The sequence below is a fragment of the Vibrio wakamikoensis genome, assembly GCF_050337275.1.
In the GTDB taxonomy this organism is placed as follows: domain Bacteria; phylum Pseudomonadota; class Gammaproteobacteria; order Enterobacterales; family Vibrionaceae; genus Vibrio; species Vibrio chaetopteri.
The window spans coordinates 57,672-115,342 of record NZ_JAKJST010000016.1; the positions used below are offsets into that span (position 1 = coordinate 57,672).

Here is a 57,671-nt window from a genome sequence, read left to right on the forward strand (position 1 = left end):
CTCTGAGAACTTGTCTGCAGGGCAGCCAAGATCAAGCGAGCACTCTGCTTCCAGTGTTGGCATTAGGATGCGCTTTTCTGGCGTTAAGATCTTCGCAGATTCACCCATGAAGCGAACGCCAGCAATGATCAGCGTTGATGCGTCGTGACGGTTACCGAATTTCGCCATTTCTAGCGAGTCACCCACAAATCCACCCGTCTCTTCTGCAAGAGCTTGGATCTCTGGATCGGTGTAATAGTGTGCAATCAGAACCGCGTCTTTTTGTTTTAGTAGCGATTTGATACTTGCGATGTACTGCTGCTTCTCGTTATCAGATAACGGAACAGGCTTAGGGGGAAACGGATATACCGTATCAATTGAGTCTAAGATGTGGCTCATAGCGGTTGCTCTATGCTACTTCCAAATAGTCCGAGCATTGTACACGGATATTATTGATAGAACAAAGGCACTAGGGCAGGAATCGACCAAAGTTGAATAGAAAGTGGCCTGAACAGGCTATCGAGGAGATAGTTTGCGCTTTTTGGGATTGTTGCTTGCCGAGAGTGGATTCTTGCCTGCGTAGGCGCACGGCCAGTGGAATAACGGCTTTTGGGTTGGGATTCGTGGTTAGGGTGGCTTTCAGTTCTGTTGAAATCACCTTTTAGCGACCTCTCATCCAAATAAGTCGTCACCCCTGCGCAGGCAGGGGTCTACTGAAAGCGTGTTGAGAGCTAAGCATATCGCCTAGCCTCACGAAATCGCTTTATTGTAAATTAGACTTAGCAACCTTGGCAGAAGAACTGCCTGGGTATTCGCTAATCACTTGTTCATAGTACTTCTTTGCTTCATCAGTTTTGTTGCCACGTTTGGCAATGTCACCCAACTTCACTAGAGCGTCCGCTCGTTTGTTGGATTTTGCAAAACCAATTACAGCCTTGAAGCTCTTTTCTGCTTCTGCGTCTTGGCGCTTAGCAAAATAGAGCTGGCCTAGCCAGTAGTGGCTGTTTGGCATGAAAGTCGATTCTGGGAAATCAGCCTGGAACTGTTTGAAGGCTGTGATTGCGCCTGTGTAGTCGCGCTTTTTCAAAATCAAGTCGACTGCATTTTGGTATGCCGTTTGTTCGTCGACATTGGTGGTGAACTTGCCTTCTGGGTTCGCCTTGTCTGTCGCGACAGGAACTGCGACGGCGGCTGCGCCTTGTTGTGAGCGAAGCTTGTCGATTTCAATAAACAGTTCACGTTGACGCTGAACCATCTGGTTCATGTCATAAGTATTGCGTTCTAGCTGGCCGCGAAGGGTAGCAATTTCTTGCGTCATTTCATCGAGCTGCTGCTGCATTTGCAGTTGCACTCGGTTGCGGTTTTGCAATAGGCGCTCTAGGCGCTGAACATCGGTTTCGTTAGCAGCAGATGCCGCTGTAATAGAGGCAGCAGTTGCCGAAGAAGATGTTGCGCTCAAGTCGGTAACCGGTGCTTTCGCAGCAAGCGCTGAGCTTGCCATTCCGGCTAGTAACGTAAGCGTAACAGCGCGCTTAATGTTACTTGTCATAAAGGTAGGATCCTTAATAGCCGAGCCCTAAAACGACAATGTTGCAGCGCGAACGCTGCAACATGTTCAATCTTGGGCAGATTGGATTAGTAAACTAGCACTGCGCGACGGTTTTTCGCGTACGCGTCTTCAGATTGACCTAGTACTAGTGGTTTCTCTTCACCGTAGCTAACGATAGAGATTTGGTCTGCTTGTACGCCAAGAGCTTGGATGTACTTAGCAACAGCTTGTGCACGACGCTCGCCTAGTGCGATGTTGTACTCAGGTGTACCGCGCTCATCTGCGTGACCTTCGATAGTCACTTGTAGTGATGCATCTTTGCTTAGGTATGCTGCGTGTGCTGCAAGCATATCTTCGTAGTCACCAGCGATAGTAGAGTTATCGAATGCAAAGTAAATCGTTTGGTTTTCACGAAGTGCTTTTTCTTTTAGCTCTTGTTCAGTTAGCTGTGCATTCTCATCAATTGGTGTCGCAACAGTTGTTGTTTCTTGTTGCGTTTGGTTGTTCGTCTCTGCACCTGTTGATGACGCAGCGTCGTCGCTTGAGCTACACGCCGTCATTGCAAGAACTGGCAGTGCGATTAGCAACCCCTTAAAAACTTTGTTTAATTGCATTGTTATTTCCTTAACCTAAAAAATTTAATTGCTATAAAAACGGTGACCATGCAGGAGCTCTTACGCGCCCGTTTGTAGCCGGTAATCTAGCTTTAAATCGCCCATCAATAGATACCATCGAAAGGACGTTAGTTTTGTTATAGATGGAACTGTATATCACCATGCCACCATTTGGTGCGATGCTTGGTGATTCATCAAGCAGTGTTTTGGTGAGGATCTGTACCGAGCCTGTTTCTAGATCTTGTTTTGCAAGATTGAATCCAGAGTTGGAACGATTCACCATCACGAGGTAACGACCATCAGGGGTGATCTGCCCACCGAGGTTTTGGCTACCCTGCCACGTGATACGTTTGGTTTTACCATCAGACAAATTTACTTCATAAATCTGAGGGTTACCACCCCTATCCGACGTAAAAATAAGGGAATTACCGTCTGGTTTCCAGAACGGTTCTGTATTATTTGATCGGCCGCGGGTAATTTGGCGCAGTTTTCTGGTTTCCAGATTTAGCGTATATACATGCAGTTGCCCAGTCTTCGACAAGGTGATTGCGAGAGACTTCCCATCCGGGGAGAATCTTGGCGCACCATTGTGACGAGGGAATGACGTTACCTTCTCACGCTTACCTGTGTAGATATTCATGATGAAGATTTCTGCTTGGCCATTTTGGAAGCTAACGTAAGCCAATTGCTTACCATCTGGTGACCAAGCTGGAGACATCAACGGCTGCTTTGAGCGAAGTACCATCTTCTCGTTGTAGCCGTCGTAATCCGCGATACGCATTTGGTATGGGTACGCGTCTTTGTCGTTAACCACTACGTAAGCGATGCGAGTTAAAAACGCACCGCGCGCGCCTGTAAGCTCTTCGTAGACAAGATCCGAAATGCGGTGTGCATATTCACGAAGACGTGGACCAGGAACGGTCGCTTTCTTCTTGAATAGAATATGGTCGTTAGATAGCACTAATTGGCCATCGTCGCTCAGTGCTTTTGACTGTCCACCGGTGAGCTGACCACGAACTACATCAACGAGCTGATAGCTCACTTCGTAATTGCCTTCAGCATTTTTAACGATAGTGCCGGTAAGAAGTGAATCAACGCCAAGGCCAGTCCACGCTTCAAAATTAATTGCCGATGCATCATAAGGCGTTTGCGGCATTTTGCTGGTTGCAACAGGGCTAAATTTACCACTGCGCTGCAAGTCAGAAGCAATCACCGCCGAGACATCATGCGGTAATTTGCCCTCACCTTCCCATTTGAAAGGCACAATGGCAATCGGTCTTGCTGAGTCAATACCATCGGTGATAACAAGTTCTAATGCGGCGTTGGCAGTTTGAGTAGCAAAACTCATGACCATTGCCATTCCTAGTAATATTCGCTTAATCACAGGTTTTTCCTTATAACTGTGGCTTATATGTCAAGTTAATGTTCTTTAGCTGAGCATTAACTTCAGGAAATTCGGAGAGAGGAAACGAACGAACCTGTGAAATGGCACTTTTGGTGGCATTACACAAGCGAGCATCGCCCTCTAATACTTTTACTGTCCCTGCAATCGCACCGCTACCAGCGGGAATCAATTGCAGGTTTACACGGCATTCTTTACCGCGAAAGCTGGAGTCGGTGAGAATGTGCTGCTGGATAAGCTGCTTGTAGATCTCACCCATTTTGGCAAGTTCGATATCGACCTGACTGGAACGAGCCGCGGAGTTACTCGCGGCTTCACTTTCTAGTCCTGAAAAAATATCGTTCAGCGCCGCCTCTTGCTCTTTTCGATCGCGCTCTATTTGCTCAAGTCGCTCTTTCTCGATACGCGCTTTTTCGGCTGCTTCAGCCGCGGCTTTTTCCTGGGCTATACGTTCTTGCTCGGCACGCTCTGCGGCTTCACGTTCACGCTGAGCTTTTTCTTGCGCTTCTTTTACAGCTCGCTCTTGTTCTAGACGCTCCTGCGCGGCTAAAGCAATCGCGGCTTCTTCAGCTATGCGTTTTTTCTCAGCTATGCGAATCGCCTCTTCTTTGGCTTTACGCTCAGCTTCGGCTTTTTCGGCACGCTCTTTTTCTACCTTACGACGCTTTTCTGATTCGCGAGCGGCTTGAGCATCTTTCGCTTGCTGCTCTTTCAGCTTACGTATGCGCTCTTCCTCAGCTTTGCGGTTACGTTCTAGCTGTTCACTTTCACGACGCAATTTATCAAGACGGTCTTGCTCTTTTTTAGCCGCGGTTTCACGCTGCTTGCGGATTTCTGCCGCTTGCTGACGAACGCGCGCTGGATCGATCACCACGGCTTGCACCATTCCGGTTGGCTCCGCTTTATCCATGTTAAAGTCGGTACCCCACAGTAATGCGGCGACAAGCAATGCGTGAGCAAGCAAAGAGATCGCAATTGGCTTTCCGTAGCTGTTTTTAGTGTGCTTATTGCTTTTCATACGGCTGCGACAACTATTCCCTTAGATCCGTGAGTAGGCCAACTTTTGGAATACCGGCTTGGCTAAGCTCGTCCAACAGTAACACCACCTCTGCGTATGGTGTGGACGCATCACCACCCACTGCGACTGGAGAGTTAGGATTAATCGAAAGCTCAGCTTTAACTCGTACAATAATGTCTTGCAGACTCAAACCTCGTTTCACGTCCTCATTGTTAACGCTTAGCCCTAAGTTCCCGTCACGGTCTACTTCAACAATGATAAAACTCGCATCGGTATCACCTGCAAGTTCAGACGCGGGTTGTGCCGTTGAGGTCTTTGGCAGCTCAACATCCACCCCTTGAGTAACAAAAGGCGACGTCACCATGAAAATAATAAGTAACACCAGCATAACGTCGATATAAGGTACGACGTTAATCTCACAGGTCAGCTTGCGTTTTTTTGGTTGGTAGCCAGCCATTATTGCTCCCTAGCGGCCATCGCTTGACGGTGCAAAATGCTGTGGAACTCTTCTGAGAAGGTAGCGTAATTATGTTCTAGCTTACTCACTTTGTTGCTCAAACGGTTAAACGCCATAACGGCTGGAATTGCCGCGAATAGACCCATCGCCGTTGCAATCAACGCTTCCGCGATACCTGGCGCTACCATAGCAAGTGTGGCTTGTTTTACTTCGCCAAGCGCGATAAACGCGTGCATGATACCCCAAACCGTACCAAACAGACCGATGTAAGGGCTGATAGAGCCAACGGTCGCTAGGAATGGCAAGTTAGTTTCTAGCTCTTCCACTTCACGGGAAACAGCAACGCGCATTGAGCGACCAGTCCCTTCCATAATGAAAGCTGGAGAGTCGGCGTTTGATTTACGAAGGCGCAAAAACTCGGAAAAACCAGAGTAGAAAATCTCTTCTGTACCTGAAAGCTCATCTTTGCGCTTTTTCACATCTTGGTAGATGTGAGAAAGATCAGCGCCTGACCAAAAACGGTCTTCAAACGCCTCAGATTCTTTGGTGGCTTCTTTTAGCACTTTGCTGCGCTTGATGATCATCGCCCAAGATACGACTGACATGCCCATCAGAATCAGCATTACCAATTGAACAAGTAGGCTTGCCTCGAGTATGAGGTCTACAAATGAAATATCAGCCGTCACTGTGTTTTAACTCCACTAAGATAGACGAAGGAATAGCCTTCGGCTTCATTTTAACATTATCTATACACGCCACTTTAACCAGTGCTTTCGCTATTGTCACACCTTGTTGGTCGACAATTTCTTGAGCAAAGGTTAGCGACGCTTTCTTAAATTCTTCAATATAGGTTTTTACGGTGAGCTGGTCATCCAAGCGTGCACCACGGATAAAGTCGATATCCATATGACGAACCACAAAGCCAGTATGCTCTTCTAGCAACACACGCTGATTGACACCTTTGCTTCTAAGTAGCTCGGAGCGGGCACGTTCAAAGAAATTGAGGTAGTTCGAGTGGTAAACGACACCTCCCGCGTCCGTGTCTTCGTAATAAACGGTCACAGGAAATTCGAAATACGATGATAACTGAGACAAACTGATCACTTCCTAAATAAAACTACGCATTAATATAACGCAACTCATTGTGATTGTTATAAGTGCTGACAAGAATTTTTGATTAAAGTGCCAAAATTTACACTTAATTGATGAAGATATTAGCGATTACTCGCTTTTCATTGTTTCAAAAAGTAAAAAACCCGAGCAATGGCTCGGGTTTATTCTAAAAAACGTACATTAACGTTAAGTAACTCAACACAGTTAGTGACAAGTACGGGCTAAACACCAGTTGCCACAACCAAAACCTTGGTTTGAAGCCGATACCGTAGACCATACTTGAACAGAGAGACAATACAAACGCCAGTCCTAACCATGGTGCAAAGCCACCGATGGCTGCGTCGTAGCCCTCTGGACTCCACATGAACAGACCTGCGTTGGCAAAACCAAGCACCAGTGATAAGGCGCGAAGTAGCACCTTATCCATAGGCTTGTGAATCTGCTCCAACTGTTGGTTAAGCTTACTCACTGTCTTCGTCCATCATCTCACTGTGTTCAAGCCAAAGTGCATTGATGATACCGAACGCACAAGCCAATAGAACACCTAAAATCCAAGCGAAATACCACATGTTAAATGCTCCTTAGTAAAGTGAATTCTTGTTTTCTTCGATGAACTTGTCATCAAGACGACCAAACATTTTGTAGTAAGTCCAAGCTGTGTAGCTAAGAATTACTGGAACCATAACAAACGCTACCGCTGTCATTAGGTTCAAAGTCAATTCACTTGACGTCGCATCCCACATAGTCAAGCTGTGGTTTGGATTCATACTGCTTGGCATTACGAATGGGAACATTGCAAAACCAGCAGTAAAGATGATGCCACCGTTCGCCAGAGAAGAAGCAATAAAAGAAATTGCACACTTCTCAAGACGAGACGCTAGAACCGCTAGTAGAGGCATAACCACACCTAGTGCTGGAGCAATCCATAGTAGTGGGTACTTCTCGAAGTTCGTCATCCACGCACCGGCTTCGCGAACCACTTCTTTAACTAGTGGGTTTGAAGCCGCGTTGCCGTCGATGCTGCTTACTACTAGGTAACCATCGATACCTTGGATCCAGAAACCTGCACCTACAAACGCCACTACTGTGAGTAGACCCATGATTTGCGCTGTGTTGCGAGCGCGAGTATGGATATCACCTGTGGTCTTCATTTGTAGCCATGTTGAACCTTGAAGCAGGATCATGAACAGGCTTACCAGACCACACAATAGTGCGAATGGGTTAAGTAGGCCGAAGAATGAACCGTGGTAAGTCGGCATCATAAAGTCGCTTAACTGGAATGGTACACCTTGTAGTAGGTTACCAAACGCCACACCAAAGATAAGTGGTGGGACGAAACCACTGATTGAGATACCGATATCCCAAGCGTTACGCCACTGTTTGTCTTCTAGCTTAGAGCGGTAATCTAGACCGATTGGACGTAGCCAAAGCGCTGCTAGAGTTAGGATCATTGCTAGGTAGAAACCCGAGAACGACGTTGCGTACACTAGCGGCCAAGCAGCAAATAACGCACCACCAGCGGTGATTAGCCAAACCTGGTTACCGTCCCAGTGTGGGGCGATAGAGTTAATCATTACACGGCGCTGAGTGTCCGTTTTACCTAGGATAGGTACAAGTGCACCTACCCCCATATCAAAACCATCGGTGATAGCGAAACCAGCAAACAGTACGCCAATCAGTATCCACCAGATGAATCGTAAGACTTCGTAATCAAACATTCTTTTTCTCCTTGCTTACGCTTCTACTTGACGACTAACTTTGTTCTCTACCGTTTCGACGTTTTGTTCGAAGTGGTAGCGACCTGTCTTCAAGCTACTTGGGCCTTTGCGTGCAAATTTCACCATTAGGTAAACTTCTGCAATTAGGAACACCGTGTATAGAGCGATGATTGCGAATAGTGATGTCCAGATCTGACTTGCTGTCAGTGCTGATGCGGCCACGTGTACAGGCAGGATTTCACCTACGGCCCATGGCTGACGACCAAATTCAGCAACAAACCAACCGGCTTCTACTGCAATCCATGGTAGTGGAATGCTAAATAGTGCCGCTTTAAGGATCCATTTTTTCTGTTCAATTTTCTGACGACATGTCTGAATAAATGCCGCACCGAAGACGAATAGCATGATGAAGCCACACGCAACCATGATACGGAACGACCAGAATAGTGGCCAAACTGTTGGGATAGAGTCATCCGCAGCCGCTTGGATTTGATCTTCTGTCGCATCAACAACTTTGTCGGTGTAACGTTTAAGCAGTAGACCGTAACCAAGGTCTTGCTTCACATCATCAAACGCTTCTATGTTTGCGTCTGTACGTTCACCTGCACGCAGTTTTTCTAGAAGTTCGTAAGCGTACATACCGTTACGGATACGATCCACGTGCTCTTCACGTAGGTCACGAAGACCTTGAACTGGTGTATCGATAGAACGTGTTGCGATGATACCCATTACGTATGGGATCTTAAGCGCAAAGTCGGTTTCCATCTTGTCTTGGTTTGGAAGACCAAACACAGTGAACGCTGCTGGAGCTGGCTCTGTATGCCACTCTGCTTCGATAGCCGCAAGTTTCACTTTCTGTACGTCACCAAGCTCGTAACCAGATTCGTCACCAAGAACGATAACAGAAAGGATAGAAGCCATACCGAACGACGCTGCAATCGCGAATGAACGACGAGCAAACGCCACATCACGGCCTTTCAGTAGGTAGTAAGCACTGATACCCAGCACGAACATCGCACCTGTGGTATAGCCTGACGCTACTGTGTGAACAAACTTAACTTGAGCAACTGGGTTGAGCACCACTTCTGCGAAACTAACCATTTCCATACGCATGGTTTCGAAGTTGAACTCTGCGCCCACAGGGTGCTGCATCCAACCGTTCGCAACTAGGATCCAAAGTGCTGAGAAGTTAGAACCAAGTGCAACCAACCAGGTAACGGCTAAGTGTTGACGTTTTGAAAGCCTATCCCATCCGAAGAAGAAGAGTCCGACAAAGGTGGATTCGAGGAAGAAGGCAACGAGGGCTTCGATCGCCAGCGGCGCACCGAAAATATCACCCACGTAATGGGAATAGTAGGACCAGTTCGTACCAAACTGGAATTCCATGGTAAGGCCGGTAGCCACACCTAGGGCGAAGTTAATACCAAATAGCTTACCCCAGAACTTGGTCATGTCCTTGTAGATTTGCTTGTTGGTCATTACGTAGAGGGACTCCATGATGGCAAGTAAGAATGCCATACCTAGAGTCAATGGAACGAACAAGAAGTGATACATTGCCGTAATTGCGAATTGCAATCTCGACAGATCAACAACGTCTATCATGATAACTCCTTTTGTGTCGGCTGAACGACACTTTCTACATTATGCGCCGAGGATACTTGTTTAATGGAAATTAAACTTGTTGAGCAAATCAGCATCCTTGTTGCAAAAATGTACCTCAATGGTTAGTTAATTGTTAAGCTTGCGCTAATATAGCTTGAGCTAATATTACTGGGAAATTGAATCGGTTTCAAAAGGTTTATTCAGGAAAATGCTTTGATGTAAGTCAATAAATAGAAGAAGTGAATTGTACGATCTTTAATCACACTGATTCAGATCAAATTTATTTGGAAAGAGAGTTTGATGTGGTGAGCAAAAAAAGAAAATTAGCAGCCGCTAATACCCCTTTAGTGGCAAGGGATTATAAACAATGTGCGTAACCGTGTGAACAAAAATCACGAAATTGATAGATTTTAGTGATAGGACATGTAAATAAAAGAAAGCCGCATATTCGCAATATTACTTTACAAATATGCAGCTCAATAATTGGTCTGACAAATTTCATTTCTGTGATGTAGAACATGAGTTGCGTATCACAGTCTTACATCGCGGCTTTAAACTTTATCGATTCCAAAGTGTAAGTAGGCTCTATCTGAGGCAATACGCCCACGCGGGGTTCGTTGCAGATAGCCTTGCTGAATCAAGTAAGGTTCAATGACATCTTCGATAGTGTCTTTCTCTTCACCTATCGCTGCTGCTAGGTTATCTAACCCGACAGGGCCACCAGAGAACTTCTCCATGATGGAGAGCAGCAGTTTTCTATCCATGTAATCGAAACCTTGGTTATCGACATCAAGCATGTTCAGAGCTTTGTCTGCAATGTCAGCACAGATATGCCCGTTACCTTTCACCTCTGCATAGTCACGCACACGGCGTAGCAGTCGGTTAGCAATACGAGGTGTACCACGAGCTCGACGGGCAATTTCTAACGCCCCTTCTGGGTCCATCGACAAGCCCAAGCAACGAGCACTGCGCTGCACGATATTTTGAAGGTCGGCAATCTTGTAGTACTCAAGACGCTGAACGATACCAAATCGGTCACGAAGCGGTGACGTCAATGAGCCCGCGCGCGTCGTTGCACCAATGAGCGTAAACGGCGGCAAGTCAATCTTGATTGAGCGAGCCGCAGGCCCTTCACCAATCATGATATCCAGCTGGTAATCTTCCATCGCCGGATACAGCACCTCTTCCACCATTGGGCTTAAACGGTGGATCTCATCGATGAACAGTACATCGTTTTCTTCAAGATTGGTCAACAGCGCAGCAAGGTCGCCGGCTTTTTCAAGCACTGGGCCAGAAGTGGTACGGATGTTTACTTCCATCTCGTTGGCAACGATATTCGCCAACGTGGTCTTACCCAAACCAGGAGGTCCGAATATCAATAAATGATCGAGCGCTTCGTTACGTAGCTGTGCGGCCTTGATGAAAATTTCCATCTGGTCACTAACGTGATCCTGACCTTCATAGTCAGCCAACTTCTTAGGACGAATAGCTCTATCGATGACGTCTTCATCACGGAAAACTGGGTTTTCTGGGGCGATTAAGCGATCGGCTTCAATCATCTAACTGTCTCTCTAAAAATACCGCTTGGTCATTAAACCATAGTACGCAGTGCTTCACGGATCAGCGCTTCACTGGTCATGTCTGGCTTCGCTACTTGAGAAACCACTTTCGATGCTTGCGTTGGTTTGTAACCCAGTGCAAGCAGCGCGCTTACCGCTTCTTCTTCGGCACTTTCGCTAGACATCGCACCAGCACTGTCCATCGGCGCAGCGTCCGTCGCTGGCGTAAACAGGTCACCAGCGCCCCAACCTTTAAGGCGATCCTTCATTTCAACGACGAGACGTTCAGCGGTTTTCTTACCCACACCAGGCAGTTTAACAAGGGTGGAAATATCTTCGCGCTCAACGCACGAGACAAATTGGCTGGCAGACATACCAGATAGGATACCCAACCCCAACTTAGGACCGACACCGTTGGCTTTGATCACTTCGCGGAACAGAGCGCGCTCTCGCACGGTATTGAATCCGTAAAGAAGCTGTGCGTCTTCACGAACGACAAAATGGGTGTAAATAATGGCTTCTTGACCAATTTCTGGCAGCTCGTAAAAACAGCTCATTGGCATTTGAACTTCGTACCCTACGCCACCAACTTCAATCAGTAGTTCAGGAGGTTGTTTTTCGATTAGCGTGCCACGCAGTCGTCCTATCACAGTCTATGTCTCATTGTTCGTTGCAATAGGGCTTAGGATATAGAATAACTGGATGGGTATCCAGTTATTCTCTTCACATTTTAGCTCATAGCCGAGCGCAGTCGCTCGGAGAGCTCAGTGCCTTCTGCTATCTGTTGATTGAGCTCGTCACTGATGGTTTGAATATCCTCAGCAATTGCTTTGCTCCCTGTTACCGAGCGTGCCACATCGCTACTCGCTTGATCTAGCTCCCCTATTGCTTGGTTTTGCTGGGTAACTAAGTGACTGAGGTCGGTGATTTCAGTTGAAATGACTTGGACTTGCTCAATCATCTGGCTGAGCTCTTTCACCGTGGTCTGGATTGTCTGTTGCCCTGAGTCAATCTGCTGCTGACTGTTGCTGATTAAGGTGCGAATTTCCTCAACTGAGTTACTGGTTTTCGAAGAGAGCTCCCTCACCTGCTCAGCAACGACCGCAAAGCCGCGGCCATGGTCACCCGCTCGCGCAGCTTCAATGGCTGCATTGAGTGCCAGCAAATTGGTTTGTTCAGCCACTGAGGTGATTAGCTCAATGACAGACACGACTTTTTGGTTACTACTATCGATATTGGCAATCGCCTCAGTGGACGCACTAAGCATTTCCGAGCTGCTTTCCGCTTGCTGCTTGATTGCGTCGGTTTGACCAATAACTTGCTCCATGAAGTTCACAGACTCTTGAGTAAACGAAGACAACTGTTCTAGTTGCTGGCTCATTTCTTCTGCAGCGCTCGCCTGTGAAGCACTGTTCATGCCAAGCGACTGTACGTTTGAGTTTAGCTGCGACGATTGCGTATTTACCTGATGTATCACTTCATCAAGCTCTTTCACACTGGCGTTTACGGTCACTAACATGCCATCCATGCGCTTTTCACCTTGCGAGGCTTTTTCGGCTTGCAGTTTGCTCTCTTTCATCGCTTTTTCTGCACGATGAATTGCACTCTCTTTTTGCTTCGCGGTAAAGCTCTGGGCAAAACAAATCACGCAAAGTGGCAGCAGCATGCCAGACCAAATTTCTACATTTTGCTTAGAGGCCGATAGTGAAATCGTTGGGAATGAAAAGCCACTAGTGTGAAGGTAAGTCATAACGCCCGCGACCAGCAGAATACCGACACTCCAAGTCAGCGCCATCGCTCTAGAAGCCGAGAGGTAGAAAGCGACAATGAGCAAAGGTGCCCAAAATGCCTGAGTAGAATCTACGATGCCGCCGCTTTGATAAATGATGTTCACTGCATGAACAACCATCCCAAGGAAGCCGATATTGAGCGCTAGCGTGATTTGCTTGGTAAATCGCAACACCACCAAGCCAATAACTTCGATTGCAATAAGCAGTACCGACGTTAAAAACAGTAATGCATGTCCGTTAGATTGCCACTTAATAGCGCTGTACAGACCAACGATCAGCGCGACAACAGTAAATACAGCGGTGATTTCAGCTTTGCGAAGAGTATTACGGGAGAGACTTTGAGCGTTATTTATTAAGTTGTGCCACATGCCTTTGTTTTCCTTATTATTGGTCCTTTGACTCACTCATCAGACCAATCTTAGAAAGTTAACAAATGATTAACAAGGCGCACTAGGTAAAAAGCTCTAAAACTGTGGGCTGGTTATCGTTAAAACTATCGGTATCCAAGACGGTAACGCCTTAAAGAGACGATCCTCAAGATTAACGATAGCGCCCTTTCTTTGCACCACTCGCTTTACCAGCAAGCGCGACGAGCGTTTTGTTGGTGTTGGCATGACAGATAGCAACGCCGAGCGCATCGGCTGCGTCTGCTTGTGGCTTAGAAGGCAACTTCAACATCGCCATCACCATGTGCTGAACCTGAGCTTTGTCTGCGGCGCCGGTACCCACGACGGCCTGCTTAATAAGCCTTGCCGCATACTCGTAAACGGGTAAATCGTGGTTGACCGCAGCGACAATCGCACTGCCTCTTGCTTGACCTAACTTCAGCGCTGAGTCGGCATTTTTGGCCATGAAGACCTGCTCAATGGCGAACACATCCGGTTGAAACTGAGTAATGATTTCACTGACACCAGCGTAAATCTGTTTTAGTCGACCGGGTAATTCTTTTTCTGAGGTCCGGATACAGCCGCTCCCCAAATACTGCAAATGTCGACCCTGCTGACGAATCACGCCGTAGCCTGTGATTCGTGAGCCTGGGTCAATTCCTAAAATAATAGACATTGTTTCTCGCTATTTACTCTAACGTCGCTGCAACTTCATCAGAGATATCACCGTTGTGGTATACCTCTTGGACGTCATCGAGATCTTCCAATGCATCAATAAGTCGCAACAATTTTGGTGCTGTAGACTCATCTAGATCTGCTTTCGTTGATGGCACTAGGGTTACTTCCGCGTTTGACGCGTCAAACCCAGCTTCGTCCAGTGCGTCTTTAACCGAGCCAAATTCGGTAGGATCGGTGTATACATCGATCGCGCCATCTTCACCGGTTTCGATATCATCGGCACCGCCTTCGAGAGCGACTTCCATAACCTCGTCTTCATCTAGACCCGGCGCGTATGAGATAACCCCTTTCTTATCGAACAGATAGTTAACACTGCCATCAGTACCTAGGTTACCACCCGCTTTTGAGAACGCGTGACGAACACCAGAAACGGTACGATTGCGGTTGTCCGTCATACACTCCACCATCACAGCTGTGCCACCAGGCCCGTAACCTTCGTAGATGACGGTCTCCATGTTGTCATCACCTTCACCACCAGCACCACGAGATACCGCGCGGTTTACTGTGTCGCGAGTCATGTTGTTTGACAGTGCTTTATCGATTGCGGCGCGAAGTCTTGGATTGTTGTCAATCTCGCCTCCACCCTCTTTTGCGGCAACGACGATTTCGCGAATTAGCTTAGTGAAGATTTTGCCACGCTTAGCGTCCTGCGCGGCTTTACGATGACGAATGTTCGCCCATTTACTGTGACCTGCCATGGTTAATCCTTTGAGTTCTATGAATTTGGACTTTTATAGGGTGGTATAACTATACAGAATTTAGAAACAAAAACTCCCGCGAATGCGGGAGTTTTTGTTGTGTGTTGGGCTTTGCGATGTTACGTAGTAACGAGCCTGTTGTTCTCCCCCTTTATAAGGGGGAGTTAGAGGGGGTGCTTTTGGCTTTTTCGCTTTATTTTGATCAATTAAGCAGGACAAGAGCACCCCTCCCAGCCTCCCCTTAGTAAAGGGAGGAGCTAACAGGCTCGCTGCGCATCGCCGCAACACACGAGAAAGATTAAGCGTCTTTCTTCTCTTTCGCAGCCGTTACTGCAATCGCTAGCTCTTCAAGTGCTGCTGGGTTTGCTGCGCTTGGTGCGTCTGTTAGTAGACATGCTGCTGCGGTTGTTTTCGGGAATGCGATAACGTCACGGATGTTCTCTGTACCACAAAGTAGCATCACTAGACGGTCAAGGCCAAATGCTAGACCTGCGTGCGGTGGTGTACCGAACTTCAGTGCGTCTAGTAGGAATCCGAACTTCTCACGTTGCTCTTCTGCATCGATACCAAGAATCTCGAATACCGCTGCTTGCATTTCTGCGTTGTGGATACGAACGCTGCCGCCGCCGACTTCATAGCCGTTTAGAACCATGTCGTATGCGTTAGAGTTTGCAGCTGCTGGATTCGCTTTTAGCTCTTCCGCCGTCATGCCAAGAGGAGACGTGAATGGGTGGTGCATTGCGTGCAGGTTACCCTCGCCATCTTCTTCGAACATTGGGAAGTCAACAACCCATAGTGGAGCCCACATAGACTCGTCCGTAAGCTCAAGATCTTTACCAATCTTAAGACGTAGCGCGCCCATTGCTTCTGCAACTGTGTTTGCTTTGTCTGCACCGAATAGGATGATGTCGCCAGATTCTGCGTCCGTACGCTCAAGAATACCGTTGATCACATCGATGTTTAGGAACTTAGCGACTGGAGATTGGATACCTTCCATGCCAGCAGCACGGTCGTTAACCTTCATCCATGCTAGACCTTTCGCGCCGTAGATACCTACGTACTCAGCATAGCTGTCGATTTGCTTACGAGTCAGTTTAGCGCCGCCTGGTACACGGATAACCGCTACGCGACCTTTCTCGTCGTTTGCAGGACCAGAGAACACTTTGAACTCAACGTCTTTCAACAGATCAGCAACGTCCACTAGCTCTAGTGGGTTACGTAGATCTGGCTTGTCGCTACCGAAACGACGAATCGCTTCAGAGAATGGCATCACTGGGAACTGACCTAGGTCTACGTTCAGCAGCTCTTGCCACATGTCGCGAACCATTTTTTCAGTCACTTCACGTACTTGGTCAGCCGACATGAATGATGTTTCGATATCGATCTGAGTGAATTCTGGTTGACGGTCAGCACGCAAGTCTTCATCACGGAAACACTTTACGATTTGGTAGTAGCGATCAAAGCCAGACATCATCAGCAGCTGTTTGAATAGCTGTGGAGACTGTGGAAGTGCGTAGAACGAACCTTTGTGCACGCGGCTTGGTACTAGGTAGTCACGAGCACCTTCTGGCGTCGCTTTCGTTAGTACTGGCGTTTCGATGTCTAGGAAGCCGTTGTCATCTAGGAAACGACGAACAAAGCTTGATGCTTTAGCGCGCAGTTTAATACGATCGCTCATCTCTGGGCGACGTAGATCGATATAACGGTACTTCAGACGTTGCTCTTCAGTGTTCGTTTGGTTGAAGTCTAGAGGTAGCACGTCGCTACGGTTGATGATTTCAAGACCTTTTGCAAGGATCTCAACTTCACCTGTTGCCATGTCTTTGTTTACTTGGCTCTCTGGACGTACACGAACTTCACCAGTTAGCTTGATGCAGAATTCGTTACGAAGTTGGTTCGCTACTTCATAAGCATCCGCCATATCTGGATCAACAACAACCTGAACGATACCTTCACGATCTCGCATATCGATAAAGATAAGACCGCCTAAATCACGACGACGGTTTACCCAGCCGCACAGTTCTACAGTTTGTCCTGCAAGGGACTTGTTCAGGTGACCACAGTAATGGCTACGCATAATGAATTTCCCAATTTCCGATTGTTTATATGAAAACGTTTATATGAAATCTATATTGTGGGTGATGGCGTGAAAAGTCGCCAATACTAAATCCACCCACAAAATCAAAGGTTCATTTATACTCGGAAAATCGTCTAAAATCGACCTAATTTGATAGAATTGTTGTGTTTAATTGCCTGTTGCTAAGCTAGAACACTTGAAACGGACAAAATATCAACAAATCCTATTCCTTAGTGGCTTTTGTTGACTTGCATTGAAAGGATGAGAAATGAGTGAACCGACATTGCGACTTGGATTAACCATGTGGTCTCACAATGACTGGCAGCACTCTTTCTACGGAAAAGGTACTAAACCTGGGGAACGCTTAGAGCGCTACGCGTCTGTATTTGATACGGTCGAAGGCAACACAACGTTTTACGCCACACCAAGCGCGAAGACTGTCACCAGTTGGAATGATTCTACCTCTGATGATTTCCGCTTTACCTTTAAACTTCCGAAATCGATTACTCATGGACGAATGCTCAACCAATGCCAAGATGAGCTTACTGCGTTCTTGCAGGTCATGGCACCTTTGCACCACAAAGTGGGTATGTGGACCATTCAACTGCCAAGTAAGTTTTCACCTGCCGATCTCCCTGCCCTGCAAGCGTTATGCAACAAGTTTCCATCTGAAATGAAGCTTGGAGTTGAAGTGAGACATTTAGGCTTTTTCAATAAATCCGAACAAGAGCGAGTCTTCAACCAATGGCTCATGGAGCATCACATCGACCGCATTATTATGGACTCTCGCCCCGTTTTTTCCGCAGCGCCTACCACCGCAGCGGTTATTGATGCTCACGACAAAAAGCCCAAAGTGCCAGTGCATGCTATTGCCACCGCGGATCATCCAATGATCCGCTTTATTGGCCACCCTGATATGGAAGCTAACTTGGCGTTTTTTAAACCCTGGGAGAAGAAACTGGAACAATGGATTGAACAAGGTAAGCAGCCCTATTTGATGATCCACACGCCTGACAATGTGGAAGCACCGGAACTGGCAATCAAGCTATATAAGGAGCTCAAAGCGTCACTAGCCGGCAACATTACTTTAAGCGATAAACCGACCTTTCCTTGTCTTCGAGATGACCATCAAATCTCCATGTTTTAGTCGCTCAAAAACCCTACGACACTGCCTGTAAAAGCAATAATGACATTTCAGGTTAAATGACGTAAAATGCGCGCCTTTTTTATTGCGTCCGTCCGAATCGGCAATGGGGAATCTTAACATGCAGAATAAAGATACTATTTTCTCTGCTCCTATCGACAGAATTGGTGATTTCACCTTTGATGAACGAGTAGCAGAAGTCTTTCCAGATATGATCCAGCGTAGCGTACCTGGCTACAGCAACATTATTTCTGCAATTGGTATGTTGGCAGAGCGATTTGCTAAGCCACACTCCACTATTTACGATTTGGGTTGTTCACTTGGCGCGGCAACGCTATCCATGCGCCGTAACATCAGCCAAGAAGGCTGCCAGATCATTGCCGTTGATAACTCATCAGCGATGGTTGAGCGCTGTAAGTTGCACGTCAACGCCTACCGCTCAGACACGCCAGTTGCTGTTGTCGAGGCAGACATTCGCGATATTGAAATCAAAGATGCCTCTGTTGTGGTACTTAACTTTACCCTACAGTTTCTATCGCCAGACGATCGCCGGACGCTGCTTGAAAAAATCTACGCTGGTCTGCGCCCGGGCGGCATTTTAATTCTGTCTGAGAAGTATGTGTTTGAAGATGAGAACTCAAACGAGCTCCTTATCGACCTGCATCATGACTTCAAACGCGCTAACGGCTACAGCGAACTGGAAATCAGTCAAAAGCGCAGTGCGATTGAAAATGTGATGCGTCCTGATTCAATCACAATGCACAAAGAGCGCTTTAAAGAGATCGGTTTCACCAGCTACGAAGTCTGGTTCCAATGCTTTAACTTCGGATCTATGTTCGCCATTAAGTAGTCTGCAATCTATAAATAACCTGCATACTATTTTTACCCTAGCTATTGTCACCCATTATTGTTGAGAGTTTCATGTTTAACTTTGCTAACTTTTATCAGCTCATCGCTCAAGATACCAAACTTCAGCCTTGGCTTAACATCCTGCCACAGCAACTCACCGACTGGCAGAATGCCGAGCACGGTGATTTTGACCGCTGGTTGCGTGCGCTCGCGAAGATTCCAACCGGTCAACCTGATAATGTTGAACTGAAATCGGAAGTGTCACTCGCGAACAATGAACCGCTTGCGATGGGTGAAATGAAGAAGCTAGAGAACCTGCTGCGCACCTTCCACCCGTGGCGTAAAGGCCCATATCGCGTTCACGATATTCATATCGACACCGAGTGGCGCTCTGACTGGAAGTGGGATCGCGTATTGCCGCACATTTCCCCACTTAAAAACCGTTCAGTATTGGATGTGGGCTGCGGCAATGGTTACCACATGTGGCGCATGCTAGGTGAAGGCGCGCGTCTTTGTGTGGGTATCGACCCTTCACATCTATTCCTAGTGCAGTTTGAAGCAATTCGTAAGCTGATGGGCGACGACCAGCGCACGCACCTTTTACCATTAGGTATCGAGCAGCTTCCGGAACTTCGAGCATTTGATACGGTATTTAGCATGGGTGTTTTGTACCACCGCCGCTCTCCTCTTGATCATCTGATCCAATTGAAGAACCAGTTGGTCGCGGGCGGTGAGCTCGTATTAGAGACCTTAGTTATCGACGGTGATGAAAATGCCGTGCTTGTCCCCGTCGATCGCTACGCGCAAATGCGTAATGTGTACTTCTTCCCATCTGCGCGCGCGCTAAAAGTATGGTTAGAAAAAGTTGGCTTTGTGAATGTTCGTATTGTAGATGAAAACGTTACCTCTACAGAGGAGCAGCGTACCACAGGTTGGATGACACATAATTCACTCCCTGAATACTTAGATCCTAACGACCCAAGCAAAACTGTCGAAGGGTATCCAGCACCTAGACGCGCTGTGTTAGTCGCTGAAAACCCAAACAAATAGTCTCAATCTTTGAGAAATTGTTGCCAAATACAGCAACTTTGACCGAGCTTTTATAAGTCTGACGCAGCTCTGACAATAGGGAGTATCGCACTCCCTATTGGTTACGATAAAATCCCTAGCCTTCCAGTTCCATTTTATTGTTTTTTAGGGTTTAAGATGTATAAACGCTTGGCATCTCTTGTCGCCATCGGCCTACTTTCGGGTTGTTCTACAGTCAATCACCAAGAACTTCATCAAAACACCATCAGCGCAATTCAAGAATCTGAAGCGCGCCTCGACAACAAACTGACTAACCTTACACTGCAGTTAAGCAACAACGCTGACTACATTGATAGCTTAGAAACCGAAGTCATCGCACTCACTAAAGAAGTCGAAGCTTTGAAGCAGGCACAACTTGGCGAAGAACAAGCTGAAAAGCAAAATAAGCCACTGCCAATTATCGCTCCTAAATCCTCCTCTTCTACTCCTGTTGTTTTAGGCTCCGTCGAACAAGTCCACCTCGATATACTCGACCGCAGTTTTGATGCGCGTGTGGATACCGGCGCGGTGACTTCTTCACTCAGTGCATCGGATATTCAAGCATTCGAAAGAGATGGTAAGCAGTGGGTAAAATTCAAACTTCTTGATGATAAGTCCCGCAAAGAAAATGATCGCTGGATAGAAGCGCCAGTAATTCGATATGTGAAAATTCGTCAGTCAACCAGTGAAAAAATGGAACGTAGAGCGGTGGTTGAACTTTGGATCCGTGTTGGAAAAATCCATGAAAAAGCTCAATTTACACTGGCAGATCGCTCACAAATGACCCACCCTATATTACTAGGAAGAGAATTTATCAAAGATATTGCTTTAGTTGATGTAAGTCAGCAATATATACTTTCATCTAACAAGTAGTTTTCTTTAAAATAACACCTCCTTCAGGGAAGCAATTACAATAATAAGGTTGTTTATGACTTCACGTATTCCATTTTTCCTATCTGTAGGATTACTCATTGCAGCGGGTATCGCGCTGAGTGTCATCAGACACGATACCTACGGCGTACCATGGACTCCAGGCGAAACTCGCCAAGTATGGGACATTGAGGCTCGTGTCGAGTTTAATGCAATTGGTAAACCGGCCAAGGTTTCACTCGCAGCACCATACACTCAAGAAGGATTCACACTTATTGGCGAATCAGCCTCTTCTCCAGGTTACGGTGTCTCATATGTCGATTCTGATGCAGGTCGCCGTGCAGAGTGGTCAATCCGCGAGGCACAAGGTCCGCAAACCATCTACTACAAAACCCAATTTCTTGTGGACGACCAAGCGCTGGCAAGCTCTACTCCTCCAGCGGAAGACGTGATTAAGCCAACCTTTGATGGCCCAGAAGAAGCCGCAGCTGTTGCCCTGATGGATCGCGCTCAATCTCGCTCCTCTGACAACATCACCTTCACACGCGAGCTTATCAAAGCACTGAACGATGGTGATAGCCAAAACTCTGCACTTATTCTTAACAACATGACCAAACTTCAAGCCGCTGCAAAACTGCTGGCGTTTGCTGAAGTACCAAGCAAGGTTGTGGGCGTTATCGAACTGGAAGATGGTCGTCGACGTCAATCTATTCAACAAATGTTGAGTGTGTGGGACGGTGCTAAGTGGCAAATCTTCTCTCCAGAATCCACAGAAGGTAAAAAACAAGCCAATCTGCTTGTTTGGGACGAATCTAACGTATCGCTACTTGATGTTGTTGGCGGTAAAGACAGTAAAGTTCACTTCACTATGATCGCTCAAGAGGTATCTCCTCAAGAAGCAACGAACAGTAAAGTGGATTCTGACGGTCTGTTGAACTTCTCAATTCATAGCCTGCCTCTTGAAGAGCAAGCCATGTTTAAAACCATCATGCTGATTCCAATCGGCGCGCTGATTGTCGTGTTCCTACGTATTCTGATTGGTCTAAAGACCTCTGGTACCTTCATGCCGGTACTGATTGCGGTGGCGTTCGTACAAACTCAGCTAGTAACCGGTATTGTTGGTTTCCTATTGATTGTCGGTACGGGTCTGGTAATTCGTAGCTATCTATCCAAGCTCAATCTGTTGCTCGTCGCTCGGATATCCGCGGTAATCATTACCGTAATCTTGATTATCTCTGTCTTTACGGTTGTCGCATTTAAGATTGGTCTGACAGAAGGTCTATCCATTACCTTCTTCCCAATGATTATCCTTTCTTGGACAATCGAACGTATGTCTATCCTTTGGGAAGAAGAGGGAGCGAAGGAAGTTGTGTTGCAAGGTGGTGGTTCGCTACTCACCGCGGTACTTGTCTACCTAGCGATGACCAACCCTTACATTCAGCACCTAACGTTTAACTTTATCGGTCTGCAGCTGGTTATCCTTGGCGGTATCTTGCTACTAGGTACTTACACAGGTTACCGACTCACTGAACTGCGTCGCTTTAAACCACTGACGGAGGACTAATCTATGCTTGGAAAGCTAACCAGTCCTTTTAAGCTTCGTGATCGCGGCATCATGGGTATGAACCAACGTAACCATGGTTATATCGGTAAATACAACGACCGCTCAAAGTATCCACTTGTGGATGACAAGCTAAAAACCAAAATCATTGCAGAGAAAGCTGGCGCGACAACGCCAGCTCTAATCGGCGTCGTTAACAACCAAGCGGAAGCAAAACACATCCATGCTATGGTTAAAGATTGGCCCGGCTTTGTGATTAAGCCAGCGCAAGGCAGTGGTGGTAAAGGCATTTTGGTGATAGTGAGCCACAAGGATGGCGTTTACACTAAGCCCTCTGGTGCGACAATTAACAAAGAAGATGTTGAGCGTCACATCAGTAACACTCTTGCAGGTCTGTTCTCACTTGGTGGTAAGAACGATGTTGCCGTGGTTGAAAACCTGATTAAGTTTGACGACTGCTTTGATGGCTTTAGTTATGAAGGTGTGCCAGACGTTCGTATTATTGTATTCCAGGGCTACCCTGTTATGGCGATGATGCGTTTGTCTACTTCAGCCTCTGACGGCAAAGCGAACCTTCACCAAGGCGCTGTCGGTGTAGGTATCGACATTGCGACCGGCAAAGCAGTGCGTGCGGTACAGTTTGACCGCCCTGTCACCCTTCACCCTGATACAGGCAAAGAGCTTGCAACACTCGCCGTTCCTCATTGGAAACGACTGCTCACGCTTGCCTCTAGCGCGTATGAAATGACAGGCCTAGGTTACATGGGAACGGACATGGTTCTCGATAAAGAAGAAGGTCCAATGGTACTTGAGCTTAACGCGCGTCCAGGACTTGCGATTCAAATTGCTAACGGCTGTGGTATTTTACCAAGGCTACAGCACATCGAGTCATTGGGTACGCCAAATCCCTTTGAATATCCTAGTCCAGAAGAACGTGTCGAGTACGCAGCGAAAATGTTCGGTCACGCCGAAGACGCTTAAATGAACTCGTCAATCTGCTCGTCAATCTGAAAGCATCTACAAAGCGCTCCTCACCCTGAGCGCTTTGTTTTTTCTATAAAGTGCTCTCAAAAACCTTGTCCTAAAACATTAGCCACTTCTAAACCCTGGCGATCAAGCTCACACTTTCCATTCGCCCCCTCAAAACTATTCCAAACGATTCAAATAGAAATATAAATCAATTAATTCAGTTGGTTAGCCAAATTAAGTCAAAAATACCAAAACCATTCACATTCACCACTTCAATTCCAGCTTTTATAAAACCTCTCATCGCAACGACATTACCACGACAATTCAGACACTTAACTAACAATTAGACTGTTTTAGTACTGCGTATCTCCTTAACATCCGTGTCGTGACGTTTTTTCGATATAAATTGATATTTGTATCATTTCACTCAGTGGTTTAGGTCTTTGCGTCTAGGATGCTCGCGCCTAAATGATGCAATAGAACCATCACTGTTTCGCAAACTTCGGGGGCTATAGCCAAAAGCGGTGCTCATCAATCGCCCACTTTTACTGCCCCGGGTTTGCACGTCGGAGATCTTTATGACCAAAACCGCAATAAGCACCGCCCTCTCGCTTTCACTTCTTTTTCTTTCTGGATGTGGTGCTGAACAAAATACCGATTTACTGCCGTCTTCTGTTGAAGTCAGCACCGTCGCTGTCACTCAAAGCGATGTGTTTCCAACGACTGAATATGTTGGCCGAACTCGTGCTCCTGAAGATGTACAAATTCGCCCATTGGTTTCTGGTCGATTGATCACCAAAGCGGTCGCGGAAGGTGCGGACGTGAAAAAAGGTGAGCTTTTATACGAACTCGACCCACAGCCATTTCAAGTACGTTTAAATGCCGCCAAAGCCGAGCTTGCTAAAACAAAAGCGAAAATGCTCCAGGCGCAGCGCACACTGCAGCGCGCCGTCAAGCTTTATAAAGAAGGCTCTCTTTCTCCTCTTGAGTTCGAAGAAGTCGAGCTAGAAGAAACCACTTCCATTGCTGCATTTGAGATCGCTAAATCTGAGTTCGATAACGCGCAGCTTGAACTGAACTGGACCAAGATCTACAGCCCTATCGATGGCCGTGTCAGCAATTCTGTTTACAGCATCGGTGACATTGTGACACCAGAAGGCCAACCACTGACGACAGTGGTTAAGCTCGATACCACTTGGGTGAATATCGCAGTAAACGAAACCTCGGGTCTTGCTGAGTTTCAAGAAGCCATGCTACTTGATGAAAAACACGCTAGCGACTTTGAAGTGCACTTGAAACTCGCGAACGGTGCAACCTATCCATACCTTGGCCAAGTCGGCTTCGTCGATAACCGTGTGGACGTTGAAACCGGCACCATCACGGTTCGCCTTAATTTCCCGAACCCGGACTTACTGCTACTGCCAGGCCAATACGTCACTGTTGAAGTCGTCGATGACTCACTCACGCCACTGTCTGTACCAAGCGAATCGGTTCAGTTCGACCAAGGAGGTCACTTTGTCTATGTTGTCGATAGCAAAAACCTTATCGAAAAGCGCTATATCAAGTGGTACCAGCAACTAGACGCAGTTTTCCTTGTAGAATCTGGTGTCGAAGCGGGAGAGCAGGTTGTAAGCGAAGGTTTGCAAAAAATAAAACCTGGCTCAAGCGTATCTACCAACATTACTGATAGCTCGACTGTAGCTAGCGCAACAACTGAGGGCTAACGCATGGTTGAGTATTTCATTCGTCGCCCTAAGTTTGCCATTGTACTGAGCATCATCATGACCATTATTGGTCTAATTGCGCTGCTCAAGGCACCGGTCGAACAGTACCCTAACGTTGCCCCACCGGAGATCGAAGTCTCCACCGAATTTACCGGAGCAAACGCCGAAGTACTGCGTGACACGGTTGCAACTGAAATTGAGAAAGAAGTCAACGGTGTAGAGGGCATGATATACATGCGCTCTAAATCTGCCAGTGATGGAAACTACATTCTCACAGTTGCGTTCGAAGTGGGCTTTGATGCTGACAAAGCGCAAATTCTAGTTCAGAACCGCGTTAACCGCGCTATGGCAAAACTTCCGGAGGAAGTGAAACGCTCTGGTGTTAAAGTTGAAAAGACCGCGTCTAACATCATGATGGCTGTGATGGTGCACTCACCTGACCAATCCAAAGATGGCCTGTTCCTCAACAACTACGCCAACATGAACATCAAAGACGAGCTGGCACGTGTTAATGGCGTGTCTAAGGTTCGCAATATTGGTGACATGGAATACGCAATGCGTATTTGGCTCGATCCACTGAAGATGGCAAGTCTTGGCATTGTGCCAGAAGACGTCGCTAGTGCGATTGGTGAGCAAAACGTGATTCGCCCTGCAGGTAGCGTTGGCGCAGCGCCTTACGCCACTGAAACTTCACCGTTCCAAATGGTGGTGCGCACAGAAGGCCGCCTTCGCCATGAACAGCAATTTGAAGACATTGTCGTCAAAGCCGATACCTCAGGTAAGCTGGTTCGCATCTCCGACCTTGGACGCGTAGAGCTTGGCTCACAACAGTACATTGTAAAAGCGATGTACGACCAATCGGATGCTGCCTTACTCGCCATCTATCAAGCGCCTGGCGCCAACGCACTAGAGATATCGGAAGGCATTTACGCCAAGATGGAAGAGCTCAAATCGCGCTTCCCCCAAGGTATTGATTACCAAATTCCATATAACCAAACCGAGTTTGTTAAAGTATCCATCGCCGAAGTTATGGAAACGCTTGTGATTGCCATTATCTTGGTGACCGCAGTGACTTACATTTTTCTACAAGATTGGCGTACGACTATCATCCCTGTGATTGCCATTCCTGTTTCGGTTATTGCGACATTTGCGGTTATGCAAGCGATGGGCATGTCAATGAACATGCTAACACTGCTGGGCTTGGTACTTTCTATTGGTGCAGTGGTGGATGCTGCGATAATCGTCGTGGAAAACGTTGAGCGCTTGATGGCAGTAGAAGATCTTTCTGCCATGGATGCCACTATCAAAGCGATGCAAGAAGTCACAGGGCCTATCCTGGCCTCTGCCTTAGTGCTGTTCGCGGTATTTGGTCCCGTGACTATGATGCCAGGACTGACTGGTCAGCTTTATCAGCAGTTTGGTATTACGCTTTCGGTCTCGATTGCGATTTCTACTGTCAACGCTCTTACGTTGACGCCTGCACTTGCCGCAATTTTGATGCGTCCGGGCGGTCCCAAACCGGGCAAATGGTTGCAAGCCTTCAACAAATATTTAGATAAGGCAACGGCAGGGCTTGGTAACACCGTCACGCTGATGATTAAGCGACTCACACTTAGCATGATTGGCTTTGGCGTAATGATCATTGCCATTGTGCTTATGGGCTATAAGATGCCAAGCGGCTTCTTACCCGATGAGGACTCCGGCAACTTCTTTGTCAATATTGAGCTGCCTCAAGCAGCTTCACTGGCGCGTACCGAGCAGATCACCCGTGATGCCATTGAGATGGTTCTTCAAGAACAAGGCGTAGCAAGCGTGGTATCTGCGCCGGGCTTTAGCTTGCTTGGCAACGCAGCGGCGTCGAACTCTGCAATGATGATCGTTAATCTCGACCACTGGTCTGAGCGTACCGATGCCAACTTGCACATGAAAGCCATCATGGGACGAGTACAGGACAAGCTCAACCAAATCAAAAATGCCGATATCATTAGCTTCTTCGCGCCGCCAATTCCCGCGCTTGGTATGAACTCTGGCTTCGAAATGCGCCTTGAAGATACCTTGGGACGCTCTCCTGCAGAGCTTGCCGCTGTAGGCGATGAATTAATGGCGAAAGCGATAGCACATCCAGCTATTGATTTTACTTACACCATGTTCCGCGCTAACACGCCACAAGTTGAGGTAAAGCTGAAACGAGATAAAATCAAATCGACCAATGTGGATTTGCAATCAGTCTACATGACGCTTCAAACCTACCTTGGTGGTTTGTATGTGAACGATTTCACTGAGTTTGGTCGTAACTATAAGGTGTTCTTGCAGTCGGAAGCACAAAGCCGCTCAGACAGCAGTGACATCTCGAGCTACTACGTGCGCTCAAACGATGGAAAAATGGTGCCGCTCAACTCGCTTATCGAGATCAGCAATGTGCTAGGTGCTGAAGCGGTAGAGCGTTTCAACCTCTACAGTTCATTGATGATTAATGGTGTCGCAGCACCAGGATACAGCTCAGGTCAGGCAGTGGCGGCAATGGCAAGTATTGCGGATAGCTCCTTACCTAGTGGTTACAAGTACGATTGGTCCGGCTTAACCTATCAAGAGCAAAAAGCAGGCAACGCAGCACCGATTATGTTTGGTATGGCGATGCTGTTTACCTTCCTGTTCTTGGTGGCGCAATATGAGTCATGGGTGACGCCACTGGCGATTATTCTTTGCGTGCCGACCGCCGTTTTTGGCGCTCTGTTCCACACTTGGATTATGGGCGGTGACATCAATATCTACACCCAAGTAGGCTTGGTACTCATGGTTGGTATGGCAAGTCGAAATGCGATATTGATTGTCGAATTTGCCAAAGAGCTACGTGAAACTCAGGGTGTGTCGATTGTCGATGCTGCCGTCTCTGCGACTAAACTGCGTTTTCGTGCGGTGTTGATGACGGCCTTCTCATTCATTCTAGGCGTTGTGCCTTTGGTGATTGCGACCGGTGCCGGTGACGGTGCTCGCCGCGCGGTGGGCTACAGTACTTTTGGCGGCATGCTGGCTGCAACAGTACTGGGCTGCTTGGTTGTGCCTGTTGTGTGGGTCATGCTTCAGCGCATGCGAGAGCGATTTGGCAAAGTGAACATCGCAGCCGAGAAAGTCGCCTAACCAAAAGAGCTGATTGAAGATTCCCCTACTTTCAATCACGAAAAAGGCGCACTCTTGAGAAGTGCGCCTTTTGTGTTTTGATTGTCCCGCTCTGAGTTGTTTTACACTTTGAACTGATTCATCAGTGATTGCTGCGTATCCGACAGCGTATTGATCTCTTGCCCCACCTTTTCGGCTTCACCGGCGTTTTCAAGGATCTTCGCGCTCAAATCACGAATGTTACTCACGTTCTGGTTCACTTCACTCGATACGGATTGTTGCTCTTCTGCTGCGCGAACAATTTGTGAGTTCATGTCGTTGATAGCAGAGATCGACTCAAAAATGCGGCTCAGTGCGGATACCGCTTGCTGAACATGATTTGATGTTGAGTCCGCAAGGTTAGAGCTCTCTTGCATAGCCGCAACCACATCTGCCGTGCCTTTTTGAACGCGTTCGATGACTTGCTGAATTTCACCTACCGAGTCTTGTGTACGACTCGCAAGGCTACGAACCTCATCAGCAACAACAGCAAAACCACGACCCTGCTCACCAGCACGCGCAGCTTCGATAGCAGCATTAAGTGCAAGTAGGTTGGTTTGTTCAGAAATGCCTTCAATCACCGCCAAAATCTCGGTGATATTGGCGTTATTTTTGGCAAGCTCTTCCACTACTGGCACAGTCACTTTCATCTGCTCAACCAAGCGAACCATTTCACTCGCTGATAGCTCCGCCACTTCTTGACCTTGACTTGCCGATTCATTGGCTGTTGATGCCGCTTCTACCGCCACTTCCGCATTTTGAACCACCAACGCGGCTGTTTGCGTCATCTCTTCTGATGCGGTTGCGACTAGGTCTACTTCGCGAAACTGCGCTTCACTGCTCTCTCTTGTTGCGATTGCGGTTTGGTTCGCTGATTCAGCAGTGCCACTGATTTTCTCCGTGGTCACGGCCACTTGCTGGATTGTGATTTGCAGTTTGGCTAGAAACGCATTGAATTGTTTCGCTAGTTGGCCAATTTCGTCTTGTGATTTCACATCCAAACGTTGGGTAAGATCGCCTTCACCGCTGGCAATATCCTCTAGGCGGACAACCACTTCACGAATTGGCTTCACCAGACGCGATGACATTACGCTAATAATGATTAAGCCAACGAGAACGAAACCTGTCCCGACGATGACCTCAAATACAATACCATCACTTAACTGCTGAGAAATAATGCTATCTAGAGTAATCGCATCGTGAAGGACGCTATCACGTGGCATATCAAAGAATACACCCCAAGTTTGGTTGGCAATACTTACTGGGCTAAACACAGTTAACCATTGATTGTCAGCACTCCATAGTGTCTCAGCTTGCTCACCAAACATTAGGTCAGTAATTTGGTCTGCGCTTAGTACCTGACTTTGGTAACGAGAGCCTGCCGCGATATCTGTATTGTCACTGGCAATGACGCTTTCATCTAAGCTGATAATGTTGACGTGACCGCTGCCATTAAACAGACTGGAATCCGAATCAAGCACCGTTTTCGCCAGCTGAGTTAGCTGTAAATCAATACCTAAAAAGCCAATCACTTGGTTATCAACGTCAATAGGCAGTGACAAAGAAGAAGTCAGATGCTGGGCTTCACCAACTTGGGTAAGCCTAGGTGTGCTCACACACGCAGCGCCACTTGCTAATGGGCAGTAAAAACGCTCGGCATTTTCCATCGCGTTTTGAATCTGTTTAGTTAGCACCGTACGGACTGCGTTTTCACCCGTTGCAGCAATTTGCCAATACGTCGCAAACTGACCGATTTCGTTGGAACCTACGTAATCGGCTCCCTCATAGTTGCTGTCCTCGCCGTCGAGTTGATTTGGCTTAAATACCAAGTACGCGCCTTGTATGGAGGGAAACTGAATCACGGCCTGACGTACCATCTCATCCAGTGCCACTCGCAAGTCTTCACTTGGCAAGAAGTTCTCTTCGGCGTTGAACTTTTGAAACTTGGCGTTCGCAATCAGCATTTCGGCTCGGTAGACCGCTTCATCGAAGTAGGCTTTTACTTCGCGAGCGTTGATCTCAGCTTGCGCTTCTAACAGTGCCTGAGATTTCTCAGAAACTGACTGTGAGCTCATAGCTTGAATCGACTGCTGGCTATTAACGGCGTTATAAAGTGAAAAGCCAATTAAGGCGATAGAGGTGAACAGCAAGCATAAGCCTGCTAGTACCGTGATTTTCCACTGCACGGAGAGAGTTCGCATAGTACATCCTTTTTGCAAACGGGGAGCATGTATTGTTTTTGTATCGACCGAGGGTCTTATTTATTGAGCGTTTTATTACAGCATTTTTACATCTTTAGCTCAACCTAGATATTGCTGTCTTTAAAGTAATTCGATGGATGTGTTTGAGCCAGAATGCTAGTATTTTGCTTTCGATTCAAAAATCACAGGATTAGTGAGAAATGAAAGTCATCAGCTTTAATATCAATGGTCTGCGCGCAAGACTGCATCAACTGCAAGCCCTAATTGACAAGCATCAGCCAGATGTCATCGGTCTTCAAGAAATCAAAGTTCACGATGAAGCCTTCCCAGTCGAAGCCGTTGAAGAGATGGGCTACAAAGTTTACTTTCACGGTCAAAAAGCACACTACGGTGTGGCTATGCTTTGCAAGAAAGAGCCTATTTCGGTGCAAAAAGGTTTTCCAACCGATAACGAAGACCATCAGAAGCGTATGATCATGGCGACGTTTGAGGATGAGAATGGAGAGAAAGTCACGGTACTTAACGGTTACTTCCCTCAAGGTGACAACATCGCACACGAGACGAAATACCCGTACAAGCGTGAGTTCTACCAAGATTTGATGACTTACCTTAACGGGTACCACAACAATGACGAGCAAGTCATCGTGATGGGTGACATTAACATCAGCCCAATCGATCTTGATATTGGTATCGGTGAGCCTAACCGTAAGCGTTGGCTGAAAACAGGCAAGTGTTCATTCCAACCGGAAGAGCGTAAGTGGCTAAAAACGCTACTTGATTGGGGCTTCGTGGACACCTTCCGTCAACTTCACCCAGATGCTGACGACAAGTTCTCATGGTTTGATTACCGCTCTCGCGGATTTGATGACAATCGCGGTCTTCGCATTGATGTAGTTTTAGCAACACCAAGCCTCGCAGCAAAGTGTGTGGAAGCGGACATCGATTACGAGCTACGCGGCATTGAAAAGCCGTCTGATCACGCGCCGATTTGGTCTACCTTCTCGTAATTTGCCGTTTAGCCGAATAAAGAAAGTATAAAGGGGGCGATATCCAATGATATCGCCCCCTTTCTTTTGTCTTAACGCTGACTCTTTTTGGCTTAAGTGCTACTGAGAGCCAAGCGGCCTCATATACGCCAAGAAACGTTTTTCAGCCTTCTTAAAGCACCACAGAATAATAAACGTCAGTGCCATATAGAACATACCCGCCGCCAAGAACGACTCAAATGGCGCGTAGTAACGAGAGTTCACCAAACGAGCAGCCCCCGTTAGATCCATAATGGTCACGATACCAGCCACGGCGGATCCGTGAAGCATAAAGATCACTTCGTTACTGTAAGCAGGAAGTGCACGTCTTAATGCCGATGGCAAAATGATACGGCAATATGTTTTCCAAGTGCTCATGCCATATGCCTTTGCCGCTTCAACTTCACCACGTGGCAAGCCGTTGATGGCACCACGGATAATTTCCGCGGTATAAGCAGAAGTATTAAGCACAAATGCCACCAGCGCGCAGAACCAGGCATGCTCCCAAAGGGTATCTTTCACTGGGAAAAATTGATCCATACCGTAATAAATCAGGTAAAGCTGAACCAGCAGCGGTGTGCCACGGAAGAAGTAGATAAAGCCCCATGAAGGCAAACTTAACAAGTAATTGTCGCTGTTACGTGCTATCGCAAGTGGGATGGCAACACACAAGCCAATGACAAGTGCTGATAGCACCAGCCAAACTGTGGTCCAAAGGCCATCAAAATAGATAGGCAAGCTGTCGATAATCAGAGAAAAGTCCATAGCCTACCTCACGTGAATACTAAATTTGCGCTCAACCAATTTGAGAAATCCGGTAGAGACACTTGTGAAGATTAAGAAGATGATGGCAACGGCCATGTAGAACGTAAACGGCATCTTCGTGGTACCGGCCGCGAGCGAACTCACACGCACCATGTCTTCAAGACCAATGATCGAGACTAGCGCCGTGGTTTTAAGTAGTACCAGCCAGTTGTTACCAAAACCTGGTAAGGCATGGCGAATCATCTGCGGTAGTAGAATGCGTCGAAAAGCCAGTGTGGAGCTCATGCCATAGGCTTTTGCTGCTTCCAGTTCACCTTTGTCCACAGCCATGATCGCACCGCGGAAGGTTTCTGCCATGTAGGCGCCAAAAATGAAGCCAATAGTCAGAACGCCGGCGATGAAAGGCGACACATCAATATAATCTGGAAGATACGATGTCCACTCATGGTTAGGGTCGCTTGAAGCAAACCACTCATTCAACCACTCGTTTGTCGCATACAAACTGTTGTTGAGAAGAATTTGTCCGCCGAAGAAAATCAGCATCATAAGTACGAGGTCTGGAATGCCTCGGATGATAGTCGTGTAAAGGGTCGCAATCGCACGCGCCCATTTGTAAGGTGCCATCTTAGCAAGCGCACCTAACATACCCAGCACCATAGCGAGAATCAGTGACAATAATGCCACTTCTATGGTGAGTACGGCCCCTTTTAGTATTGAGGCTTCATATCCTTGTAAATCGAGCATAGTTCCTTCCAACAGCACAGCAAAATTGTTGGTCAGTCTTACCAAAAGGCCTGTGACTCGCCCTTTAGTAAAAAGGGCTTGAGACTAGCTCAAGCCCTCGTCTTTTGTTAAACAGTCTGATTATTGACCGTAAACATCGTAGTTGAAGTACTTAGATGCAATCTCGTCGTACTTACCGCTAGCGCGTAGAGAAGTGATTGCAGCGTCAAGTTGCTTCGTTAGGTCTTTGTCTTGCTTACGTACCGCAATACCCATACCTTCACCGAACCACTTAGCGTCAGTTAGAGATGGACCTACGAACTCATAAGCTTCACCGCCATCTTTGTTGATCACGCCTTCTTCTAGAGCAGAGGCGTCACCCAATACCGCGACGATACGACCGTTAGCAAGGTCTAGGTAAGCTTCGTCAAATGAACCGTAACGTACGATTTCTACTTGATCGCCATAGTTGTCTGTTAGGTACTTGTCGTGCGTTGTTGCACGTTGTACACCAATTTTCGCGCCGCTAAGGTTGTCGAAGTTAAGACCTGCGCCTTTTTTAGCAATGAATTTGTTCGGGATTTGAGCGTATTTACCAGTGAAGTCAATTTTCTTCTTACGCTCTTCAGTAATAGACATCGCAGCAATGATTGCGTCGTATTTACGAGCAAGTAGTGAAGGAATGATGCCATCCCAATCTTGAGGAACGATAACACACTTCGCTTTTAGCTCTTCACAAAGCGCGTTAGCCATATCAACGTCGAAACCTTTTAAAGAACCATCGGCTTCAGTCCAGCTAAATGGAGGATACGCACCTTCGATACCAAAGCGCACAGTTTTCCATTCCTTAGCTTGTGCTACTCCAGTTGCAGCTGTTGCAGCCAGTGCTGCTACCATTAACCACTTTTTCATTTCCATACTCCTGTGATTGAAATTTTTGTTTTTGTGTTGTGTTTTTATCGATTTTTCTGGGTCTTAGCCCAGAGGGCCATCTTCTATATTAGTAGATAGATGAAATAAATTGTTGTAGACGCTCTGATTCTGGGTTGGTGAACAGTTTTGCTGGGTCGCCCTGCTCTTCTACTCGGCCTTGGTGCAAGAACATCACGTGGTTAGATACGTCACGAGCAAACGCCATTTCGTGTGTTACTACGAGCATGGTTCTGCCTTCTTCCGCCAGATCTTGCATAACGCCTAAGACTTCACCGACCAATTCAGGGTCAAGAGCCGAGGTTGGCTCATCGAACAGCATTACCTCTGGCTCTACCGCCAATGCACGCGCAATCGCTGCACGTTGCTGCTGACCACCAGAAAGGTGTCCTGGATAGTAATCACGGCGCTCATAAAGCCCTACTTTCTTCAGAAGTAGTTCTGCATTTTCGATAGCTTGCGCTTTTGGTACACCCAAAACGTGGATTGGCGCTTCAATGATGTTCTCAAGAACGGTCATGTGCGACCAAAGATTGAAACCCTGAAAAACCATCGCCAAGCGAGAACGGATTCGCTGAACTTGTTTTTCATTAGCAGGAAGTGACTCGCCCTGACGGTTTTTCTTCATTTGGATCAATTCACCATTAACCCAAATTTCACCCTCTGTTGGTGTTTCCAGTAGGTTGATACAACGTAGAAAGGTGCTCTTCCCGGAGCCTGATGAGCCAATAATTGAGATGACATCACCTTTATGTGCAGCAAGGGAAATCCCTTTTAAAACTTCATTTTGACCAAAGGTCTTGTGCAGTTCTTTTATGTCCAGCGCGGGTACTTCATTCATGCGCTTGTGCTCCCTGTATATTATTGACTGCTAAGCCTATTTGCTAGGCAAAGGTACTCCGACCTTTTATTTATTCGATACAAGCTAGCACTAGAAAGTATAACTTGCAACAAACTATTAACCTGTATTTGTTGACTACGCAGGCATTGTATCTGACAAATTATGCAAATTGAAGTTTTTATCGCTGGAAAATGTGAATAAAGTTTACTGAAAGCTGCACATTTAGTCATTGGTGATTTTTTGTTCTTTTGTGCATTTTATTGCATCTTTGTTACAAGGGTGAGCTAGATTTTAGTTAAATCCTCTAATTGAAAGTTATTTAATAGTGAATAAGACCAACTTATAGGTCATTAGTAAATAGAATGAGCTAGTTGAGTTTTTTGATAGTTAGATCAAAAAAGCCCTCTCATGGTGAGAGGGCTTAAAAAACACTGCTAACTATTAGTTGTCGTAACGATGTAGATAGTACGATCTTGTTTGCGCTATATTGTTCAACGTGTATCTCATGTCTTGTAATGATTTCACAATGCTCATATTGTCATTGTCTACATTACCATCACCACCATGTCTAAATGCCGTCATAAAGTCTGAAAGAGCCATGTCCTTATCGTTTTCAGTAAACAAATAAGACTGTGAGATCTTAGATGAGGAAGTAATTCTCAGACTATCTGCCACACTACTGCTGAATTCACTTAGGTCAAGCTGAGGAATTTTAACTGTTGGAGATACGTGAGTATAAACAGCATGCTTAACTAGATAACCACCTTGACCTTGCTCATAGGCAATACGTTGAAGACCTTTTTCTGTATCTACTGCAATACTGGTTCGTACATCTACAGTTTCATTCGAAACTGTTGGTTTCGCGTCGTTAGCATTGTTAGACATAAACAGTCCTTCGTCATCGATAGAGATCGACCACGTTGTGCTAATGACATCCTGGTAGCTTGCTTCCCAGCCTGCAGCAGCAATGGAGCCACTCATACTATAAGCCCACGTTTCGCCAAGCCTTTCATCGGGATGATAATAAACAGCTTGGTTACCACTCACTGGCAGTTCAGCAAGTTCATACATAAAGTTATTGTAAATGGCGTTCAAGTCTATCACGGGTGTTGTACTAACAATCTGTGACTTAGATGTATCCACAGTACCAAGATTACCAGTGAACTTCATGCTATTCCCATTCCAACCATCAAAGCCATATTGGAACAGCTGGCTACGATCAGTAGTACGATACTGACTGATCATCGTGCTTTCATTTCTAACGCCTTCAATCGAGTCCAACGTATTATTGGTGCTCGTAATAGTCTCTAACTGTGAATCAAAGTAAAGCTGGATGTTTGGATTACCTGTTGCGGCCTCATCATTGGTATAAGCAAGGTTGGTAACTGTCGTTGGGGTGTCATTGCCTCCTGTCAAACATGAACCTTGTGAAGCAGGATTACGAACTGATAAATAAGTGCTTCTCATACTCGAATCAGAACTAAGCACTTCTTTTGAAAACGACTGTGCAAATACTTGATTGCCATATTGCTCTTGTAGGGTCACGTAACCATCGTCAGGAATACTTTCCAATGCAACCTTGAGCTTGCCATTTGTAGCTGAAACTTCAGAACCAATCTGATTTCCTTCTGCATCTGAGTAAACAGCCTTAAGGAATGCATCCAACGAACTGCCAATAGCGTAGTAGTTCAATGCCTTATTCTCGCCATTGTCTTCGCGAAGATCGTAAACCGTACAACTTGAAGAAGGGTTATAAACAACTTCTGCTGATTTATAAAAGCTAAATGTATAATAGGTATAACTTGGCCCTGGTGGTGTTGAACTACCACCACCACCGCCACCACAGCCAACCATGACTCCTGAAATTGCTGCGACGAGTGGCAACATTATTGCTTTTTTCATAGTTACATTCCTAATTCATATCCTGGCGGCAAAGTGTTGCCACTCTCTCTCATATGCTGTCAGTGTCGCAAACTCTGTGCCAAGTTTTTCTAGCGGCGATAAAACGTGCAATTCACTTTATGAATGTAATTGGAATGTAGGGAAAGTTACTGAAAGTCAGTTACGGAGATTGTTAATAAAGTGCGCCAATTCAAACAACTGTTGTAGTTTTCTTTCACATTTTTTCTTAAAGTGATCAAGATCAATCAAGGCGTTAGTGTTGCTTGTTAGACTCGGCAGCATTGATATAGCACGAATTATTCACCCGACTTTTAGAATGTTGTCTATCCTTAGCACGTTAACCACGTGTACCTCCTAGCCGAGGCGAACGGTGAATTGAGTTCGCATATCAAGCCAAACGACTAACTTTATATATAAATGAGGAATCTATGTCAGACGCAGTTAACAAAGCGCATTCTGATTCGGATATCGAGACTAAGAGCTATCAAGAGCTTCACCGTCCAGCATCTGAGTTTGCCAGCCGCTCTGAATACCTAGACCACGAACTTCAAATCATGAAACCGCGCCGCTTTGGTCTTAACCTACCAGGCCGCGACTTCCGCTTTGAACTCGAAGATTTGGTACCTGCTCTAGCTGGTACTATCGGCATTATCGCAATGTACTCAGCGGTAATGATGTCATGGGCAGACGGTCTAACCGCCGCTTGGGATCACGTAAACCTTGGCAAAGAATTTGCCATCGAGGTAGCTCGTGTTGAAATGCTGATCCCAGCGTTATTGTTCTGTATTCTCGCATCAGGTTTCATCAACCCACGTGCCAACCTTGCAGGTAACCATGGCCCGATGATTCCGCTTATCGGTTCTATCGCGCTTGCCGGTGCTCACCCTCTTGCTCTTGCTATTCTTCTTGGTGTGTTCGGTCTGCTACTTAGCTACTTTAAAGGTGGTTCTAAGCTGGTTAACCTCACCTCTCAAGGTACTGCAGGTGGCCTCTTAATCTTCCTAGGCTTTACCGGTACTATGAGCCAAATCGGTTCAATCCAAGAGTGGGCTGTAAGTCTTCAGTCTGCGGACATTGAAGCTGGCAGCATGGGTTACATTGGTCTAATCGTATTAGGCATCAACATTGCTGTTTACGCATACCTTGCAAAAATCAACATGCGTTGGTTGGCAATTCCAGTATGTGCGGTAACGGGTCTACTTCTTGCGCTTGGTCTAGGTGCAGGCTTCGACTTAACGTTTGAAACGGAAATGGGCCTACCTAACCTTAACCCAGTTTACTGGTGGGGCAGCACAGAAGAGGGTTGGATGCTAGGTCTTCCTAACCTACAACACTTCATTGCCTCTCTACCGTTTGCGATTCTTGCTGTAGCGATGTGGTCTCCTGACTTCCTAGGTCACCGTATCTTCCAAGAGCTGAACTACCCACGTAAAACTGAAAAAGTTCTTATGGACGTTGATGACACTATGACTATGTGTTCTGTGCGTCAGATGGTTGGTACGGCAGTGGGTGGTGGTAACATCACGTCTTCTTGGGGTACTTACATGATCCCAGCTGCTATCGCTAAGCGTCCTATTCCAGGCGGTGCGATCCTTCTTGGTTCACTATGTATCATCGTGGCAATCCTTGGTTTCCCAATGGACGTTGCGGTATGGCCACCAGTAATGCGTATTGCTCTTCTGGTAGGTGTATTCCTTCCGCTACTAGAAGCGGGCATGCAGATGGTTAAAGAGACTAAAGATTCTCAAGCTGCGGGTATCTGTATCTTTGCATCGGTAGTTGCAAACCCAGTACTAGCATGGGCTCTGACCATGTTCCTAGATAATAATGGCTTGATCGGTGACAAAGAGCGTGCTTCTCGTCTATCTTTTGTAGATAAGATTGTCATCCCAGTCGGTGTATTTGTAATCTGTCTAGTAGCAATGCTTGCTGTAGGTATGCTAGAAGGCCAGTACGGTATTCCAGCTTTCCTATAATATCTAGTTGATTATTTGGGCAGTAACATTCACTGCCCAAATTTTTATCACAGTTTTTTAAGATTTATTGATTTAGTTTAAGTTTTACAATTTATTTTTAGTGTAGGCTTGATTTTAGCGTCAGGAATGACAATATCTATAACCATACTAACCACAAGTGGTTATACGATATTTTTATTCAATGGTACTGGCTCTTCCTCTGAAGGGCATGCGTATAAAACGCACAGTACGTGTTTTTTCTACTAAAAAGGTAGGTATGTCATGGCAGAGCAATTTGCTAAAGCTTGGGAAGGTTTTGCTGCAGGTGACTGGCAAAACGAAGTAAACGTACGTGACTTCATTCAGAAGAACTACGCTCCTTATGAAGGCGACGAGTCTTTCCTAGTTTCTGAAGGTACTGAAGCGACTAACACGCTTTGGGCTAAAGTAATGGAAGGTATCAAGCAGGAAAACAGCACTCACGCTCCTGTTGATTTTGATACTTCTGTTATCTCTACCATCACTTCACATGATGCGGGCTACATCAGCAAAGACCTAGAAACAATCGTTGGTCTACAAACTGAAGCGCCTCTTAAGCGTGCAATCATGCCTAACGGCGGCGTGCGCATGATCGAAGGTTCTTGTAAAGCATACGGTCGTACGCTTGACCCACAAGTATCTAAAATCTACTCAGAGTACCGTAAAACACACAACCAAGGTGTTTTCGATGTTTACTCTCCTGACATCCTAAAATGTCGTAAGTCTGGTGTTTTGACTGGTCTTCCAGATGCATACGGCCGTGGTCGTATCATCGGTGACTACCGTCGTGTAGCACTGTACGGCGTAGACTTCCTAATGAAGGACAAAGTTGCTCAGTTCCACTCTACTCAAGAGAAACTAGAAGCTGGCGACGATCTACAAATGACTATGCAGTTGCGTGAAGAGCTTCAAGAGCAACACCGCGCGCTAGGTCAACTAAAAGAAATGGCAGCTTCTTACGGCTTCGACATTTCTGGTCCTGCGACGACTGCACAAGAAGCAATCCAGTGGACTTACTTCGGTTACCTAGCTGCTGTTAAATCTCAAAACGGCGCGGCAATGTCTCTAGGTCGTACTTCGACTTTCCTAGACGTTTACGTTGAGCGTGATATCGCTGCAGGTCTTATCACTGAAGAACAAGCTCAGGAAATGATCGACCACTTCGTAATGAAGCTACGTATGGTTCGCTTCCTGCGTACTCCTGAGTACGATGAGCTATTCTCTGGCGACCCAATCTGGGCAACAGAATCTATGGGTGGTATGGGTGTTGACGGTCGTACGCTTGTTACGCGTACAAACTTCCGTTTCCTAAACACGCTATACACTATGGGTCCTTCTCCAGAGCCAAACATCACTGTACTTTGGTCTGAGCAGCTGCCTGTTGGCTTCAAGAAGTTCTGTGCGAAGGTATCTATCGATACTTCTTCTATCCAGTACGAGAACGATGACCTAATGCGTCCAGATTTCGACAACGATGACTACGCTATCGCTTGTTGTGTATCGCCAATGGTTATCGGTAAGCACATGCAGTTCTTCGGCGCTCGTGCAAACCTAGCTAAAACTCTTCTATACGTTATCAACGGCGGTGTAGATGAGAAGCTTAAGATCCAAGTTGGTCCTAAGACTGAAGCAATGACTGACGAAGTTCTAGACTTCGACAAAGTTTGGGCTGGTCTAGACAACTTCATGGATTGGCTAGCAACACAATACGTGACTGCGCTGAACGCTATCCACTACTCACACGACAAGTACAGCTACGAAGCAGCTCTAATGGCACTTCATGACCGTGACGTACGTCGTACTATGGCATGTGGTATTGCTGGTCTATCTGTTGCAGCTGACTCTCTATCTGCTATCAAATACGGCCAAGTTAAGCCTATCCGTGACGAAGACGGTATCGCAATCGACTTCGACATCTCTGGCGACTACCCTAAATTTGGTAACAACGACGCACGTGTTGATGACATGGCTTGTGAGCTAGTAACTAGCTTCATGAACAAGATCCGTAAGCTTAAGACTTACCGTGACGCAGTACCTACACAGTCTATCCTTACTATCACTTCAAACGTGGTTTATGGTAAGAAAACTGGTACTACTCCAGACGGTCGTAAAGCAGGCGCTCCATTCGCTCCAGGTGCAAACCCAATGCACGGTCGCGACGAGAAAGGTGCTGTAGCTTCTCTTACTTCTGTAGGTAAACTACCGTTTGCTGACGCTAAAGATGGTATCTCGTACACCTTCTCTATCGTTCCAAACGCACTAGGTAAAGAAGAAGATTCACAACGTTCTAACCTTGCTGGTCTAATGGATGGTTACTTCCACCACGAAACTGGCGTTGAAGGTGGTCAACACCTAAACGTGAACGTTCTTAACCGTGAAACTCTAGAAGACGCAGTTAAGCACCCTGAGAAGTACCCTCAGCTAACAATCCGTGTATCTGGTTACGCTGTACGCTTTAACTCTCTAACTGCAGAGCAGCAAGCTGACGTAATCGCACGTACGTTCACTGAATCTCTATAATCTCCGATTATACTGATTGAGATAAAAACCTCGCTTCGGCGAGGTTTTTTTATGCCCCTCGTATATCATTTACATCCATTCTTACCCACTAAGAATTAGTTACAAATAATCGACGTTGTTAGACCTTTATGACTCATAGATCACTGACGTCTCATTTCTAAACGTGTCACAATTACTTTACATAACTACATCTCTACTAGCCGTATTTGAAGAGAGTTGACACATCATGAAAATCTTAATCGCTTTGCCTGTGCTTCTCGCCAGCAGCTGTGTGCTTGCTTCAGAGCGCTCTACCCTTTCATTTTCTCTAGACAACGATGGAATTTGGGGTACCGACGAAGACTACACCAACGGAATTTTCCTTTCCTATACCAGTGCTGCCATCAAGCCCTGGTCGATTTTTAAGCCCCTAAGTCTCTCCTATTGGGGGGCTACTTCACTTGATAAAGTTGAATTCCAGCTTGGTCACAAGATGTGGACACCTTCCGATATAGAATCAGAGGTTCCAATCGCTAACGACCGCCCTTACGCCGGCTATTTTCATGGTGAGTTAAATTACATTAGCTTGCACCCGCAGCAGGCACAGCGATTTAACGTGACTTTAGGTAGTACTGGCGAAGGCTCTTTTGCAGGAAGAGCTCAGCAGTTAGTCCACTCCCTTGTAGGCTCGAAGGAGCCGAAAGGTTGGGCATATCAAATTGAAGATAAAGTCGTTGGCAGTGTTGGTTATCTAACACACCTAAACTTAAAGCGAGAGCCTTTGTTTGGTAATACTAACTGGGAAGTCTCGAATGTCACCGAAGCCAACTTGGGTAATTTTAGGAGCGATGTTTCAACTGGGATGATGGTTCGATTTGGTTCAGAGCTTGGTGGCAACTTCGGTGCGGCAAACATCGGTACAGAAAACCCATTTAAAGCCGGTATGATCGGTGCTTCGAACCGGGGGTGGTTTACTTACTTCGGCGTGAAAGCCCGTTATCGATTTAATGATATTACTATAGAGGGTGACCGCCCTGGTATACCAGAACCAAGTGATGCCTATGACGTGACACTTCAACCTGTTCAAGGTGAAGCAGTATTAGGCGCGACTTGGTACAACACCTACGTAGGTATCAACGTCTTTGCCGGAACGAAATCGGCAGAATACAAAGAGGCCACGAAATCGATATATGGTAATGGTGGTATCTCACTGTTTGCCTTCTTTTAAAAACAAAACAGACACTCAAGAGTGTCTGTTTTGTTTTCTAGCTGTTTACATTGTCCAAGCAAATCAGAAAACTACGCTGTTTTAAACCTTTCACATTCCTGATACAGCTCCGTCGATCGCTTATCAACACCATCACTGGTTTGTTTTAGGCTTTGGCTACTTGTCTCCAGCTCACCCATAGACTCATTGATTTGAGACATGTTGCTCGCCATCGATTGAGATGTAGTCGCTAACTCTTTCACTGAGAAAAAAATCACTTCCGTCTGAGCGCTCGCTTCTTGCGCTTTGTTCATGATCTCTTCAAGCGCAGCTTTCGCTTGGTTGCCTTGCTCTCTTCCTGATTGCATCGAGGAATCGGATTGAGCAATGAACTGTATCACCTGCGTGCTCTCTTGCTTCATAGTATCTATGGTGCCAGATATCTCTTCCACCGCTTGAACCGTTCTTACAGCAAGACTTCGCACTTCATCCGCAACAACGGCAAAACCACGTCCTTGCTCCCCAGCCCTTGCCGCTTCTATCGCCGCATTCAGCGCCAGCAAGTTGGTTTGCTCTGCAATGCCATTAATGATTTCCATTACTGAGTCAATCTTTTGCGACGCTTGTTCTAGCTGTTCAATATGAGTGGCCGCATCTTCTAAAATGGCGCCTACTTGCTCAAAGGAGGCAATCGTATCCACGATAATCTCGCCACCAGCCTGAGCGGACTCAGCCGACGTTTTACTGATGCTTGCCACGTATTCTAATGACCCCGAGATCTCTTGCGTAGTAACACTGACCTCTTCGGTTGCAGAAGCAAGCAATTGAGTTTGCTCAATAACTTGGCTTTGATGCTGGCGCAATAGATTGAGGGCAGTATCCAGCTCTCCCGAGTTGTTAGACAATTGCTGACTGTTGACTTTCACCCCATCGACCAAGGTACCGAGATTTTCGCAGCTAACGTTAATGGCTTTCTTCAGTTGATTAAACTCATCGCGACTATTACTGCTGACCGGGAGTCGCGTTGATAGGTCGCCCTTCTCTACCTTCTTGAGCGCATTCAACGTCTGCTTTAAAGAGCGAGCTAAAGATACATTCATCGTTAAAAAGATCGCTGTAGTAAATAGTGCTAGGAGCGCGCAGGCAATACCCACCGAGATTTGGGTCATGCTTGAAACCTGGTTCGCCTCTTGGTTTAACGTCTGAGCTTGTTGATTGAGCGCTAATGCGGCACTGTCAAATGCAGCTAACGTCGTAGCTTGTGCTTGATCGAGCTTAGTTTCAAGGCCAACTAAAGTACCCGAGAGTTCAACAACTCGAGTAAAGCCAAGCTCTAAGGCTTTGACTTCTCTCTCGTACAACTCAAGCATGGCATAGGTATTTGAAGCGTTAACAAACCCTGCCAATGCACGCTTAAAACCTTTCTCATTCTGCTCATTTGGGTCGATTAGATACTCTTGCAAACTGGTGACGACTTTTTGAAAGTCCGACGTCAATGTCACCATGCCCGTCTCTTTAATCGCCGCATCGATTTTGACATTGTTTTGCTGAAGCTGTTCCAACAAGCCATCATTAACCGAAAAACCTAACTCAGACTTCAAGGTTAACCAAGGGCTCAAGTTGAAGATAAACGACTCGAGCGAACTAGAGATCGTATCACTTTCCGCTTGTAAGCCCGCGCTTTGCAACACAGCTAAATCTTGCTCCGCACTCGTTTCTAGCTCATCCATACTGTTCTCAAACGCGTCCATTCCTTCAGCAGATAGGGTCGTGCGGCGATTGACCGTATCCATGAGTAGAACTTGAGTCGAAGCAAGATGTGCACTGGCTCTATTCATTCCACTACTGGTGGTAAATTTGTCATTTAAACTGGCGAGCGAGTTAAAGATAAACAGCACCAAAATGATGAACCCTGACCACAGAGTGAGCATCGAGAATAAGGTTTTTTGCTTTTGTGATAAAGCAACTTCCATGTGTACCCCTTATAGCGACAAGCGTGTTGGCCTAGCGACCAAAACAAACGGCGGCATTCACAACCAATCAAATTGGTCTAGACTAAGCAAACTAGCAATCTATGTACCACTTATTAATAATATAATAACAACGCTATAACATTATCACTCCATGAGCAACAGAAGCCGTTTATTGATCGATACAGACTATGAATGGGAGTCCACTTTTCCTGTTGTAGGGTGTGGTTTTGTAATAAAATGACGGGTAAAAATAAGTTAGTAGAGAAGAGCATATGTCAACAACAGGTCGCATTCACTCATTCGAATCCTGTGGTACTGTCGATGGACCGGGTATTCGTTTTATTGTCTTTATGCAAGGCTGTCTTATGCGCTGCAAGTATTGCCATAACCGTGATACTTGGGATACGCATGACGGCAAAGAAATCAACGTCGATGAGCTAATCAAAGAGGCGAAATCTTACCGCCACTTTATGAATGCATCTGGCGGTGGTGTGACTTGCTCTGGTGGTGAGGCTATGCTTCAACCAGAATTTGTTCGTGACTTCTTTAGAGCTGCGCAAGCAGAAGGTATTCATACCTGTCTCGATACTAACGGCTATATCCGCAAACACACCGATGTCGTAGACGAAGTCCTTGAAGCGACCGATCTTGTGATGCTTGACCTAAAACACATGAAAGATGAAATCCACCAAGATTTCATTGGCGTATCAAACCGCCGCGTATTGGACTTTGCTCGCTACCTTCACAAAATTGGTCAAAAAACGTGGATCCGTTATGTTGTTGTACCTGGCTACACCGACGATCCTGAAGCGGCTCACATGCTGGGTGAATTCATCAAAGACATGGACAACATCGAGAAGGTTGAGCTTTTGCCGTACCATAAACTCGGTGCGCACAAGTGGGAAGCGCTTGGTTTTGATTACCCATTGGAAGGTGTACAGCCACCGAAAAAAGAAGTGATGGATGAAATTCAAAGTATCCTGCTTCAGTACACAGATACCGTCAAATACTAATCTGAACCCAAACGCGCCACGCGTTTACCTGTAAGGCTTTGACACGAAAAAAACGCGCTAGAAGGCGCGTTTTTTGTCATAAATATGTGTTGAGATCATGTTATAAGTCATACATATACTGTTAATCTGTCGATAATTCGTATTCATACATAAACTTATTAGAAAGTATTTAGTGAGGCTCTCAACATGGAAATGACAAACGCTCAACGTCTAATCCTATCTAACCAATACTACCTGATGGCGAAACTAACGCCTGAGAATGCGGTGAAGTACCATCGCCTTCAAACCATTGTAGAACGTGGCTATGAGCTGCAAATGCGCGAGATGAACAAAGAGTTCGGCTGCCTTGTTGAAGATGAGTGTCGTGAAGTTATCGACATCATGGAAATGTACCACGCGATGCAAGAATCAAACAAAATGCTTTCTGAAGAAGACCGTAAAGATGTAGACCAGCGTCGTCTGCAGTTCTTAGGCTTCGATATCGCAACAGAAGCACAACTAGTGAACTATGTTCGATTCCTAGTTGACTCTGAAGGCCTGTACCCTCAGTTCGACAAGGGTGACCACCACTTTAACAGCCATGTTCCTATGCTCGACAAATACCGTCGTATGCTGGTTACGTGGAGAAACTGCCCACGTCAATATCACCTATCAAGCGCAGAATTCCGTCAGATTTTTAACGCTTAAGACGTTTTTGAAGCGACTTAAGTCGTATTTTATGAAAAATACCCGCCATTATGAGCGGGTATTTTTTTGAGATTTTTTTTCTAATCACACGGTCATCTCCCATAGTTAGGACTTACGTACTATTAGTGAGACTGGGGTTATTTTTCCTGCAATTACCAAGGGACTTTGTAAATAAATGCATAATTGTTAAGCATTAATCTTAAAACCCTACTAGTCTTTAAATTGACATGGAGTCGCATTGTATATGTGTTGACAGTCAGCTTTGCAGGTTAAGGGGAATCAGCTATGAGTATTTTCGATCATTATCAAACGCGTTATGAAGCCGCAAAAGATGAAGAGTTATCAATTCAGGAATTCTTAGCTCTATGTAAAGACGATAAAAGTGCTTATGCCAACGCTGCCGAACGTCTTCTGCTCGCTATCGGCGAGCCTGAAGTCATCGACACGGCACAAGATCCACGCTTAAGTCGTATCTTCTCAAATCGTATTATCTCTCGTTACAAAACCTTTGAAGACTTTTATGGCATGGAAGACGCCATTGAGCAAATTGTGTCGTATTTAAAACACGCTGCGCAAGGTCTTGAAGAACGCAAACAAATTCTATACTTACTCGGCCCTGTAGGTGGTGGTAAATCATCACTCGCCGAGAAACTTAAAGCACTCATGCAGAAGATGCCAATCTACGTACTTTCTGCAAACGGCGAACGCAGTCCAGTCAGTGACCACCCATTCTGTCTATTCGATGTAAACGAAGACGGTGACCTGCTGAAAAGCGAGTATGGCATCGAGAAGCGCTACTTGCGCTCTATCATGTCGCCGTGGGCAGCAAAACGTCTACATGAATTCGGTGGTGACATTACTAAGTTTAAAGTAGTAAAAGTACGACCATCAATTCTAGACCAAGTCGCCATAGCCAAAACTGAGCCGGGCGATGAAAACAACCAAGATATCTCAGCATTAGTTGGTAAAGTCGATATTCGCCAACTAGAGCACTACTCTCAAGACGATCCAGACGCCTACAGTTATTCCGGAGCACTTTGTCGAGCCAACCAAGGCTTGATGGAATTCGTTGAGATGTTCAAAGCACCAATCAAAGTATTACACCCGCTTCTAACCGCGACTCAAGAAGGCAACTACAACGGTACCGAAGGTCTATCTGCCCTACCATTTGATGGCATGATCCTCGCTCACTCGAATGAGTCCGAGTGGCAGACGTTCCGTAACAACAAAAACAACGAGGCGTTTTTAGACCGTGTTTACATCGTTAAAGTACCTTATTGTTTGCGAGTCTCAGAAGAAGTCAAAATCTACCAAAAACTCCTTGAAAACAGTGAGCTATCTAAAGCACCTTGCTCACCAAGTACTTTAGAGTTACTTGGTCAGTTCAGTGTCCTTTCTCGCTTGAAAGAGCCAGAAAACTCATCATTATTCTCGAAAATGCGCGTTTATGATGGTGAAACGCTGAAAGATACCGATCCGAAAGCGAAAAGCTATCAAGAGTACCGCGACTATGCGGGTGTGGATGAAGGTATGTCCGGTCTCTCTACCCGTTTCGCATTTAAGATCTTGTCTCGCGTCTTCAACTTCGATCAAACAGAAGTTGCCGCAAACCCGGTTCACCTGTTCTATGTCGTTGAGCAACAAATCGAACGCGAACAGTTCCCACAAGAAGTGGGTGAGAAATACCTTGAGTTCTTGAAAGGTTACTTAGTACCTCGCTATGTTGAGTTCATCGGTAAAGAAATTCAGACCGCTTACTTAGAGTCATACTCTGAGTACGGCCAAAACATCTTTGATCGCTACGTCACCTACGCTGACTTCTGGATCCAAGACCAAGAGTATCGAGATCCAGAAACAGGCCAGCTATTTGATCGTGCTTCTCTTAACGAAGAGCTAGAGAAGATCGAGAAGACAGCAGGGATCAGTAACCCGAAAGATTTCCGTAATGAGATTGTGAACTTCGTGCTACGTGCGCGTGCGAATAACAATGGCTCTAACCCGGTTTGGACGAGCTATGAGAAGCTACGCACCGTTATCGAGAAGAAAATGTTCTCGAACACTGAAGAGCTGCTTCCTGTCATCTCGTTCAACGCGAAAACGTCTTCAGAAGACCAGCGCAAACACGATGATTTCGTCAATCGCATGATGGAAAAAGGCTACACCGAGAAGCAAGTCAGATTGCTGTCTGAGTGGTACTTGAGAGTTCGTAAATCCTCATAGCCCCACCTGACTGATAAGTTGCAGCCCCGAGCGCGTGCTCGGGTGCTGTATGGTGAGGGGAAGACAGGGAGTTACTCATGGCACAATTTATTGATAGACGCTTAAACGGCAAGAACAAAAGCGCCGTTAACAGACAGCGTTTTCTGCGCAGACATAAGCAGAAAATCAAAGAGTCCGTGACCGATGCCGTCAATCGTCGCTCGATCACGAACACGGAAACGGGTGAAGACGTTTCTATTCCAAGCAAAGACCTCAACGAGCCTATTTTTCATCAAGGGCAAGGAGGCGTAAAAGAGCGCGTCCATCCTGGTAACGACCAATTTATTACCGGTGATAAAATTGAACGTCCACCTAAAGGCGGTCAAGGAGGTGGTGCGGGTCAAGGCGAAGCCAGTCCTGATGGTGAGGGTGAAGACGAATTTGTATTCCAGATTTCGAAAGACGAATATCTCGATATTTTGTTCGAAGATCTCGCTCTGCCTAATCTAAAGAAAAACCAAATCAACAAAATCAAAGAGTGGAAAACTCATCGCGCTGGTTACCAAACAGCGGGTATGCCCTCTAATATCGCTATTGTGCGCTCACTACAGCAATCACTCGCGCGTCGAACGGCGATGACTGCTGGTAAGCGTAAGATGCTTGATGAGCTCAACAGGCAGCTTGATGAGATCAAGATCAGCGAGCCTGCTCAACCCATGGAAGAGAAGCGACTCAAAGAAGAGATCGCATCGCTTCGCAAAAAAATCGACAGCGTGCCGTTTATCGACACCTTCGACCTACGCTTCAAAAACTACGAAAAACGTCCTGTCCCATCCAGCCAAGCAGTTATGTTCTGTTTGATGGATGTATCAGGCTCTATGGATCAAGCAACAAAAGACATCGCTAAACGCTTCTATGTCTTGCTGTACTTGTTCTTAACACGAACCTATGAAAACGTCGAAGTGGTGTTCATTCGCCACCATACTCAAGCCAAAGAAGTCGACGAACATGAGTTTTTCTATTCCCAAGAAACCGGTGGCACCATCGTTTCTAGCGCATTAAAACTCATGAAAGAAATCGTAGAAGACCGCTACCCAACCGGAGAGTGGAACATCTATGCTGCGCAGGCATCCGATGGCGATAACTGGGCCGACGATTCACCGCGTTGTCGCGACTTACTGGTCAACAAACTGCTGCCAGCTTGTCAGTACTATTCATACATCGAGATCACTCGTCGAACTCACCAAACGTTATGGCATGAGTACGAGAAGCTCGAAAATGATTTTGACAACTTTGCGATGAAGAATATTCGTTCGGTAGACGACATATTCCCTGTGTTTAGGGAGTTGTTTCAAAAAGAGACAGCATAGGGAGACGTGCTATGACCACAGAGACTAAGACAAATTCTAAGGTGCTGCCCGATGGTCCAGATTGGACCTTTGATATGCTTGAGCGTTATCACGTTGAGATCAAACGTGTTGCTAAGCATTACAGATTGGACACCTATCCAAATCAAATCGAGGTTATCACCTCGGAGCAAATGATGGATGCCTATTCCAGCATAGGCATGCCCATTAACTACAATCACTGGTCGTTTGGTAAGAAGTTTATCCAAACCGAACAAGGCTACAAACACGGTCAAATGGGTCTGGCGTATGAAATCGTCATTAACTCAGACCCTTGTATAGCCTACCTAATGGAAGAAAACTCGGTCACTATGCAAGCGCTCGTTATGGCACATGCTTGTTATGGGCATAACTCATTCTTTAAAGGCAATTACTTGTTCCAAACCTGGACAGATGCCAGTTCGATCATCGACTACTTGCTGTTTGCCAAAAAGTACATTGCAGATTGCGAGCAAAAGTATGGCGTTGAAGAGGTAGAACAGACTCTCGATTCTTGTCACGCTCTGATGAATTTTGGCGTGGATCGTTATAAGCGACCTGAGAAGATCTCCATCGCGGAAGAGAAAGCCCGTCAAGAAGAGCGAGAATCCTACTTGCAATCTCAGGTCAATCAGCTTTGGAAAACCGTACCTAAAAATCGCACCAAAGAGGAAACACAGAAGGTACGCTTCCCTTCAGAGCCTCAAGAAAACATTCTCTATTTCATTGAAAAAAATGCACCGTTACTGGAGCCTTGGCAACGAGAAATCGTACGCATTGTGCGTAAGGTAAGCCAATACTTCTATCCGCAAAAGCAGACCCAAGTGATGAACGAAGGCTGGGCGACATTCTGGCATTACACCATTTTGAATCATCTCTACGATGAAGGTTTGGTTTCGGATAAGTTCATCCTAGAGTTTCTGCATAGCCACACAAGTGTTGTCGCACAACCTGCGTACAACAGTCCATACTTTAGCGGTATTAACCCTTATGCGCTTGGCTTTGCCATGTTCCAGGACATTAAACGTATTTGTGAAGATCCGACTGACGAAGACAAAGAGTGGTTCCCAGAGCTCGCAGGAAGCGACTGGTTAGAGGCGGTGCACTTTGCGATGCACAACTTCAAAGACGAGAGTTTTATTAGCCAGTACCTATCACCTCGTTTGATGCGTGAGTTTAAGTTCTTCTCGATACTTGATGATGATCGTAAAAACTTCGTTGAAGTGTCCGCGATTCATGACGAAATGGGCTATCGACAGATTCGAGAAAAACTCGCTGCACAATACAACTTAAGCAACTTAGAGCCGAACATCCAAGTTTACAATGTCGATGTTCGAGGCGACCGTTCTCTCACTTTACAGCACGTTCCACATAACCGCATTCCTCTCGATAAGGGGCACGAAGAGGTGTTGAAACACTTATACCGTTTGTGGGGCTTTGACGTGATTTTGGAAGAAGTGAAAGATTCAGGCCGACGAGAAATATTGGCGACATGCCCTAAACGGGAGCCATATAACGCCAGTATTTAACGAATCAGGTAACCCCTTATTCCCCTTAGGACGTGACCTGAGCCTAAGCGGATTACTGCCTTGCAGTAATCCGCTTAATTTTTTCGGCCTGAGCTTAAGTATACGTGATATAAAGGCGAAGGTAACAACTAGGTTCACTCATTTACGATTAGTATGAAGAAAATATTTTTATCTATGACAGCACTACTTGCTGCTCTTATCGCCCTACTCGCCTGGGTTTTCATTCCTAACCATGAACGTCTTGGTCCTCAAACCAATATCGTTACACTCAGTGATGAGTTTACGGTTCAGGCTTATCGTGTGTTATCCACCGATCCTGATGCCAACAGCAAGTTCGCCTACTTCATTGTCGCCGGAGAGCACCCTGTTGATGAGAAAGCGCCGTTCTTGGTCACTTCAGATCAATTTGCTAAAGTCACGGTCACTGGCGGTCAAACAATCCATATTTCACTGCGTGGTCGTGTTCATCAATTTCATAATGATGTATGGGCAGATAAAGGCAATGGACAGCTAGCTCGGTGGTTTATTAGCTTAGAAGCCAATTACACGCGATAACCGCATTAGACAGAATAGCTTCAGAATACAAACAAAAACAGCGACGTCATCGTCGCTGTTTTTCATCACCGCTTTCAATAAGCAGCCAATGATGCGCTTGCACCCTGTTTAAACAATCACCTTGATTAAACAATCACCTTGATTAAACAATCGGGCGTTGACCTCTGTTAATCAGCTTCATCAGCACGTTATCCGCCGCGTCACCAGCTACACCAGACAGCTTATCGGTCAGCTTTTTCTTTTGAACATAGGAAATCGCCAACACGGTTTTGTCTTTGCACGCTTCGATAACGATGTCATCAGAGGCTTTGATCTCATCAACAAGGCCAAGCTCTTTAGCTTGAGTACCGAACCAGTGTTCGCCAGTCGCCACTTTATCAAGATCAAGTTCAGGTCTGTGCTCACGAATGAAGTCTTTGAACAGACCGTGAGTCTCTTCCAGCTCTTGCTTAAATTTATCTCGCGCCTTATCGGTGTTTTCACCAAACATAGTCAGTGTACGCTTGTACTCACCTGCGGTTAGCTGTTCAAACTCAATATCATTCTTTTTCAGAAGCTTATTAAAGTTTGGTAGTTGAGCAATCACGCCAATAGAACCAACAACCGCAAACGGTGCTGAGACAATTTTATCGGCAATACAAGCCATCATATAACCGCCACTCGCCGCCACTTTATCCACCGCAATAGTCAGTGGCAGGTTCGCCGCTTTAATACGATCTAACTGAGAAGATGCCAAACCGTAGGCATGCACCATACCGCCGCCAGACTCAAGGCGCACCAGTACTTCATCACCCTCTTTAGCAACCGCCAAAATAGCACTCACTTCTTCACGTAGCGAGGCCACTTCTTTGGCATCAATACTGCCGACAAAGTCCAGTACAAACAGATGCGGTTCGCGTTGGCTTTCAAGCGCGCCGTCTTTAGCGGCTTTCTTCACCTCTTTCTCGCGCTGCTTGTCTTTCTCTTTTTGCGCTTTCTTTTCCGCTTTGTTGCGTGCTTTAAGGAACGCGTCATCGTGAAGGTGATGCTCTAGATGTTCAACGGTGTGTTTACGCTGCTCGGTAAGGTTAGTAACCTCAAGCTCGCCCTTCGCGGCGCCTGAACGCCCACCCACTGATTTGGCAACAATGATTAATGCCACAATCGCGACGACCACTGTCACGATCTTGGCTAAAAATAATCCGTAGTCTAATAAAAATTCCAATGTCTTATCCCCTGTACGACGAATTAGTGTATTGTAACCAACTTGTCACGATTACCAACAAGAATTATACCCAAGGAAGTGTCACGTGGAATATTCAACCGCTCCTAACGCTTTGCAAGGCAAAGTGATTTTGGTTACCGGCGCGGGTGCCGGTATTGGTCGCCAGGCCGCATTAAGCTATGCAGAACATGGCGCCACGGTAATTTTGCTAGGCCGAAACGTTAACAACCTAGAGTTGGTTTACGATGAAATCGAGAAGCGTGGCTGCCCTCAACCCGCTATCATCCCGCTCGATTTAAAAGGCGCAACCAAACAAAACTATGTCGATATGGCAGAAACGATTGAAAGCCAGTTCGGTCAACTCGATGGCGTTCTGCACAACGCTGGCGTACTTGGCACGCTGAGCCCATTCGACCAAATCGATGAAGAGACGTTTGATGACGTTATGCAAATCAACGTCAAGGCGGAATTTCTGATGATGCAGGCTTTGCTACCAATTCTGAAAAAAGCAGACGCGGCTCGCATCGTCTTTACCTCTTCAACCGTTGGCCATTCAGGCCGTGCGTTCTGGGGTACCTATGCAATCTCCAAGTTCGCGGTCGAAGGTATGATGCAAATCCTGGCTGACGAACTAAGCGATACCGCTGTTCGCGTCAATGCGATTAACCCTGGTGCGACACGTACCCGTATGCGTGAAAAAGCCTACCCTGGCGAGGATGCCAACACACTGAAAACGCCACTGGATATTATGCCGCTTTATCTGCACCTTATGGATCCAAGCGTAACGAATGTCAACGGTCAGTGTATTGACGCACAGCCTAAGCGCTAACTCCCAATAGCCAAGACCAATATAAACTGAAAAAGCGGTGCACCTCATAGTTATCTCTAGTAAGAGACATCGGGTGCACCGCTTTTTTATCATCATTTGATCTTACATTTCCAACTCACTCAATGGCGGTTTAGAAACTCTACCGCTTTATCAGGAAAGTCGGTAAAAAAACCATCGACTTTCACTTGATGGTAGAAAATGTCCATCATGTCATTAAAGTCTTTTGCATAGGCGGGAATACGTCCTTTATCGGCTCGAAAGGTATAGGGATGCACCTCTAAGCCGGCCTTTTTCGCACTCGCCATCAATGGCTTAACAATGATGTTATCGCGTGTTGATGACGAGTCCACCAGCATAGGCTTCCAAGGGCCAATCCCATCAGCATAAATGGCTACCTGCTCCATCCCATCGGGTTCGAACATCCAATCATAGCTATATGGCTGCTTCACATCACCTTGATAAACCATGGTTTCGTTCCAGTTGGTGTAAGCAATGAGCTGCACCAGTTTCAGGTCCATGTTCATCTTCGGAAGTAATTGATCATTGATACGTTTAAGCTCTAACGCATCAAAGCACTGCAAGTACACCTTGTCGTCGACTGAGTCATAACCGTATTGCTTGAGTACATTGAGCACCGCTATTGAGATATCTTTACCCTCATAGCGATGAAACCAAGGTGCTTTGATCTCAGGATAGATGCCAATGTCGTAGCCCAAGGTTTTATTGAGCCCTTGAATCAGCTCAATTTCTTCTTCAAGCGTTGGCACGGTAAAGTCTGACTTCCACATTGGAAATCGATCCGGATAACCCGCCACTTTGTTACCTTGCTCATCAATCTTAAAACCTTCCGTAACCCGCAAGGTTTTGATCTCGGCCAGAGTAAAGTCTATCGCGTAATAGCGCCCATCACTTCTTGCCCGATCCGGAAAACGAGTGGCCACATCGGTGACACGATCTAAATAGTGATCATGCAATACCACTAAACGATCATCCTTGGTCATCACGACGTCTTGTTCGATATAGTCCGGTTTCATCGCATAAGCGAGCGCCTTGGCTTCTAACGTATGCTCGGGCAAATAGCCTGATGCGCCTCGATGGGCGATCACCAAGGGTTTCGCCACCGCGCTTATCGAGAAACAAAGCGCAGCGGCAGAGACAATAAACGTATTGGTTTTCATCAAAACTCCTTTTTAGTCTTATGACAGCGCCTGTTTTTCTTCCAGTTTTGCATCCTGTTGCTGCGACTCCTTAAGCTTAGCCTCATGGTGCGCTTTTTCGCCCAATAATGCGTACGTTAAGCAGATGATGGAAACAACGCACGAGCCAATCAGCAAGATGAAACCACCATCCCACCCGAAGTGATCCACGGTATAACCAAGCACGGCATTGGCTGCCACTGCACCACCTAGATAACCGAATAGCCCTGTCAGGCCTGCCGCCGTGCCTGCTGCCTTTTTAGGTGCCAGTTCTAGAGCATAAAGGCCAATGAGCATTACTGGGCCATAAATCAAAAATCCAATCGCAACAAGCGCCATCATATCTACCGCTGGATTTCCTGCTGGGTTAAACCAGTAAACCATGACTGCAACGGTGACGAGTGCCATGAATAAGATGCCTGCTGGAGCACGTCGGCCTTTAAATAGTTTATCCGATATCCAACCACACAAAAGTGTTCCTGGGATACCCGCCCACTCATACAAAAAATACGCCCAAGATGATTTGTCCACCGAGAAGTCTTTGGCTTCTTTCAGGTAAACCGGAGCCCAGTCGAGCACTCCGTAGCGAATCAAATAGACAAAGGCGTTGGCAATCGCTATCGACCACAAAAGCTTGTTAGAAAATACATATTTAAAGAAGATTTCTTTCGCCGTCATCTCCTTCTCGTGTGAATTGTCATAGTCATCCGGGTAGTCTTGCTTGTACTCTTCAATAGGCGGCAAGCCACATGACTGCGGCGTATCACGCAAGGTAAACCAGATAAAGACAGCAACGAGAGCGGCAAAAAAAGCAGGAACATAAAAAGCGGTGCGCCAGTCATCGTTAAACGCCCATAGGCCAAGAATAAACAGTGGGCCAATTAATCCACCGCCTACATTATGCGCCACATTCCACACCGAGACGATTTCACCCCGCTCTTTGCGTGACCACCAGTGCACCATAGTACGCCCGCAAGCAGGCCACCCCATGCCTTGAAACCAGCCATTGAGGAACAACAGAATAAACATGGCAGTGATGCTGCCCGTCGCCCAGGGCATAAAGCCGAAACAGAACATCACGATCGCCGACATCAACAAGCCAGCACTCAAGAAATATCTCGGATTTGAGCGATCTGATACGCTGCCCATAAGAAACTTAGAAAGTCCGTAGGCAATCGATACGGCCGCCAACGCCACACCAAGATCACCACGGCTATACCCTTGGTCGATCAAATATGGCATGGCCAAGCTAAAGTTTTTACGGACTAGGTAGTAACCGGCGTAACCAACAAATATACCGAGAAACAACTGCCATCTTAGACGTGAATAGGTGCGGTCGACTTGGGCGCCCGCTAAACGTTCGATATGTGCCTTGGGCTTAAATATTCCGAACATAGCTACCTCATTATTGAGCGATATAACAACAACGCTCGAACGAGCAAATTAATGCTCGTTCGAAATTTATCGCGAGTGTATGAGAAGCGAAAAAGAATATCTGTGACCCAAGCCGCAGCAAACAAATACTCAACTAAAATCATATGAGTAACGTTAAGCATTTGGATCGCCGTTCAATTTTCACTAGTTTTGGTTACTATCCAATTCAACGGCGGCCTGAGTTCGTTATGAGCGAGTGAAATGATGCTGTGCTAAAAAGTCGGCAGCAACAGCACTGCCGTGTTCGTAGTCTTCCAATATTTGGTCTTTTTGGCTCAACAGCCCTTTCGAAGAGAGTTCGTGTTTTGGTTGAATGTGCCAAAGATTGACATCTTCCGGCGGGGATAATAAAAACTGCTCGACTTCAGCATGGTTAGCATAGTGTGAAACCAACATATCAAGGTGACTAGTACTACTGCGACTAAACGGGGTGCGTTTGTTCTGAATATCGATCAACTGAGCCAGTTTTTCGTTATCTTGGATCCACTGCTTTAGATTCAGTTTTTCCCCTGCCATCAATTGATATTGCTCTCGATAAGACGCCAGTCGAGACTCGGTTAGGCGCTGATAGTCGGCTTTCATATTGGTAACCTTATCCGAAAACTGCTTTTGAAAGTCAGTCAGCTTCTCCTTGGTGCCAGACACTTTAAGATGGCGAATATGCGTCTCAAGACCAGCTTCTAGCTCTTTTTTCCACTTTTCCAGTGATTCGCGTACCGGTGACATGGATGTGACGGGCTGTTTTGGCTCTGGAATGGTGCTGATCACGACCATATTATTAATGCCACGACGATAGGACTCTTCTACTGGAATCGTCGCCGATACGCCGCCATCCACCCACTTTTTACCATCAAATTCAATATCATGATAATAGAGCATTGGGATCGCACAGGTTGCGCGCAGCACATCAAACCAATTGTCTGCAAAAATGGGATAGTAGTAATCTTTAAGCTCTTCCACATCGGTAATACAAGCAAGTGCAACACGCTCATCACCTAGATTTTGCTTTCCTCTTTCCAAATCGAGAGGAAACTCGCCGCTATTAACGAATTCAAATGCCCAATCCAAGTCCATCGGCTGCTGCTTTTGCAAGAACTTGTTCATATCGAAAAAGCGCTCACGGGTGGTGTAGTTGAGGATAAAATCCAGGCCTATTCCGCGCTGTTTCGCAACAAACGAAGAGACATTCAATGCCCCTGCCGAGGTGCCAATGTAGAGTGAGAATGGATCGAAATCGGCATCGATAAACTTATCTAGGACACCAGAGGCAAATGCACCTTTCTGTCCGCCACCTTGTACTATCAGCGAGTATTTTTTTTGTTGATTGAACACGCCAGCTTTCTCCACGTTCTACTTCTCCGCTACATTCGGCCATAAACGGTCGCCATAGGTTGAGATTAAAATATTTGCTCTACTGTTTACACTGTTTTTTTGTTCACTCTTATTTCTTATTTGTCACTAACCTTTTGTTTCTGCTCGCTCTGTAATCAAACAGTGTCATTGTCTCTTCATCAAGGCTTGCGGCGACGATGAATTCTT

General features: G+C 46.3%; 48 protein-coding genes (1 of these 48 only partly in view). 19 read left to right on the forward strand and 29 right to left on the reverse strand.

All coding sequences use genetic code 11. The features are described from left to right. The 18 genes from nadA to aspS form a co-directional block, all read right to left on the reverse strand. Positions 1–378: the beginning of a quinolinate synthase NadA gene (gene nadA / locus L4C42_RS07460; protein ID WP_353496539.1), read on the reverse strand. 684 nt of this gene lie to the left of the window's left edge; the window shows 378 of its 1,062 coding nt (coding positions 1–378); its start codon is at positions 376–378; its stop codon lies off the left edge, out of view. Positions 379–742: 364 nt separating this feature from the next. Further along, positions 743–1,528 carry a tol-pal system protein YbgF gene (ybgF, locus tag L4C42_RS07465; protein ID WP_353496540.1) on the reverse strand — a complete coding sequence of 262 codons (786 nt, stop codon included), beginning with the start codon at positions 1,526–1,528 and terminating at the stop codon, positions 743–745. An 86-nt stretch (positions 1,529–1,614) separates the two neighbouring features. Then, positions 1,615–2,142, reverse strand: a complete 528-nt coding sequence (gene pal / locus L4C42_RS07470; protein WP_112460501.1) for a peptidoglycan-associated lipoprotein Pal — start codon at positions 2,140–2,142, stop codon at positions 1,615–1,617. A 31-nt stretch (positions 2,143–2,173) separates the two neighbouring features. Beyond that, complete coding sequence (gene tolB, locus L4C42_RS07475) at positions 2,174–3,502, reverse strand: Tol-Pal system beta propeller repeat protein TolB (protein WP_418642269.1); 1,329 nt, start codon at positions 3,500–3,502, stop codon at positions 2,174–2,176. Between the two features lie 34 nt (positions 3,503–3,536). Further along, positions 3,537–4,562 (reverse strand): cell envelope integrity protein TolA, encoded by a 1,026-nt coding sequence (gene tolA / locus L4C42_RS07480; RefSeq protein WP_353496542.1) that lies wholly within the window; start codon positions 4,560–4,562, stop codon positions 3,537–3,539. Between the two features lie 13 nt (positions 4,563–4,575). Beyond that, positions 4,576–5,019 (reverse strand): protein TolR, encoded by a 444-nt coding sequence (gene tolR, locus L4C42_RS07485; protein ID WP_112460498.1) that lies wholly within the window; start codon positions 5,017–5,019, stop codon positions 4,576–4,578. Beyond that, entirely contained in the window at positions 5,019–5,705 is a 687-nt protein-coding gene (tolQ, locus tag L4C42_RS07490) for a protein TolQ (RefSeq protein ID WP_353496543.1), read from the reverse strand. The genes tolR and tolQ overlap by 1 nt, the downstream gene beginning before the upstream one ends. Then, complete coding sequence (gene ybgC / locus L4C42_RS07495) at positions 5,695–6,114, reverse strand: tol-pal system-associated acyl-CoA thioesterase (protein ID WP_418642092.1); 420 nt, start codon at positions 6,112–6,114, stop codon at positions 5,695–5,697. Before ybgC ends, tolQ begins: the two co-directional genes overlap by 11 nt. Positions 6,115–6,298: 184 nt before the next feature. After that, a complete protein-coding gene (gene ybgE / locus L4C42_RS07500; protein WP_353496544.1) occupies positions 6,299–6,601 on the reverse strand; it encodes a cyd operon protein YbgE in 303 nt (100 codons plus the stop codon). Next, positions 6,594–6,701 carry a cytochrome bd-I oxidase subunit CydX gene (gene cydX, locus L4C42_RS07505; RefSeq protein ID WP_006075291.1) on the reverse strand — a complete coding sequence of 36 codons (108 nt, stop codon included), beginning with the start codon at positions 6,699–6,701 and terminating at the stop codon, positions 6,594–6,596. Before cydX ends, ybgE begins: the two co-directional genes overlap by 8 nt. Positions 6,702–6,713: 12 nt before the next feature. Beyond that, positions 6,714–7,850 carry a cytochrome d ubiquinol oxidase subunit II gene (gene cydB, locus L4C42_RS07510; protein WP_418642091.1) on the reverse strand — a complete coding sequence of 379 codons (1,137 nt, stop codon included), beginning with the start codon at positions 7,848–7,850 and terminating at the stop codon, positions 6,714–6,716. A 15-nt stretch (positions 7,851–7,865) separates the two neighbouring features. Further along, entirely contained in the window at positions 7,866–9,452 is a 1,587-nt protein-coding gene (gene cydA, locus L4C42_RS07515) for a cytochrome ubiquinol oxidase subunit I (RefSeq protein ID WP_353496546.1), read from the reverse strand. Positions 9,453–10,003: 551 nt separating this feature from the next. After that, the gene (ruvB, locus tag L4C42_RS07520) at positions 10,004–11,011 is read right to left on the reverse strand and encodes a Holliday junction branch migration DNA helicase RuvB (RefSeq protein WP_418642090.1); all 1,008 of its coding nucleotides are present in this window, start codon (positions 11,009–11,011) and stop codon (positions 10,004–10,006) included. Between the two features lie 32 nt (positions 11,012–11,043). Beyond that, a complete protein-coding gene (gene ruvA / locus L4C42_RS07525) occupies positions 11,044–11,661 on the reverse strand; it encodes a Holliday junction branch migration protein RuvA (RefSeq protein ID WP_353496548.1) in 618 nt (205 codons plus the stop codon). 80 nt (positions 11,662–11,741) lie between these two features. Beyond that, entirely contained in the window at positions 11,742–13,169 is a 1,428-nt protein-coding gene (locus L4C42_RS07530; RefSeq protein WP_353496549.1) for a methyl-accepting chemotaxis protein, read from the reverse strand. A gap of 172 nt (positions 13,170–13,341) precedes the next feature. Continuing rightward, positions 13,342–13,863 (reverse strand): crossover junction endodeoxyribonuclease RuvC, encoded by a 522-nt coding sequence (ruvC, locus tag L4C42_RS07535; RefSeq protein ID WP_353496550.1) that lies wholly within the window; start codon positions 13,861–13,863, stop codon positions 13,342–13,344. Between the two features lie 13 nt (positions 13,864–13,876). Next, the gene (locus L4C42_RS07540) at positions 13,877–14,623 is read right to left on the reverse strand and encodes a YebC/PmpR family DNA-binding transcriptional regulator (protein WP_353496551.1); all 747 of its coding nucleotides are present in this window, start codon (positions 14,621–14,623) and stop codon (positions 13,877–13,879) included. A 298-nt stretch (positions 14,624–14,921) separates the two neighbouring features. After that, positions 14,922–16,700, reverse strand: a complete 1,779-nt coding sequence (gene aspS / locus L4C42_RS07545) for an aspartate--tRNA ligase (RefSeq protein WP_353496552.1) — start codon at positions 16,698–16,700, stop codon at positions 14,922–14,924. Between the two features lie 268 nt (positions 16,701–16,968). Between aspS and L4C42_RS07550 the strand changes: the two genes are divergently transcribed. The 8 genes from L4C42_RS07550 (at position 16,969) to L4C42_RS07585 (ending at position 28,023) form a co-directional block, all read left to right on the forward strand. Next, positions 16,969–17,847 (forward strand): DUF72 domain-containing protein, encoded by an 879-nt coding sequence (locus L4C42_RS07550; protein ID WP_418642089.1) that lies wholly within the window; start codon positions 16,969–16,971, stop codon positions 17,845–17,847. A 118-nt stretch (positions 17,848–17,965) separates the two neighbouring features. Next, the gene (gene cmoA / locus L4C42_RS07555) at positions 17,966–18,694 is read left to right on the forward strand and encodes a carboxy-S-adenosyl-L-methionine synthase CmoA (protein ID WP_353496554.1); all 729 of its coding nucleotides are present in this window, start codon (positions 17,966–17,968) and stop codon (positions 18,692–18,694) included. A gap of 71 nt (positions 18,695–18,765) precedes the next feature. Then, positions 18,766–19,743 (forward strand): tRNA 5-methoxyuridine(34)/uridine 5-oxyacetic acid(34) synthase CmoB, encoded by a 978-nt coding sequence (gene cmoB, locus L4C42_RS07560; protein WP_353496555.1) that lies wholly within the window; start codon positions 18,766–18,768, stop codon positions 19,741–19,743. A 156-nt stretch (positions 19,744–19,899) separates the two neighbouring features. After that, positions 19,900–20,634 carry an ATP-dependent zinc protease family protein gene (locus L4C42_RS07565; protein WP_418642087.1) on the forward strand — a complete coding sequence of 245 codons (735 nt, stop codon included), beginning with the start codon at positions 19,900–19,902 and terminating at the stop codon, positions 20,632–20,634. A 55-nt stretch (positions 20,635–20,689) separates the two neighbouring features. Beyond that, the gene (locus L4C42_RS07570) at positions 20,690–22,195 is read left to right on the forward strand and encodes an inactive transglutaminase family protein (RefSeq protein ID WP_353496557.1); all 1,506 of its coding nucleotides are present in this window, start codon (positions 20,690–20,692) and stop codon (positions 22,193–22,195) included. A 3-nt stretch (positions 22,196–22,198) separates the two neighbouring features. Further along, positions 22,199–23,173, forward strand: a complete 975-nt coding sequence (locus L4C42_RS07575; RefSeq protein ID WP_353496558.1) for an alpha-L-glutamate ligase-like protein — start codon at positions 22,199–22,201, stop codon at positions 23,171–23,173. 566 nt (positions 23,174–23,739) lie between these two features. Beyond that, a complete protein-coding gene (locus tag L4C42_RS07580; protein ID WP_353496559.1) occupies positions 23,740–24,885 on the forward strand; it encodes an efflux RND transporter periplasmic adaptor subunit in 1,146 nt (381 codons plus the stop codon). A 3-nt stretch (positions 24,886–24,888) separates the two neighbouring features. Beyond that, positions 24,889–28,023 (forward strand): efflux RND transporter permease subunit, encoded by a 3,135-nt coding sequence (locus tag L4C42_RS07585; RefSeq protein ID WP_429759977.1) that lies wholly within the window; start codon positions 24,889–24,891, stop codon positions 28,021–28,023. Between the two features lie 101 nt (positions 28,024–28,124). On the opposite strand, the gene L4C42_RS07590 is transcribed toward L4C42_RS07585, so the two are convergent. After that, the gene (locus L4C42_RS07590; RefSeq protein ID WP_353496561.1) at positions 28,125–30,242 is read right to left on the reverse strand and encodes a methyl-accepting chemotaxis protein; all 2,118 of its coding nucleotides are present in this window, start codon (positions 30,240–30,242) and stop codon (positions 28,125–28,127) included. Positions 30,243–30,442: 200 nt separating this feature from the next. On the opposite strand from L4C42_RS07590, the gene xthA reads away from it, so the two are divergent. Beyond that, positions 30,443–31,249, forward strand: coding sequence for an exodeoxyribonuclease III (gene xthA / locus L4C42_RS07595; protein WP_353496562.1), 807 nt, complete (start codon positions 30,443–30,445; stop codon positions 31,247–31,249). A gap of 99 nt (positions 31,250–31,348) precedes the next feature. On the opposite strand, the gene L4C42_RS07600 is transcribed toward xthA, so the two are convergent. The 5 genes from L4C42_RS07600 to L4C42_RS07620 form a co-directional block, all read right to left on the reverse strand. Further along, on the reverse strand, positions 31,349–32,032 hold the full coding sequence (locus L4C42_RS07600) for an ABC transporter permease (RefSeq protein WP_353496563.1): 684 nt from the start codon (positions 32,030–32,032) through the stop codon (positions 31,349–31,351). A 3-nt stretch (positions 32,033–32,035) separates the two neighbouring features. Continuing rightward, positions 32,036–32,776, reverse strand: coding sequence for an ABC transporter permease (locus tag L4C42_RS07605; protein ID WP_353496564.1), 741 nt, complete (start codon positions 32,774–32,776; stop codon positions 32,036–32,038). 120 nt (positions 32,777–32,896) lie between these two features. After that, positions 32,897–33,667: an ABC transporter substrate-binding protein gene (locus L4C42_RS07610; RefSeq protein ID WP_353496565.1), complete on the reverse strand. Its 771-nt coding sequence runs from the start codon at positions 33,665–33,667 to the stop codon at positions 32,897–32,899. 88 nt (positions 33,668–33,755) lie between these two features. Then, positions 33,756–34,526, reverse strand: coding sequence for an ABC transporter ATP-binding protein (locus L4C42_RS07615; RefSeq protein WP_042501899.1), 771 nt, complete (start codon positions 34,524–34,526; stop codon positions 33,756–33,758). A 441-nt stretch (positions 34,527–34,967) separates the two neighbouring features. Next, the gene (locus L4C42_RS07620; protein ID WP_418642083.1) at positions 34,968–36,428 is read right to left on the reverse strand and encodes a flagellar sheath protein A; all 1,461 of its coding nucleotides are present in this window, start codon (positions 36,426–36,428) and stop codon (positions 34,968–34,970) included. Between the two features lie 428 nt (positions 36,429–36,856). On the opposite strand from L4C42_RS07620, the gene L4C42_RS07625 reads away from it, so the two are divergent. From L4C42_RS07625 to L4C42_RS07635, 3 genes are all read left to right on the forward strand, one after another. Further along, positions 36,857–38,404 carry a DUF3360 family protein gene (locus L4C42_RS07625; RefSeq protein WP_353496568.1) on the forward strand — a complete coding sequence of 516 codons (1,548 nt, stop codon included), beginning with the start codon at positions 36,857–36,859 and terminating at the stop codon, positions 38,402–38,404. A gap of 261 nt (positions 38,405–38,665) precedes the next feature. Next, entirely contained in the window at positions 38,666–40,942 is a 2,277-nt protein-coding gene (pflB, locus tag L4C42_RS07630) for a formate C-acetyltransferase (protein ID WP_353496569.1), read from the forward strand. Positions 40,943–41,168: 226 nt separating this feature from the next. Next, positions 41,169–42,149, forward strand: a complete 981-nt coding sequence (locus L4C42_RS07635; RefSeq protein ID WP_353496570.1) for a lipid A deacylase LpxR family protein — start codon at positions 41,169–41,171, stop codon at positions 42,147–42,149. A 71-nt stretch (positions 42,150–42,220) separates the two neighbouring features. On the opposite strand, the gene L4C42_RS07640 is transcribed toward L4C42_RS07635, so the two are convergent. After that, a complete protein-coding gene (locus tag L4C42_RS07640) occupies positions 42,221–44,101 on the reverse strand; it encodes a methyl-accepting chemotaxis protein (protein WP_353496571.1) in 1,881 nt (626 codons plus the stop codon). Positions 44,102–44,373: 272 nt separating this feature from the next. Between L4C42_RS07640 and pflA the strand changes: the two genes are divergently transcribed. The 6 genes from pflA to L4C42_RS07670 all read left to right on the forward strand — a co-directional run bounded on the left by pflA (position 44,374) and on the right by L4C42_RS07670 (position 51,469). Beyond that, on the forward strand, positions 44,374–45,114 hold the full coding sequence (gene pflA, locus L4C42_RS07645) for a pyruvate formate lyase 1-activating protein (protein WP_353496572.1): 741 nt from the start codon (positions 44,374–44,376) through the stop codon (positions 45,112–45,114). 186 nt (positions 45,115–45,300) lie between these two features. Continuing rightward, complete coding sequence (locus L4C42_RS07650) at positions 45,301–45,801, forward strand: YfbU family protein (protein WP_353496573.1); 501 nt, start codon at positions 45,301–45,303, stop codon at positions 45,799–45,801. Positions 45,802–46,086: 285 nt separating this feature from the next. Continuing rightward, entirely contained in the window at positions 46,087–48,021 is a 1,935-nt protein-coding gene (locus L4C42_RS07655; RefSeq protein ID WP_353496574.1) for a PrkA family serine protein kinase, read from the forward strand. 77 nt (positions 48,022–48,098) lie between these two features. After that, the gene (locus L4C42_RS07660; protein ID WP_353496575.1) at positions 48,099–49,370 is read left to right on the forward strand and encodes a YeaH/YhbH family protein; all 1,272 of its coding nucleotides are present in this window, start codon (positions 48,099–48,101) and stop codon (positions 49,368–49,370) included. A gap of 11 nt (positions 49,371–49,381) precedes the next feature. Then, positions 49,382–50,914 carry a SpoVR family protein gene (locus L4C42_RS07665; protein ID WP_418642080.1) on the forward strand — a complete coding sequence of 511 codons (1,533 nt, stop codon included), beginning with the start codon at positions 49,382–49,384 and terminating at the stop codon, positions 50,912–50,914. A 153-nt stretch (positions 50,915–51,067) separates the two neighbouring features. Beyond that, complete coding sequence (locus L4C42_RS07670; protein ID WP_429759984.1) at positions 51,068–51,469, forward strand: hypothetical protein; 402 nt, start codon at positions 51,068–51,070, stop codon at positions 51,467–51,469. Between the two features lie 142 nt (positions 51,470–51,611). Here L4C42_RS07670 and sohB read toward each other — a convergent pair whose 3' ends face one another. Continuing rightward, the gene (gene sohB / locus L4C42_RS07675) at positions 51,612–52,673 is read right to left on the reverse strand and encodes a protease SohB (protein ID WP_112477871.1); all 1,062 of its coding nucleotides are present in this window, start codon (positions 52,671–52,673) and stop codon (positions 51,612–51,614) included. 85 nt (positions 52,674–52,758) lie between these two features. On the opposite strand from sohB, the gene L4C42_RS07680 reads away from it, so the two are divergent. Then, positions 52,759–53,502, forward strand: a complete 744-nt coding sequence (locus L4C42_RS07680; protein WP_353496578.1) for a YciK family oxidoreductase — start codon at positions 52,759–52,761, stop codon at positions 53,500–53,502. A 119-nt stretch (positions 53,503–53,621) separates the two neighbouring features. Here the strand turns inward: L4C42_RS07680 and glpQ are convergent, their stop codons facing one another. From glpQ to L4C42_RS07695, 3 genes are all read right to left on the reverse strand, one after another. Continuing rightward, the gene (gene glpQ / locus L4C42_RS07685) at positions 53,622–54,680 is read right to left on the reverse strand and encodes a glycerophosphodiester phosphodiesterase (RefSeq protein WP_429759986.1); all 1,059 of its coding nucleotides are present in this window, start codon (positions 54,678–54,680) and stop codon (positions 53,622–53,624) included. An 18-nt stretch (positions 54,681–54,698) separates the two neighbouring features. Continuing rightward, positions 54,699–56,093, reverse strand: coding sequence for a glycerol-3-phosphate transporter (glpT, locus tag L4C42_RS07690; RefSeq protein WP_418642077.1), 1,395 nt, complete (start codon positions 56,091–56,093; stop codon positions 54,699–54,701). Between the two features lie 225 nt (positions 56,094–56,318). Further along, positions 56,319–57,464, reverse strand: coding sequence for a patatin-like phospholipase family protein (locus tag L4C42_RS07695; protein WP_353496581.1), 1,146 nt, complete (start codon positions 57,462–57,464; stop codon positions 56,319–56,321). Positions 57,465–57,671 lie beyond the last annotated feature (207 nt).

Bases quoted from the DNA above. Each gene is read 5' to 3' on its own strand.
- L4C42_RS07565 (WP_418642087.1), top strand. From the start codon at position 19,900: ATGTATAAACGCTTGGCATCTCTTGTCGCCATCGGCCTACTTTCGGGT.
- L4C42_RS07605 (WP_353496564.1), bottom strand. From the start codon at position 32,776: ATGCTCGATTTACAAGGATATGAAGCCTCAATACTAAAAGGGGCCGTA.
- L4C42_RS07570 (WP_353496557.1), top strand. From the start codon at position 20,690: ATGACTTCACGTATTCCATTTTTCCTATCTGTAGGATTACTCATTGCA.
- glpT (WP_418642077.1), bottom strand. From the start codon at position 56,093: ATGTTCGGAATATTTAAGCCCAAGGCACATATCGAACGTTTAGCGGGC.
- cmoA (WP_353496554.1), top strand. From the start codon at position 17,966: ATGCAGAATAAAGATACTATTTTCTCTGCTCCTATCGACAGAATTGGT.
- cydX (WP_006075291.1), bottom strand. From the start codon at position 6,701: ATGTGGTATTTCGCTTGGATTTTAGGTGTTCTATTGGCTTGTGCGTTC.
- aspS (WP_353496552.1), bottom strand. From the start codon at position 16,700: ATGCGTAGCCATTACTGTGGTCACCTGAACAAGTCCCTTGCAGGACAA.
- ybgF (WP_353496540.1), bottom strand. From the start codon at position 1,528: ATGACAAGTAACATTAAGCGCGCTGTTACGCTTACGTTACTAGCCGGA.
- pflA (WP_353496572.1), top strand. From the start codon at position 44,374: ATGTCAACAACAGGTCGCATTCACTCATTCGAATCCTGTGGTACTGTC.
- cmoB (WP_353496555.1), top strand. From the start codon at position 18,766: ATGTTTAACTTTGCTAACTTTTATCAGCTCATCGCTCAAGATACCAAA.
- L4C42_RS07575 (WP_353496558.1), top strand. From the start codon at position 22,199: ATGCTTGGAAAGCTAACCAGTCCTTTTAAGCTTCGTGATCGCGGCATC.
- L4C42_RS07550 (WP_418642089.1), top strand. From the start codon at position 16,969: ATGAGTGAACCGACATTGCGACTTGGATTAACCATGTGGTCTCACAAT.
- L4C42_RS07620 (WP_418642083.1), bottom strand. From the start codon at position 36,428: ATGAAAAAAGCAATAATGTTGCCACTCGTCGCAGCAATTTCAGGAGTC.
- L4C42_RS07660 (WP_353496575.1), top strand. From the start codon at position 48,099: ATGGCACAATTTATTGATAGACGCTTAAACGGCAAGAACAAAAGCGCC.
- L4C42_RS07655 (WP_353496574.1), top strand. From the start codon at position 46,087: ATGAGTATTTTCGATCATTATCAAACGCGTTATGAAGCCGCAAAAGAT.
- L4C42_RS07540 (WP_353496551.1), bottom strand. From the start codon at position 14,623: ATGGCAGGTCACAGTAAATGGGCGAACATTCGTCATCGTAAAGCCGCG.
- ruvB (WP_418642090.1), bottom strand. From the start codon at position 11,011: ATGATTGAAGCCGATCGCTTAATCGCCCCAGAAAACCCAGTTTTCCGT.
- glpQ (WP_429759986.1), bottom strand. From the start codon at position 54,680: ATGAAAACCAATACGTTTATTGTCTCTGCCGCTGCGCTTTGTTTCTCG.
- cydA (WP_353496546.1), bottom strand. From the start codon at position 9,452: ATGATAGACGTTGTTGATCTGTCGAGATTGCAATTCGCAATTACGGCA.
- L4C42_RS07615 (WP_042501899.1), bottom strand. From the start codon at position 34,526: ATGAATGAAGTACCCGCGCTGGACATAAAAGAACTGCACAAGACCTTT.
- L4C42_RS07590 (WP_353496561.1), bottom strand. From the start codon at position 30,242: ATGCGAACTCTCTCCGTGCAGTGGAAAATCACGGTACTAGCAGGCTTA.
- L4C42_RS07610 (WP_353496565.1), bottom strand. From the start codon at position 33,667: ATGAAAAAGTGGTTAATGGTAGCAGCACTGGCTGCAACAGCTGCAACT.
- tolR (WP_112460498.1), bottom strand. From the start codon at position 5,019: ATGGCTGGCTACCAACCAAAAAAACGCAAGCTGACCTGTGAGATTAAC.
- L4C42_RS07670 (WP_429759984.1), top strand. From the start codon at position 51,068: ATGAAGAAAATATTTTTATCTATGACAGCACTACTTGCTGCTCTTATC.
- pal (WP_112460501.1), bottom strand. From the start codon at position 2,142: ATGCAATTAAACAAAGTTTTTAAGGGGTTGCTAATCGCACTGCCAGTT.
- L4C42_RS07665 (WP_418642080.1), top strand. From the start codon at position 49,382: ATGACCACAGAGACTAAGACAAATTCTAAGGTGCTGCCCGATGGTCCA.
- L4C42_RS07530 (WP_353496549.1), bottom strand. From the start codon at position 13,169: ATGTGGCACAACTTAATAAATAACGCTCAAAGTCTCTCCCGTAATACT.
- tolB (WP_418642269.1), bottom strand. From the start codon at position 3,502: ATGGCAATGGTCATGAGTTTTGCTACTCAAACTGCCAACGCCGCATTA.
- ruvC (WP_353496550.1), bottom strand. From the start codon at position 13,863: ATGTCTATTATTTTAGGAATTGACCCAGGCTCACGAATCACAGGCTAC.
- L4C42_RS07640 (WP_353496571.1), bottom strand. From the start codon at position 44,101: ATGGAAGTTGCTTTATCACAAAAGCAAAAAACCTTATTCTCGATGCTC.
- tolA (WP_353496542.1), bottom strand. From the start codon at position 4,562: ATGAAAAGCAATAAGCACACTAAAAACAGCTACGGAAAGCCAATTGCG.
- L4C42_RS07650 (WP_353496573.1), top strand. From the start codon at position 45,301: ATGGAAATGACAAACGCTCAACGTCTAATCCTATCTAACCAATACTAC.
- L4C42_RS07635 (WP_353496570.1), top strand. From the start codon at position 41,169: ATGAAAATCTTAATCGCTTTGCCTGTGCTTCTCGCCAGCAGCTGTGTG.
- L4C42_RS07625 (WP_353496568.1), top strand. From the start codon at position 36,857: ATGTCAGACGCAGTTAACAAAGCGCATTCTGATTCGGATATCGAGACT.
- cydB (WP_418642091.1), bottom strand. From the start codon at position 7,850: ATGTTTGATTACGAAGTCTTACGATTCATCTGGTGGATACTGATTGGC.
- L4C42_RS07585 (WP_429759977.1), top strand. From the start codon at position 24,889: ATGGTTGAGTATTTCATTCGTCGCCCTAAGTTTGCCATTGTACTGAGC.
- xthA (WP_353496562.1), top strand. From the start codon at position 30,443: ATGAAAGTCATCAGCTTTAATATCAATGGTCTGCGCGCAAGACTGCAT.
- L4C42_RS07600 (WP_353496563.1), bottom strand. From the start codon at position 32,032: ATGGACTTTTCTCTGATTATCGACAGCTTGCCTATCTATTTTGATGGC.
- pflB (WP_353496569.1), top strand. From the start codon at position 38,666: ATGGCAGAGCAATTTGCTAAAGCTTGGGAAGGTTTTGCTGCAGGTGAC.
- L4C42_RS07580 (WP_353496559.1), top strand. From the start codon at position 23,740: ATGACCAAAACCGCAATAAGCACCGCCCTCTCGCTTTCACTTCTTTTT.